Here is a 57,671-nt window from a genome sequence, read left to right as displayed (position 1 = left end):
AGAAACAAAAGGGGAGATAGCAATGAGTGATCTTACAATATTCGTTCTGGAAACCGATCTGAATGAGCTTTCAGAAGCGCAGCTTGGAAAAATTGAAGACATTCTGCTGCGGACGCAAAAAAGCGCGCTTGCCCAGATTGAGGATGTAAATACCGCCCTGACCTGTCTGAAAGACATCAGGCAAAAACGTGGTGGCGGTGATGGAACAACCACGAAGAAGAACCCTCACAAATAAGAAATTAGTCAGATTGTAACTGGCTAAACAGGTTTATTGTAGGAATCGTCAATGCGGATAATGTCTGCAAGCAGCTCGCCTATAGCCTTCAAGGGTTCTTGCAACTGCGCTGTATCAGAACTGAACTCATCTCTCCAATGCTGAACGGCTCTAGGCAATTGTCGGCAACCCCATCTATTGCGTTCCTCGTCTGAGCTTGTTTCAAGCATGCGAAGTTTGTCCAACCCCGCATTCAAGATGTCATCAACAGGGCGTGCTATACTCTGGCCATTGCCTGAATCCCATATTGAGCCATGCATAAGCCAGCGCGAAGCAGTATGCAGGATATTTGGCAAGGTCACATAGAAGCTTCCGACACCTATGTAATCTTCAAGCGTATAGACCCGATGTGTGTATCTTCCGGGCAGGAAAACCGTCTCACCTGGGCCAACAAAAAACCAGTGCGCTGTTTTCAGAGATGAGAAACGGTCGATCGAAAAATCTGCGCGACCCCTGACAGTGACCCGTTCCACATCTTCAAGACCGGCTTGCAAGCCCTCGAGCGTATCCCAAGCAAACCAGAGTTTTTGACCCAGAACGCAATGGTTGCAGACGGCGAGATCATCAGAGTGCGAATCTGTCAGCTTTCCTGCTTTGGTGATCACTGCAGTTAGCATCTCCAATCGGCGTATCAGCGGTGTACTAAGCTGCATCAGATTGCAAAAACTTAGGAAATTCTCATCAAAGACGGTTGCAAGTTCGCCGCCGCGCACAGGCAGGTCAGAAATACCCAGAACTGTTCGTGATGCGCGCCAGCGCAGCATAAGCTCCCGAAGGGTAAGATTCTGCACGGTGTCATTATCACCAAATCTGATCTTATAGCGGTCCCGTGCCGTACTATTACTTAGGAAATCGACAAAGGTATCGACTGTCATGTCAGCACGTAGTGGTGTGGGAAAATCAGTGAAAAGCGCAGAGGTCTGTGTTGCCATATCTGCAAAAAGCGTATCTTGATCATAAGGACGGGGACGCAGTTCCTTCGCAAGAAAGCCGGCTGTGTCTGACAGACGTAGCGTGCGGTCAGAACGGGCAAGATCCGATATAACGCGCAAAGTATCTGTTTGATTGCAGGGCCTTGTCATCAGCAACCGTTGGACTTCAGCTTCGTATTAGATGCCAGTAGGGCATTTGCTTCGGTTAAGTCGGGAGAAATGTAATTGCTTTTTATCCCGTTGATCGCCTCGATCAAGACATCAGAAGCATCATGCCATGTCTCGGCCTCGCGCTGGGATCTCGCCAAGCTGATTGCGGCCTTGAGGTACAAAGAGTTGGCGCTCTGCCTCTTCGCAACATTCAGGGCATCCCGAAAACACTGTTCGGCTTGATCCCGCAAGTCAGGCGAACGCAAAAGAAACAGCTCACCCTTTACCCGTCGCGCCTCGGCAGAGTAGCAAGGTTGCGTCTCGATCAGTTCGTCAATAAGGGCAAGACCAGTTTCAGCAGAGTCAGTTTTCAGGCAGACCTTTGCAAAAAGCATCGTGGTGAAACCTTGCTTCCAACCATTATCCATCAAGGCAACACCGTCATCGAGAGCCCCGGTTTCAACTAATGCCCAGCCTTTCAGGTTCTGACCCCATTCCAGGAAAAACGGGTAATCCTGTTCTTTGGAAAGCTTGATGATTTCATCCGCAGTGATGATCAACTCCTCTGGCTTTTTCAAAAAGTGTTGAAGAGCTCCCGTCATTGATAGGGAATAAATCAAAGAATGCTTGTACGCTATTTCTCGCGCGAGCGTGATTGAACGGTCCGCATATTCCAATGCATCGGCCGGATCGCCCAGATACCATCGGTTAAGGGCAAGATAAGACAAGCTTTCCACGCCCGGATCTTCACCGGTGGTCAAAGCAAGAGATCTGTAACGGATCGGATCGTAAAGCGCGACCGATTTGGTCAAATGCTCGCCGGCTATCACATGTTCCCCACGCAAAACAGCTGTTACGCCGTTGAGATTATGCGCGATAAGAAGCGATACAGTATCCTGTCGTTTTTCAGCATGGCTAAGACACAAACTGGCCAATGATTGCGCGCGCTCATAGTCTGACCCAACCTGAGCCGAATTCCACATCCCGTAGACAATTTCCTGAAAATGGGAGGAATCATCAAGCTTTTCAGCAAGCGCCCATGCACGCTCATACGCTTCTACTGTCTCAGACGATGTGTAGCCCTTCACACTGGTTAATGCGGCTCCGTACATTGTCAAAAGCGATATTTGGCGTTTTAGGTCATCATCTGTCGCATCTTTCCCATCCAATAGGTTGATTGCACGTGTCAAATGGGCAATTGCTTCCTTTGTTGCGGAATGTTCCATTGCCTTAAGCCCGGCCTTTTCCCAATACTGTAGTGCCTTGTCTTCCTCATCGGCGAGCTGGAAATGCTGGGCAACGATTTCAGGCGACTGGTCAGCCATTATTGGGAATGTGGTTTCCAACGTATCCGCAATACGACCGTGAAGGTCCTTCCGAGTGCTCTTCATCATACTGTCGTATGCAGCGTCCTGAACAAGGGCATGCTTGAAGATGAAACTGGATTTTTTGCGACGCGTACTGCGAAAAACAAGCCCGGTTTCGACCAGGCGCGCCAGCCTGCGGCGGGTCTCCACCTTATCAAGGCCAAGAACTTCGGACAGAAGTTGTTCTGAAAATTCACGCCCGATTGCAGATGCACATCCTGCGGCTTCCTTAACCTTGGGATAGTCATCAAGCCTCGACATCAGCAGATCGTAGAGTGTCGCTGGAATTGCCATGTGATCTTCAAGCTGCTTTCCGACTGCGGGTTCATCTCCTGTCTGACGGTGAATGTTACCCTTTATGGTTTTGGTCATTTCTTCCAGAAAAAGTGGAATACCGTCGGATTTGCTCAGGATTTGGTCGATCATGTCCTGATCTAGATGAATATCTTTCGAGACATTCCGGACAATTTCAACCGCCAGACTGCGCGTTAGTCTGTTAAGTTGCAGAGAGGTGGCGTGGGTAAATTTTTTCACACGCAACGCAGTATCATCCCGTACCGTAATGATCAGCATTACACGCAGGTCCTGTATCTGCTCGGCAAGTGCGTCCAACAGTTCCAAAGATGTAGGATCAGCCCAATGCACGTCCTCGAACACGATCAGGGTCGGGCGCGACGCCGCAGCGTGCAGTAATAAACGTATGATGCTGCGCAAAGTTTCCTCTTTCTGGCGTTCAGAGGACATTGTCGTCAGTTTTTCCGAGCCACCCTGAATGAGCAAAAGCTCAGCGAAAAGGGTTTGCTCGGTATCATCGGTTACACCATGGGTCGCAAGAAAACGGATCAGTTTCTTGGTTTTGGCTTCTGGTGTGTCAGATGTATTGATGTTGGCCTTTGCTGACAGAAACTCAACAATAGGGTGCAGGGTACTGTTCGTATAATAGGAAGAGCAGTTAAGCCGGTTTCGAACAACACCAAAGCCATTGACCCGTTGAAATAGCGCCTCTGCCGTGCGCGACTTTCCAATGCCAGCTTCCCCAGACAGGATAACGACCTGACCTTCGCCCTCTTGGGCAGAGTGCCAACGATCTTCCAGCAGGCCAAGCTCATGAACTCGACCAACCAGAGGCAAATTCTCGTTACCATCATGATGAGCGAGCTCTTCCTCGCTGTGGATACGGCGGATAACTTTGTAGATACGGCTCTTACCGCTTACACCTTTGATATCGACCCCGTCTCTTGCTTCGAAGTGGAAGCGGCGACGTGCAAGAGTTTCAGTTGTCGCGCTGACGACAACGGTGTTCGGCTCAGCCAGACCCTGCAAGCGGGCCGCAAAATTCGGTGTATAGCCCAGAACGCTGACTTCATTTGGCGTGCCATGAGCGACCTCACCTACCAGCACTTTGCCCGTTGCAATACCAACACGCACGAATAGGTTCTGATCAATTTCGTGCTTTGCGCTTTTTTGCAGATGCTCAATCACAGAGACAATTTCGAGCCCAGCCAATATCGCACGTTCGGCATCATCCTCATGAGCCTGAGGGTGGCCGAAGTAAGCCATGAGTCCATCGCCCAGATGCTGGGCGATAAAACCATCATAACGATCTATTGCCCTGGCCCATGCAGATCTGCATGCCGCAAGTGTTTTGCTCAGATCTTCAGGATCATGCTGCGCTGATAGCGCGGTCCAACCGACCAGATCGCAGAATAGAACGCTCATTTGACGACGCTCTGCCATAGGTGCGTTTCCAGAAGTCAGAGGCGTATTCGCACCTTTGTAGTCTTCTGAAGTTGCACCGGGCGGATGCGTTTCAAGCAATCGGAGGAATCGTTTGCGGTCACCGATCGGAAGGCCAATTTGTTGTAGGTCTTTTTCAGTCAGCTCACCGACTATATCTAACCCTATTGCAGCATCCTTGAACGCTTGCGCATATTCTTCAAGCCGACCTTTTTGCAGCCAATGAAAAAGGTCTTTCATGAGTTAATGTCAAAGTAATGAGCGTTTACCATTTTGCCCGCATATCAAGATGCTAAATTATATCCCCAACACATCTTTAGCAGGCCAATATCGCGCGGTCTCCCCCATGGAGCGATTTTATCGATAAAACCTCAAAACCAGTGTTCAGAAACCCATCAAACCATTCGCCCAATATTTTGGCAAAGCACTTGCACAAAGGTAACTTTTCAAGAAGAAATTGACGGACATGCAAACTGAAATAACCCATACCTTTCCTGCGCAAGTCCCGAATCGGACGATCACCGCCAGTTGTGGCTTTTTCTAGGATCATCACTTTATGGATCGCGCCGCCGTTGTGCATGAAAACTTCTTAGACCGAGTTAGTGGACATGATTTCCCACCTGGCAACAGATTTAATGCCAATGTTCCAGCGGAAAAGCTGGTCAGCCTGTTTCGGTCTCAATGTCTGTCACGCCAGTTAGACCGAACAAGCCGGGCAATGCAAAAAGAAGGTCAGGGATATTATACAATCGGCTCCAGTGGTCATGAGGGTATGGCAGCAGTCGCTGATGCGTTGCGCGTCACCGACATGGCTTTTCTGCATTATCGTGATGCAGCATTTCAAATCAGCCGTGCAGCGCAAGTGCCCGGACAAACACCCGCATGGGACATTTTATTAAGTTTTGCCGCCTCATCGGAAGATCCGATTTCAGGTGGACGGCATAAAGTGCTCGGATCAAAGAGCTTGAACATTCCGCCGCAGACCTCAACCATTGCCAGCCACCTGCCAAAAGCAGTCGGAGCAGCCTATTCCATAGGAATGGCGCGTCGCACTTCACCAGAACACAAATGCTTGCCAGATGACGCGATTATACTATGTTCATTTGGTGATGCATCTTCAAATCATTCGACGGCCCAGGGTGCAGTCAACGCCGCCTGCTGGACAAGTTTTCAATCGGTCCCTCTGCCTCTTCTTTTTGTATGCGAAGACAATGGAATAGGTATTTCTACACCAACCCCCCAAGGTTGGATCGCCGCAAATTTTGCCAACCGCGCTGGGCTAAAGTATTTCGCCTGTGACGGGCTTGATATGGTTCAGACTTTGCAGGTCACTGAGCAAACTGCGGAATACGTTCGCCGCCACAGGAAACCTGCCTTTCTGCATATGCGTACCGTTCGTCTCTATGGTCATGCCGGTTCAGACGTTGAGGCCAGCTACCGGAACAAAGACGCGATTGAGGCGGATGAAGGTAATGACCCTTTGCTACATTCTGTGCGGATTTTATCCGAAGCCGGGGCATGTTCGCCTTCTGAGGCGTTGGAGATTTACACCGCAACCGGCGAACTTTGCAGCCGTATTGCAGCACAGGTTGTTCGACGGCCAAAGCTGAAACGATATACCGATGTGGCAGCCAGTCTGGTGCCACCCCCGCGCAAAAACCAACCAACCAATGGTCCATCGGAAGCAGATCGAACTGCCGCGTTTGGTGCCGATCTTCGCGCCATGTCCGAGCCGCAACCCATGAACAAGTTGATTGGCTGGGCTTTGACGGATCTGATGCTTGAGCATCGTGAAGTCGTTCTGGCCGGTGAAGATGTTGGCCGAAAAGGTGGTGTTTATGGTGTTACCCAGAAATTGCAGGCCAGATTTGGTCCCGACCGGGTGATTGACACGCTTCTGGATGAGCAATCCATTCTCGGGCTCGCCATCGGATTAAGTCATAACGGATTTCTTCCAATTCCAGAGATTCAGTTTCTTGCCTACCTGCACAATGCAGAGGATCAGTTACGCGGTGAAGCAGCAACACTAAGCTTTTTCTCGAACGGGCAATATACGAACCCAATGGTACTTCGGATTGCTGGTCTGGGCTATCAGAAAGGATTTGGCGGGCACTTCCATAATGACAATAGCCTCGCTGTTCTGAGGGATATTCCAGGCATTATCATTGCCTGCCCGTCCAACGGGGCAGATGCAGCGATGATGCTCCGTGAGTCGGTACATTTGGCCCGCGAAGAACAGCGCGTTGTGGTATTCCTTGAACCTATCGCGCTCTATCCAATGCGCGATCTGCACGAGGACGGCGACAAGTCATGGATGAGACTCTACCCTACGCCTGATCAACACATTTCTCTGGGCGAGGTCGGCGTACATGGCAACGGCACTGATCTTGCTATCGTCACCTATGGCAACGGCACATATCTATCGCAACAAGCAGTCAAAAGGTTAGCTGCTCATGAGATCAATGCACGCGTGATCGATATGCGCTGGATCGCACCTTTGCCAGTCGAAGCACTACTTGATCAAACCAAAGATTGTTCAGCAATACTAATCGTTGATGAATGTCGCCGCACCGGTAGCCAGTCCGAAGCTTTGATGGCGCTATTTACCGAAGCCGGACGTAAAAGGGTCGCCCGTGTGACGGCTGAAGACTGCTTTATCGCCACCGGTCCCGCTTATGCTGCGTCCTTGCCTTCAGCCGATGGTATCGTTAGTGCTGCTGCAGAGCTTTGCGAGCGCAAGACATGAAAAAAACTGCGGTTGTGATTTGCCCCGGTCGGGGGACATATAACAAACCCGAGCTGGGTTATCTGCGCCGCTACCACGCTGATCAGGCTAAGGTTTTAGAAGAGTTCGATACTTTTCGGCGCGCGCAAGACCAGGATCCAATATCACAACTGGATGCGGCACCCCAGTTCTCTGCTGCGCGCTACACGCGCGGTGATAATGCTTCACCACTTATTTATGCTTCCTCATATTTAGACGCCAAAAAGATTATTGATAACTACAACATTCTTGCAGTGACCGGAAACTCCATGGGGTGGTATACCGCACTAGCGGTTGCAGGCGCTGTCAGTCATATGGACGGCTTTGAGGTCGTCAATACAATGGGCACACTCATGCAAGACAGCATGATTGGCGGACAAACGCTTTACCCTTTTGTAGACGAAAACTGGTCCGAGATATCCGGTCTGCGCGACCGATTACTTAGCTATGTAAGCGAGGTAAATGCGAAACCCGATCATATCCTCCATGTTTCGATCCATCTGGGCGGTATGCTGGTGGTTGCGGGAAATGAAGCTGGGCTTAGCGCATTTGAAGCTAGCATAGAGCCAAAGTTGGGCCGTTATCCGATGCGCCTGCCCAATCACGCGGCCTTCCACACAGATCTTCAAGCACACGTTGCCGAAATGGGGCGCATCCGTTTAGGGTTGGCGCTATTTCAGGATCCGGCAAAGCCACTGATCGATGGACGCGGCGCAATCTGGTATCCGAAATCCAGCAACCTTGCAGCTTTACGAGACTACACGCTTGGCCAGCAAGTGGTTGGGACTTACGATTTCAAAATGGCGGTTCAGGTCGCTGCCCGTAGTTTTGCACCAGATGTCTTCATCGTCACGGGGCCTGGCACAACGCTTGGTGGCGCAATTGCGCAATCCCTGATTGCCATCAACTGGCAAGGCATAGACAGCAAAGAAGCCTTTCAGACGCGTCAGGCAGATGATCCTATATTGATCGCAATGGGACGAGATGATCAGCGAGGGCTTGCGGTTTAGTAAAGTGTTTTGGTTTAATTCGAAGAATACAATCAGGGCCAAGACCCTTTGGACATCAAGCCCAGCGCTTCAAGCTGCCGCCAGCTTATATATTTTATTGACCTATCACACCATAAGTCAGGGCTTTCCATGAGCTCAGTGTAATAGCTTTCATATAATTCGCTATTTGCGAAGTGCTGCTTTCGTTGCAATTCTATTTGAGACTTCGCAGCGACTTCAGGCAAAAACTTTGTATGCAGCAGAACGCCTGTTGTGCTCTCCCCGCCATTTTCACCGTAAACCTTATTCAAAGCAGGCGGTAGTAAAGAGTGGGTAGAGCTGACATATGCATATCTGCGATGCCATTTGACCAAAGGTGTCTTGCTCAACGTCGGAGAGCGTTTGGGTTGGTCTGCAAAAATCTTCGGGCACGCACACCGCCTTGTATCCAAAGGCTGTTTAGATCGCGGTGACGCCTGATTGTATAATTCCCGCTATCGAACCAAGATAATACCTCAAGCGGATCTTGTCCCGGTTCATATTGCGATGCGCTGATTGGGCCTTTGGGATACATATCCAGCATCATCGCCCCGAAGGATCGGATTGATGATTTGTCCAACCATTCAGTCAATGCTTTGAGCGGGCGCGTATCCCAGTAGGGATAGATAAAAACCTCATCCGCATCCAATGTCAGGCACCAGTGACCATGCGCATAAATCATCTGAAGCCGTGTGAGCCAATCAACACCAAATCTTGATAGTTTATAGCTGTCTTTTGTCATCCAAAGTGAGACGTCAGGCTGCGTGATCAGATACTCCCGTGTGCCATCATCACTATCATTATCGACAAACAAGAAATGATTCACACCCAACTGACGATAATGGTTCAGGAAAAATGGCAGCCTGAGTGCTTCGTTGCGAACAGTAGAGGCCACAAGAATGTCATCTGGCTCAATTTGAGCCGTCCGGTTCACACAAGTCTTCAATTGACCGCGCTTCCGAAAGGATCTGTACAATAGTCGGCGTCGCTTCAGACGCATTCGATATGCTGCCCAAAGCTGTTGCCCGACCCTCATTCCCAATCCGACCCTTGTGTCTGGTTCTGTTGTCGCGGGCCTATTTATCGTAGTGTCCTGTCTGATGCCATCGCCAAGCATCTGTTATCATCGCCTGTAAAGTAGAGCGTTTTGGGGTCCATCCCAGTTTGCTTCGAGCAAGCTGGCTACCGGACACAAGTCTTGTACAATCCCCGGATCGGCGCACCCCTTCGACAATTGGAACGGCCTTGTTTGTCACAGCGCTACTGTGATCAATAACTTCTCTGACAGAAAAGCCAGTCCCAGTGCCCAAGTTAAATACTGTGCTTTCCTTACCCTCAAGCAGCCATGACAATCCCTGAACATGCGCATCCACAAGGTCCATGACGTGGACATAGTCACGTATGCAGGTCCCGTCGGGCGTGTCATAGTCTGTGCCATAGATCGTCAGAGCGTCCCTTTTCCCATCAATAGCATCCAGCATCAGAGGGATAAGATGGGTTTCAGGTTGGTGACACTCGCCGACCTCACCATCCGGGTCCGCACCAGCAACATTAAAATAGCGGAATATAACGCTTTTCAGCCCATGGCTTTGGGCAAAGCTTTTCAACATATCTTCAATGGCACGTTTCGACGCGCCATAAGCATTAATCGGATGTTGTGCGCTATCTTCTGTCAGCGTCACACCATCTTGTTCCCCATATGTCGCACATGTTGATGAGAAAACAAAACGCATACAGTCTGAGGCAACGGCTGCTTCGATCAAGTTAAGCGATCCGCAAACATTATTTCGCCAGTAAATACCTGGGTCCAACATAGACTCACCCACCTGGCTAAGTGCAGCAAAATGCATGACGGCAATAGGTTTGTATTTCTGGAATACCTCTTGCAGGCGTGTCAGGTCCAATAGATCGCCTTGTTCCAAAGGGCCGAACTTAACAGAATCTGCCCAGCCGGTGGACAGATTATCAAACGTGATCGGTGTAAAGCCTGCCTTTGACAGAGCTTTGCAGGCATGAGACCCGATATATCCGGCACCACCCGTAACAAGAACATTAGATGTCATGGATGGCCTCTTTATTATTGTGCTGCTTTGCGAACAGCTGCCATCTCATCAAGGTATTGGGCAAATTCTGCGCCAAGTTCTTCACGTGCCAAGCCGAAAGCAACAGTAGCTTGAAGATAACCCGCCTTGGAACCGCAATCAAAGCGTTGACCCCGGAAGCGATAGCCGAATACATCGCGACCTTCGTCGATTTCTTTTGCAATCGCATCCGTCAGCTGAATTTCGCCGCCGGCCCCACGTTTGATCTGGGTGAGGTTGTTCAGCACTTTCGGGGTCAGGATATAGCGACCAATAACAGCAAGGTTGGATGGAGCCTTCTCGGCAGTGGGTTTTTCTACCATGCCATTGACCGACACCATCGCACCCATATCTTCTTTTACATCCAAAACACCGTAAGCTGACGCTTTTTCAGGCGCTACTTCCATAGCAGCAACCATACATCCGCCTGTTTCAGCATGGGCTTCTACCATTTGCTGAAGACAGGGCTTTTCAGCTGCGATCACGTCATCGGGCAGAATGACCGCAAATGGCTCATTCGCAATCAGCCGTCTCGCGCACCAAACCGCGTGCCCGAGGCCCAGCGCTTTGTGTTGTCTGATATAGGCAATAGCGCCACTATCCATATTGGTATTCTTCAAAATACCAAGAAGATCGGTTTTCTTTTTCTTGCGAAGGGAATTTTCCAGCTCTGGCGCATGGTCAAAGTAATCTTCAAGCGCACCCTTACCGCGTGAGGTTACAAATATGAACTCTTTGATGCCAGCTGCGCGAGCCTCGTCAATTGCATACTGGATCAAGGGGCGATCCACCAAAGTCATGATTTCCTTCGGGATGGATTTGGTCGCAGGTAAAAACCGCGTACCTAAGCCAGCTACCGGAAACACCGCTTTTGTTACCTTACGTTTCATGCAAATCCTCGATTACAGCTATTATGACACCATGGTGAAACACTGATTTCTAACAAGAACCCAGATTCTTATTAAATACCTATCACTTTAAACATTTTATTGTAACGAGAAGTACCGGCACAAGTAGTGAGGTCTTCTTGCGCCATATATCGCTGCATTAATAAGCGGAGCTATGCCAAGTCAGGAAATGCCCATCTCAGCCATCATTGACTCTAACCGTTCAACATCCTCTGGGTTGTTAAGTTCCCAGAACTGACGGCCGCGGGCTTCGACTTGAACACAAAGAACTTTGTGTCCGTTTTCCATGAACCTGAGCTGTTCCAGACCTTCTAACGTCTCCAACGGTCCAGCGGACCATTGTGAGTATTCCAACAAGGCGGATGGTCTGTAAGCGTAAACACCAACGTGATGAAAAACCGGTGTTATTTCATCGTCTGCATAGGTTGTGGATGTAAATGGAATAACCTCTTTCGAGAAATAGAGTGCATGATTTTTCCTGTCGAAAACAGCGGTTGTTCCGCCCACCCGACCCTCACGCCTGTCTTCCAGAAAGCCATTCAACGCCCGCCCATCACATTGCAAAACCGGAGTCGCGATGCTGACGGTTTTGTCATCTGTCAAACCATCGATCAAATCTTCCACAAACCACGCTGGTGTTAATGGGGCGTCACCCTGCAAATTTACGATAACATCGTAATCCCCGATGATCTGAGCAGCTTCTGCACAGCGCTCAGTACCATTCAGACAGCCTGATGATGTCATTACGACTTCTGCACCAAAACCGCCAGCCGTTGATTTGATCCGATCATCATCTGTCGCCACCACGACACGATCGACTCCTTTGACAGCCATGGCAGCTTGCCATGATCGTTCGATCAAAGATTTGCTTGTCCCATCGGCCCCCTTCAAGTGCACAAGAGGTTTCCCAGGATATCTGGAGGATGCAAAGCGCGCGGGTATGATAATTGCGACACTCATCAGGCAGGCTTCAGAACCACATTTGGTGCATGGGCTATGAAAAAGGGATTTTCAAAATCAGGCTTTCCATAGAGTAAAGGCGTATGATCATCAAACCGCACAATATGGCCACCGGCCCCTCTTAGTACTGCGTGACCAGCGGCCGTGTCCCACTCCATAGTCCGGCCAAGTCGTGGATAAAGGTCGGCTTCTCCCGCCGCCACAAGACAAAACTTCAATGATGATCCGGCGCTGGTCATATCCTTCACATCATATTTAGCGATATAATCATCTGTCGCCTGATCCCGGTGAGATTTTGACGCCACCACGACCAATGCAGAATTATCTGCATCAGAGACTGAAATAGCTTTTGTTGCACCTTTCTTGTCATGTTCAAGCGCGCCAAGCTCTTCAAATGACTGCCCACTTGCATCGGTATAAAACATGCGGCGCTTTGCTGGAGCATACACAACCCCCGCAAAGGGGCGCCATCCTTTACATAGGCAATGTTGACGGTAAATTCCCCGCGTCTTTTAATGAACTCCTTTGTCCCATCAAGGGGGTCCACGATTATGAAGCTCGAGGCTGTCTTACTATGCGTTGCAGCCTGTTCTTCTGTAACAACAAGTATATCAGGAAATGCCTCACGCAAACCTTCCGCTATCAGCGCGTCCGCTGCTTCGTCCGCAGCAGTGACAGGGCTGTCGTCGGATTTTGATCGGACTTCAAAATCATCAGAAGTGTAGATATCCATGATTGCATCCCCAGCAGTCAGGGCAAGGCGGCGGAAAGTAACTTCTATCTGGCTATAATCCAAGCTGCGTTCCTCGAGGCGTTGATTGCAATGCTTTCAGCCCTTATGCTGATTTGCTAACGGAACAGCAAGTTTTCTGAGGTCTCATAGCAAGCAGCCCCCGAAAACGTGGATTATTGGCACGTGTTTAGAACAAATGAGAAATCAAACAGTCTGAAAACTGCCGTTGGTTTGGCAGAGTTGATATATTTCAGTACGGTTCGCCATATTCGCAAGGGACATAGGAACCCATTCCTTGCAGTGGCAATAAGTGTGGCTCAAACCCTGATACTGGTGATTGTATTCTATGTTATGTTCACTGTGCTTGGGTTGCGCGGAAACGCAATCAGGGGTGATTTTATCCTATACCTCTTGTCCGGAATATTTTTGTTCCTGACACACACGAAAGCGGTCGGGGCTGTGTTTGGATCCGAGGGTCCGACATCGCCTATGATGAATCATGCCCCGATGAATACAGCCATTGCTATCGCTTCTTCTGCTCTTTCAGCTTTGTATTTGCAGATTTTGTCAGCAGCTCTGGTTCTTTGGATATATCAGGCCGTTTGGGAACCGGTTGAGATTTATGATCCTGTTGGAAGCTTCGCAATGTTGTTGCTTGCCTGGTTTTCCGGGGTAGCAGTTGGAATGGTCTTTCTTGCAATCAAACCCTGGATGCCTGATTTCGCAACGATTGCCAGTTCAATTTACACCCGTGCAAACATGGTTGCGTCAGGTAAAATGTTTGTCGCAAATACGATGCCCGGATACATTTTGGCGTATTTCTCATGGAACCCCCTGTTCCATTCAATAGATCAGGCGCGTGGGTTTGCGTTCATCAATTATAATCCGAGGTTCAGCTCTTACGAATACCCAATAATCGTCTCGGTTATTCTGATCATGATAGGCCTTATGGGGGAATTCTATACACGCAAACACGCATCAATAAGCTGGAGCGCCACACGTTAGGTTTTATGACGCCACGCGCAGGGTCAGATTAATACGACCTCCTTTGGGCAACAACATGGAAGATCCGAAATTTATCCTGTCAACGCCATGATAGGTCAGCCTGGCGGGTCCACCCATAACCACAACATCGCCTGATCTGAGCCAAAGGCTTTCAGTCTTGCCGCCTCGGGTCACATTGCCAATCCGAAAAAGCGCGTCATCTCCGAGCGAAACCGAAACAACAGGCCATCTGAAATCCGCCTCGTCCTTATCTTGATGCATCCCCATCTTTGCGTCTCCATCGTAATAATTGATCAAACAACAATCCGGATCACGCAAAGCACCTGAAACTTTACGCCAAATTTCAAGCACAGTGTCAGGGATCTCCGGCCATGGCTGACCATCAATGGTCTGGTTGATATATCGATACCCGGACCGGTCCGAATACCATCCCAAACGACCCGCAGATGTCATACGAACAGACATAGGCTTTCCATAAGGCGTTTGAGGAGAAAACATCGGCGCCTGAGTAATCACATTCCGAAGGTCGCTGACCAACTTCGCCTGTAATTCACGGGGCAGAAAACCTTCGTAAATCTCAAAACCCCGCACCACCAATGTTGGTTTATGGGGCTCGATTTCCAGATTATTTCGCACCAAATGCTCTTTTCTATCCATTTCGCAAGATTCTCATGGTTAAGCGCCTTGCAGCACCTATAGGTGAACCTTATATACCCTCCGAAATCCGATGGGGGCTATCCCCCGGTCAAATTGGGATCGGAAGGCAGACGCCGTAGTGGGTCTGTTTTCTAAATTATCGCCGCTAAGAAAGGACCTGAGCACATGGCTAAAGTCATCGGTATAGACCTTGGTACGACAAACTCTTGCGTTGCCATCATGGATGGATCGCAACCGCGCGTTATTGAAAATGCAGAAGGCGCGCGCACGACACCCTCAATTGTTGCGTTCACAGATAATGAACGTCTGGTTGGACAAGCAGCCAAACGTCAGGCTGTGACCAACCCTTCCAATACAGTTTTCGCCGTCAAACGTCTGATCGGTCGCCGGTTTGACGATAAAGATCTTGCAAAAGACAAGAAGAACATGCCGTTCGAAGTGGTCGATGGCGGAAATGGCGATGCTTGGGTCGAAGCGGGCGGTGAGAAGTACTCACCTTCCCAAATCTCTGCTTTCATTCTGCAGAAGATGAAAGAAACCGCTGAAAGCTACCTTGGCGAAGACGTCACACAAGCTGTCATCACGGTTCCAGCTTATTTCAACGACGCCCAACGTCAGGCAACGAAAGACGCCGGTAAAATCGCGGGCCTCGAAGTTCTGCGGATTATTAACGAACCGACAGCGGCTGCGCTGGCTTATGGCCTCGACAGGAAAGAAACCAAGACCATTGCTGTTTATGACCTTGGCGGCGGTACGTTCGATATCACGATCCTTGAAATCGACGATGGCTTGTTCGAAGTGAAATCCACGAATGGTGATACCTTTCTGGGTGGTGAAGACTTCGACATGCGGATCGTGTCCTACCTCGCTGACGAGTTCAAAAAGGAAAACGGCGTCGATCTGACCAAAGACAAGATGGCGCTACAGCGTCTCAAGGAAGCTGCGGAAAAAGCAAAGATTGAGCTATCCTCAAGTCAGCAGACTGAAATTAACCAGCCGTTCATCTCGATGGACCCGAATGGTGGCCAGCCGCTTCACATGGTGATGAAGCTGACACGCGCAAAACTCGAGTCTCTTGTTTCTGATCTGATCAAGAACTCAATCAAACCATGTCAGGCTGCGTTGAAGGATGCAGGGCTTTCCACAAACGACATCGACGAAATCGTCCTTGTCGGTGGTATGACCCGGATGCCAAAGGTTATCGAAGAAGTCACAAAATTCTTCGGTAAAGAGCCGAACAAAGGCGTTAACCCTGACGAAGTCGTTGCAATGGGTGCCGCCGTACAAGCTGGCGTGCTGCAAGGTGACGTCAAGGACGTTGTTCTGCTTGATGTCACTCCGCTGTCACTGGGCATCGAAACTTTGGGCGGGGTGTTTACCCGGTTGATTGACCGCAACACGACGATCCCGACAAAGAAATCGCAGATATTCTCAACTGCCGAAGACAACCAGAATGCCGTGACAATCCGCGTGTTTCAGGGTGAACGTGAGATGGCCGCTGACAATAAAATTCTTGGCCAGTTCAACCTGGAAGAGATCCCACCCGCACCCCGCGGACTCCCTCAGATCGAAGTGACCTTTGATATTGATGCAAACGGTATCGTGTCAGTCGGCGCGAAAGACAAAGGCACTGGCAAAGAGCAAGCGATCACCATTCAAGCCTCCGGTGGGCTCAGCGATGAAGATATCGAGCAAATGGTGCGTGACGCTGAAGATAATGCCGAGGCCGATAAGGAGCGTCGGGAACTTGTCGAAGCGCGTAATATGGCGGAAAGCAAAACAGATTACTTTGAAAAGCAAATCAAGGAGCATTCCGATAAAGTTGATCCAACCACGATTGAAGCCATCGAACTTGCCATTGCAGCTTTGAAAGATGATCTGGAGGATGAAAACGCATCAGCCGAGAAGATCAAATCTGGTATCCAGAATATGGAAGAAGCCGCTATGAAACTTGGTGAGGCCATCTACAAAGCCAATCAAGAGGCCGCAGCGAGCGAGCCTTCTGAAGAGCCCGAAGGCGAAGATGCGCCACGCGGTGTTGATGAAGATATCGTTGATGCTGATTTCGAAGACTTGGATGACGACAAACGCGCGTAATCCTCGCGCGCACTGAACACAATAGGCCGGCTCGGTTTAACGGGGCCGGCTTATCGTTTCAGCGAGAGGCTGATTAATGGCAAAACGTGATTATTACGATATTCTTGGTGTCTCCAAAGGCGCGTCAGCGGACGAGCTTAAGAAGGCATATCGCAAGAAAGCAAAAGAGCTTCACCCAGATCGTAATTCAGACAACCCTAATGCCGAAGCACAATTCAAAGAAGCCAATGAGGCTTACGAAGTGCTGAAAGACGCTAACAAAAAAGCTGCCTATGATCGATATGGGCATGCCGCTTTCGAGGGTGGCATGGGTGGCGGTCCCCGTCCTGGCGGCAATGCCGATTTTGCGGGCAGCTTTTCAGACGTTTTCGAAGATTTATTCGGAGACTTCATGGGCGGCGGCGGCCAACGTGGCGGTCAACGTACAACCCGTGGCTCTGATCTTCGCTACAATTTGCGGGTATCTTTGGAAGACGCTTTTAACGGGCTGCAAAAGTCGATCTCTGTGCCAACCTCGGTAGCATGTTCCGCTTGTAATGGAAGTGGTGCGGAAGGCGGTACTGAACCGCAAAGCTGTCCAACTTGCTCAGGTATGGGAAAGGTGCGCGCGCAACAAGGCTTCTTCACGGTCGAGCGTACTTGCCCAACGTGTTCGGGTATGGGGCAAATCATCAAGAATCCTTGTCGCACCTGCGGGGGTGCCGGACGTGAGCAAAAAGATCGCTCGCTTAGTGTTAATATTCCGGCAGGCGTTGAAACTGGCACACGCATAAGACTGGCGGGCGAAGGCGAAGCAGGTATGCGCGGTGGCCCATCCGGCGATCTCTATATTTTCATAGAGGTCAGCCAGCATGAACTATTCCAGCGCGATGGAATAGATCTATATTGTCAGGTGCCTGTATCTATGACGACCGCTGCAATCGGTGGTGATGTCGAAGTGCCAACAATTGATGGCGGTCGCAGCCGGGTAAAAGTGCCTTCTGGCAGCCAATCCGGACGACAAATGCGATTGCGTAATAAGGGTATGCCATCTCTGCGCGGCGGCGGGTCCGGTGATATGTTCATTGAGCTTGCGGTTGAAACCCCAGTGAACCTGACCAGTAAGCAAAAAGAGCTTCTGCGTGAATTTGAAAAACTGAGCGAGGAAAACAATCCTCAACTGTCCAAATTTTTCTCGAAGGTAAAAGGGTTCTGGGACGGAATGAAAAGCTAGGTACGTCAAGCAAGGCGGTTTAGTACATCTTGCCGTTTCGGCATAGCATCAGACGTGCCTTCATGCGCAATCTTAAGTGATGCCGCCATCGCAGCGAATTGCATTGCATCCTGTCGAGAATACCCTTGGTCCATTCCCGATGCCAAATACCCTGCAAAACAATCGCCAGCGCCGGTCGTGTCTACAATATCAACCGGAAACGCTGGCATATGTAGAATTTCCCCATTCCGATACCAGTCTGCGCCTTCGCCACCCTTTGTGACGAGAACGTCGGTCAGAATATCTTTTAGCGGCTTATTGAAGGCAGATATAAATTCCGCCGCTTCGCCTTCGTTCATCAAAATCATATCGACAAATGGTAGCACTTCGTTAATTACAGCTACATCAAATGGTGCAGCCGAGTACCAAACCTGAAGTCCTTTTGATTTTGCGAATTCTGCAGTATTTGGCGTTAGGTTGGTTTCATTCTGCAACAGCAAGATGTCACCTGATACAGCATGACTTAGTGACTTTTCAATATGATCAGATGTCAGTTTCCAGTTCGCCCCACCATACAACACGATCGAATTCTCACCTGCCGCATCAACTGTTATGATTGCATGTCCAGTTGCATCCGAAAGCTGGGCGATTTTCGATACATCAATTCCATATCCTGACAGTCGATCTTGCGTCCAAAGACCATCACCACCAATGGCACCAACATGAACAACATTTGATCCGGCTAAACACGCAGCAACGGATTGGTTTGCCCCCTTCCCGCCCAAACCCACCGTGTAGCGATTTGCAGATAGAGTTTCACCGGGCCTTGGTAAGTGATCAAGGTAGTAGAAATGATCAATATTGATTGATCCAACATTGAAGATTGTCATGCGGCCCTCTTTGGTTTTCATATCTCTTATCGATCTTCGAGCCAACCGCCAAGGATCGACAGATTTCACCCTTTCGCCCTGCTGAAACGACCATTAAACTTGTTTTATTGTGACGCTGGGGGATTTCGTGACGCTCGCCAATACTTCTGTAACACCAATGATGGCGCAATTTCTTGAGATTAAAGCGCAGTACAAGGATGCGTTGCTATTCTACAGGATGGGTGATTTCTATGAAATGTTTTTCGAAGACGCCATTGCGGCTGCCGAAGCGTTGGATATCGCACTGACAAAACGTGGCAAACATCTGGGAAATGACATTCCCATGTGTGGTGTACCTGTTCATTCGGCGGAAAACTACCTTCTGACACTGATCCGCAAAGGGTTTCGCGTAGCTGTATGTGAACAACTTGAAAACCCGGCTGAGGCAAAAAAGCGTGGGTCAAAATCCGTAGTCAAACGTGATGTTGTTCGGCTTGTCACGCCAGGTACTCTGACAGAAGAGTCTTTACTGGAAGCGCGGCGCAACAATTATCTGGTGGCGTTTTCTAAAATTAGAAACGATGCAGCTTTGGCCTGGGTGGACATTTCAACGGGCGAATTTCGTGTGAGCCCCTGCTCACTCGTGCGACTTTCGCCTGAGCTGGCACGTTTGATGCCTCGGGAAGTTCTACTATCCGAGGGCAATCTGGATGATCTGGAGCAGATGGTTTCTGAAACAGGTACGTCCGTGACTCCGCTTAGTCAGGCAAGTTTTGACAGTACATCATCTGAAAAACGGCTCATACAGCTATATCAAGTCAGTACATTAGAAGCTTTTGGTCAGTTCAGCCGTGCAGAACTTTCCGCAATGGGCGCAATTGTTGATTATCTTGAAATCACGCAAAAGGGACAGCTTCCCCTGCTGCAACCCCCTGTCAGAGAAGAAGCCAGTCGCGTGATGCAGATTGATGCGGCGACACGACGAAATCTTGAATTGACCAGATCGCTTGACGGTGCGCGCGAAGGGTCATTGATTGCAACAATCGATCGGACAGTGACAGCTGGTGGCGCCCGTTTGCTGGATCGACGACTATCCAGCCCATCAACGCATATTGAGACGTTAAATCGCCGATTAGACTGTATTGAGATGTTTTCGCAAGATAGCCCCTTGCGAAATACTGTTCGAGATGCTTTGCGCAAAGTGCCTGATATAGATCGCGCATTATCACGACTTGCCTTGGAACGTGGTGGGCCACGGGATCTTGCAGCAATACGAAACGGGCTAGAACAGGCTCTAACATTGGCAGAAACACTCTCCAAACATGATCTGCCTAAGATACTTTCTGATGCATCCAAGACGTTGGATGGGCATGAAGAACTTATAAATCTATTGTCGAGTGCATTGATTGCAGAACCGCCTCTTTTAGCGCGGGATGGTGGCTTTGTTGAAAGTGGCTATGACCTAGATTTGGATGAGGCTCGGAAGCTACGAGATGACGGGCGAAAAGTGATTGCCGAATTGCAGGCCTCTTACACCCAACAGACAGGTATTACTGCATTAAAGATAAAACATAACAATGTTCTGGGATATTTCATCGAAACGCCGTCAACTCACTCAGAGAAGATGCTTTCGCCACCCCTTTCGGAGCATTTCATTCATCGTCAGACAACAGCCAATGCGGTACGCTTTACCACTGTTGATCTGAGTGAAATGGAAACAAAGATCCTAAATGCAGGGGCGCGCACCCTTGAAATCGAAAAGCGAATTTTTGAGACGCTAAGTGAAGCTGTACTGACATCTTCTGACGTCTTGAACGCAGTATCAAAATCATTGGCTGAAATCGACCTGATGTCAGCTTTGGCTGACCTTGCGACATCTGAAAACTGGTCACGCCCCAAGATTGATGCGTCACGCGCTTTCACGGTTATAGATGCGCGCCATCCTGTGGTTGAAAGGGCTCTTAAGGCGAAAGCTGGTTCGTCCTTTATCGCAAACTCCTGCGATTTGGGCGCAGAACACAGCGCTGCACATATCTGGTTGCTGACCGGTCCGAATATGGCAGGTAAGTCCACCTTTCTTCGTCAGAACGCACTTATCGCCCTATTGGCCCAATTAGGGTCTTATGTACCAGCTAAATCAGCGCATATTGGCATCGTTTCACAGCTATTCAGCCGTGTCGGCGCCTCAGATGATCTAGCAAGGGGCCGCTCTACATTCATGGTTGAAATGGTCGAAACGGCTGCGATTCTAAACCAAGCCGATAGCAGAGCCTTGGTCATTCTTGACGAGATTGGCCGTGGAACATCCACCTATGACGGGCTTTCGATAGCTTGGGCTACGCTGGAGCATCTACACGATGCGAACAAATGTCGTGCGCTTTTTGCGACCCATTACCACGAACTCACCGCGCTGGCCGGAAAGTTGGATGGGGTAGAAAACGCAACTGTTGCAGTGAAGGAATGGGAAGGTGACGTTATCTTCTTGCATGAGGTTCGAAAAGGCGCGGCAGATCGATCTTATGGTGTTCAGGTGGCCAAGTTGGCCGGGTTGCCAAATGCTGTCGTTGATCGTGCGCGGGTTATTTTGGACGCGCTGGAAAAAGGGGAGCGTGACAGGCAAAGCCCCAAGACACTGATCGATGATTTGCCACTGTTTTCTGTCGCCCCTACCCCTACCGCTCCGACAAAGGTTTCCGAAGTTGAAGAAAAGCTCGCCCAGATATCCCCGGACGAGCTTGCGCCTCGCGATGCGTTGCAACTTCTATACGACCTTAAGGATTTAACCAGGCGTTGAAGAGACGCCGACCTGTGCGGGCCGTAGAAGCCTGTCATGGATCATGAAACCTTCCGTCATCACCTGAATAATATCACCCGCTTTAGTGTCTGGTACAGGTGCCTCAAACATGGCTTGATGAAGCTGAGGATCAAATTTTTCACCAACTTGCGGTGTAATTGGATCAATTCCGTGTTTGGCAAAAACACTGATCAACTCACGCAATGTCAGCTCGACACCATCAAACACGGCTTTCGCTGCCTCGCGTTGCGCATCATCAGCAGCCTCTATAGCACGTCTTAAGTTATCATAGACAGGTAGCATATCCTTGGCGAGCTTTGAGCCGCCATAGTTTTCAGCTTCACGACGATCACGCTCACCTCGCTTCCGAGAGTTCTCGGTATCTGCAAGCGCACGTAAAAGCCGGTCTTTTAATTGATCACGTTCTTCACGAAGCTGATCCACCTCATCCATCTCAGCGAGGTAATCTACCCCCTCTTCTGCCAAAGCATCCAAAGAGTCCTTGGTTTCAGATATCTCTTCTGAGAAATCTTGGTCTTTCTTTGCGTCATTCATTGGTAAACCCTTGCCCGCCGTCCGATATCAACTTTCCAACCACCTGTGCCGTATAATTCACGATGGGTACAATTCGACCGTAATTTAGTCGTGTTGGTCCAATCACGCCCACTGCGCCGATGATCTTCTGATCAGCGTTCATATAAGGACTTACAACCAGAGAGGAACCCGAAAGTGAAAAGAGTTTGTTCTCTGAGCCAATAAAAATGCGCACACCCTCTCCATCTTCGGCAAGTTCAAGAAATTCGGCTATATCACGCTTACGTTCAAGATCATCAAACAGAGATCTGATCCGCTCCAACCCTTCAGCACCTTCAGTCTCGTCAAGAAGATTCGCTCTCCCGCGCACGATCAGACGCTCATTACGTTCACCGGTATTTTCCCAAATCGCCAGACCAGTGTCCACCATGTCATTGGCAAGTTGATCCAGTTCCTGACGGCGAGTTTTTACCTCTTTTTCCATCAGAAGCCGAAGTTCCGAAATGGTGCGTCCTTCAGCAAGGGCATTCAGGAAATTTGCCGCCTCACGCATTGATGATGGAGTTTGTCCCATGGGGGGCGTAAAAATACGATTTTCAACATGACCATCACCAAACACCAGCACCACCAAAGCACGGTCTGCAGCTAGGCTTACAAACTCTATGTGTTTTATGGGTGCCTCATGTTTCGGTGCAAGAACCAAACTGGCACCTTGTGTGAGCCCAGACAAGGCAGAACCGACACGGTCTAGCATAGTTCCAACATCACGATCATTGGATCCTAAAGTCGCATCAATTTTTTCCCTGTCCTTGTTGGTAAGATCACTCATTTCAAGTAGACCGTCGACAAACATGCGTAGGCCTTGCTCGGTAGGTATACGACCTGCTGATATATGTGGGCTGTCCAACAAGCCCAAATATTCCAGATCTTGCATCACATTACGAATAGTCGCAGGGCTGACCTTTTCAGTCATCGCCCGTGTAAGTGTTCTGGAACCAACCGGATCACCGGTGCTGAGATAGGACTCTACAATCCGCTGAAATACCTCACGGCTGCGGTCACTCATCTCATTCAAAATGTTCGTACCGTCAGTCATATTTATCCGGTGCTTCAACTCATAATTCCGATGCATACACTATTTAATGATCAATCTGACTTGCAACCAGTCGAACAGCAAGGGTAACTGATCCTGAGCTTCAGGAAAGGATATTCCATGCGCCCGTCTGGTCGTGATTTAAGTGCAATGCGTCAGATTTCAATTGAGGTTGGCGTTACAAAATATGCCGAAGGATCATGTCTTATCAAATGCGGTGAGACCCATGTGCTGTGCACTGCCTCAGTTGATGAAAAAGTGCCCCCCTTTTTGCGAAATACCGGGTTGGGCTGGGTGACAGCAGAATATGGTATGCTACCCCGCGCAACCCATACAAGGATGCGCCGCGAGGCAAAAAACGGGCAATCAGGCAGGACTCAGGAGATTCAGCGTCTAATTGGACGATCTCTACGGGCCGGTGTGGATCGTGTTGCTTTGGGCGAACGTCAGATCGTAGTCGATTGCGATGTTATTCAGGCGGATGGCGGAACACGCTGCGCTTCTGTGACCGGTGGATGGGTAGCACTTCGCCTTGCTGTTAATTCATTGATGAAAGCTGGCGACGTTATCAGTGATCCGATCACGGATCATGTGGCAGCGGTCAGCTGCGGTATCTATGCGGGCCAATCAGTGCTGGATCTTGATTATCTGGAAGACAGCGATGCGGGAACCGACGCAAATTTCGTCATGACCGGCCAAGGTGGTTTGATCGAGGTTCAGGGATCAGCCGAAGGTGCGACTTTCAGCAGAGCCCAGCTGGATCAACTGATTGATTTGGCCGAAGCTGGGGTAAAAGAACTTGTAAGCGCTCAGAAAGTTGCAGTTGGAGCTTAGACAATGCGCGTATTCGATGGTGATACCCTGTTGGTTGCAACCCATAATGCCGGAAAACTTGAGGAGATTGCGCATCTACTTGAGCCTTATAAGATCAAGGTAACGTCGGCTTCAGATCATGATCTACCTGAACCCGAGGAAACAGAAACGACCTTTGTTGGTAACGCTCGTATTAAGGCTCATGCAGCTGCAAAAGCAACAGGTCTTCCTGCGCTTTCTGACGACAGTGGAATAGAAATCGACGCATTAGGAGGCGCTCCTGGTGTTTACACTGCAGATTGGGCACAGACAGCGAATGGCCGGGATTTCGCGATGGCAATGCGCCGAACTCACGATGAGCTGGAAGCTGTAAATGCACCATTCCCGAGGACCGCAAGGTTTTGCTGTACGATGGTTTTAGCTTGGCCAGATGGGCATGACGAGGTTTTTGCGGGAACTATGGAAGGCCAAGTCGTATGGCCAATGCGTGGGGATCAAGGTCATGGGTATGATCCGGTGTTCATGCCCCAAGGATATGACATCACATTTGGCGAGATGGACAGGTGGGAGAAAAATAAAATCAGCCACCGCGCTGATGCATTTCGTAAACTCGTAAAGGCATTTGAAAGGTAAAACCATGGCAGAGCGCAGGCTTATCTCAACCGGATCAGCTTTTGAAAAAACCATGGGGTACAGTCGCGCTGTCGTGCAAGGAGATTGGTGTTTTGTATCAGGCGTGACCGGATACGATTACCACACAATGGTGATACCGGATGGCATTGCTGCGCAGGCGCATAACTGTTTTGCCACTATTTCAAATGTGCTGGCTGTAGCTGGCTTTACGATGGGCGATATCGCACGGGTGCAATACACAGTGGTTGATACCAATATGGTGGATCATCTTATCCCTGTTCTTGGCGAAGTGCTGGGTGACATCCGACCGGCTGCGACTATGGTTATCGCTAACCTGATCAAACCTGAGATGCTGGTGGAAATCGAAGTCACTGCCTTTAAGGGTTAGCATTTGGAAAACTGGCAACGAGCTGGCTTCGGTCTGTATATCCACTGGCCCTTTTGTCAGGCTAAATGTCCGTACTGTGACTTCAACAGCCATGTCTGGTCCGAAATTGACCAAGTCCGCTGGTGTAACGCGTATCTGGCTGAACTTGATCGCGTTGCGCTGGGCACTCGGGATCGAACATTGAATACAGTTTTCTTCGGCGGCGGTACTCCCAGTCTGATGAATGTAGATATCGTGGAAAAGATCATTGCACGTATCCGTCTGCTTTGGCCTGTGGCAAACAACTTCGAAGTGACGTTAGAGGCGAACCCGACATCAGTTGAAGCGCATCGTTTTGCCGGATATCGCGATGCTGGTGTAAACCGCGTATCGATGGGCATCCAAGCGCTGAACGATACTGACCTCAATGCCCTGGGAAGATTACATACAGTCGCAGATGCTAGGGCTGCTTTTGATATCGCGCAGGCCACATTTGATCGGGTTAGTTTTGACCTTATATACGCCAGACAAAATCAAACTCTGTCAGCGTGGCGACAAGAACTGGATCAAGCCATAAAAATGGGCCCAGAACATATGTCACTCTATCAGCTCACAATCGAGGACGGAACAGCATTTGGTGAAAGAGCTGCGCGCGGAAAGCTTCGTGGTATGCCACCCGATGATCTATCAGCCGACATGTATAAACTAACTCAGGATGTGACTTCAAAAGCCGGGCTGCCTGCGTATGAAATTTCTAACCACTCCAAAGCTGGCTCTGAGTCGTTGCATAATCTTATCTATTGGCGCGGTGGTGACTATCTGGGTATTGGGCCCGGCGCGCATGGGCGCTTGACCCTAGACAACACTCGCTTTGCAACAGAGACGTTTCTTGCCCCGTTAGAATGGCTGAAACACGTCGAGAACAACGGTTCTGGCGAGGGTTCCCGTGATGTGATCAACCACGATGATCAAGCCGTAGAATACATCATGATGGCATTGAGGCTAAGCGAGGGCGTGAACGCTGATTATCTTTCAAAAATCAAAGCTGATCAAAAAATATATAACAATATCAATAGGTTGATTGAAGACGGAATTCTAAGTTCATCTGACAGCCACCTAAGAGTAGCAGACGATTATCGTATCGTCCTGAACACCGTTTTGAAAGAAATCCTAACCTAATCATCAACGACAGCGCTAAGCATGCGGCACAGATCATCAAGTTGGGAAAAATCCTTATACCCAATGGTTACTGTGCCCTTTTCCTGACCGTCTTTATGATCAATTGATACCGGCATACGAAGATTAGCACTCAAATCTTGTTCCAAAGCACGCGTATCTGCATCTTTTTGCGCATGATCCAACTTCTTTTTTGCGGGTTTCTCTGGGGGTTTCATCCCTGTTTTTGCAAGCTTTTCTGTTTCGCGAACAGAAAGGCTTTTACTGATAACAAAACGTGCCAGCTCTCCGGGATTTTCTGATGTAACCAATGCCCGTGCATGGCCTGCGGACAACTTGCCCTCACGCACCCACCCAAGAACTTCTTCGGGCAAACTCAGTAAGCGAAGCAGGTTTGCAATATGACTGCGACTTTTACCCAAGGCACCCGCTAATTGTTCTTGCGTATGTCCGAAGCGATCCTGAAGTTGTCGATACCCCATCGCTTCTTCAATAGCGTTTAAGTCAGACCGTTGGATATTCTCAATAATCGCAATTTCAAGAACTTCGCCATCATCGAACTCACGAACAACGATAGGAACCTCGTGGACCTGTGCAATCTGTGCCGCACGCCATCTGCGTTCACCAGCGACAATCTGGTATTTCACTTTTCCTTTTGGATCAGATCTTACGATAAGCGGCTGGATAACCCCCTTTTCCGAAATTGAAGATGCCAGCTCATTAAGCTCTTCCTGAACAAAGTCCCGACGGGGTTGATCCGGGTTAGGTGCAATTTGTTCAACGGGAACTATCTGACTTGAGGTAGTTGATCTGGGCTGATCAGCGTCTGAAACATTAACATCAACGTCGGCCATAAGAGCCGAGAGCCCACGGCCTAATCCACGACGTTCATTTTTTTTATCAGCCATTTTGTTGTACCTTTTTTACCGAGTGACGGCTGATCATCTCTGTAGCCAATGATTTATAAGCGACAGCACCGCGGGATATTGGATCATAGTTAATAACCGGCATTCCATAGGAGGGAGCCTCACTCAACCGCACATTCCTTGGTATCATCGTCCTGAATACCAGTGATTTAAGGTTTTCCCGAGCATCAAGTTCAACCTGGTGGCATAGGTTATTCCTGCGATCATACATTGTCAGGACAACGCCTTCTAAACGCAGTTTTGGATTTGCCGTTTCCCGGATTTCACGAACTGATAGCATGAGTTGTGACAGACCTTCCAATGCAAAAAATTCAGCTTGAAGAGGAACAAGAACTGAATCCGAAGCGACCATTGCGTTTAAAGTCAATAGGTTAAGGGACGGCGGACAATCAATGAGTACGTAGTCCAGCTTCAGGTCGCGAATAGAGGAACCTCGCAGACAATCGCTTAACATAAATACCCTGCGCGACGCTGTCACCAATTGTAAATCCGCGGAACTCAGATCAGTATTTGCCGGTGCAATCATCATATTTGGTACACTAGATTGTGTAGCAACGCGTTTGATATCAACACCATTTAGTAGCAGGTCGTATGTTGTCAGCTTTCTATCAGCCGGATCTATACCTAACCCAGTCGATGCATTTCCTTGTGGGTCAAGGTCAATCAAAAGGATTTTTTTCCTTTTGCGGCAAGTGCAGCACCCAGATTGATGGCAGTTGTAGTTTTACCTACACCGCCCTTCTGGTTTGTGATTGAAATTATTTTAGGCGATTTCGTATTCATCAGCTGTGCATCGACCTCAATTGACTAAGCCTTAGAATTACCCCGCGCGGGTCTATCTGGCTAGTCGCTTTCTGCAATGAGAAGCTCCAAGTTTCGGATAAATCGTCTATTTCAGCTTGATAATTCGAGCCTTTCAACAAAAGAGCTATCCCTTCCGCGGACAGGTGACGCTCGACCATTGGCAACAAGCCAGATAACGGTGCAAGAGCGCGCGCTGTAACAATCTCAGCCTGTTGCGGTAGCAACTTCTCGATACGCTGATTTACAACTTTTGCATTCAGATCGAGGCCTGTAATTGCGGACCGCAAAAAGCGCATTTACGCTGATCCGCTTCCACCATAGTAACCTTGAGGCTTGGCATTTTCTCATTTGCCAAGATTGAAAGTACGATACCCGGAAACCCACCCCCTGATCCTAAGTCGACTATTTGCGTACTATTTTCAGGAATATACTGTGTTAATTGCGCTGAATCCCAATAGTGACGAGTCCAGATTTCAGGAAGAGTAGTGGGAGAAATCAGATTTATCTTTGCTGTCCATTTATGAACCAGCTCTTCAAACAATATCAGTTTCTCTATTGTTTCACGTGAAACATCGAATGTTTTTTGAAATCTCGCACTAGTCTCTTCGTCAAGTTTCATGCTGACCTTTTAATTTTCTTGCGAAGTTTGCCAAGGATAAGCGTCAGTGCGGCAGGTGTTATGCCGTCAATTCTGCCTGCTTGACCCAAGCTTTCTGGTCTAACAGCCGTCAGTTTTTCTCTCAATTCGTGTGAGAGGCCGTTAACATCTTGATAATCAAAGTCATCCGGGATCACGACTGCCTCATCTTTCTGAAGCATCTCGGCGTCTTTAACCTGCCGCTGGATATAATTTGAGTACAGTGCATCCCGCTCAATCTGATTGGCCACAGCAGGGTCCGTTTCTGCAAGCTGTGGCCAAACATCAACTAAAGAGCTAAAATTCACATCTGGAAAAGACAGCAAATCCAAGGCATTACGCCGTTTTCCGTCCAAATTAACCTTAATCCCTGCTTTATTAGCGCTCTGAGGTGTGAGGGTTAATTCACCAAGCTCGGCCTTCGCCTTTGCTATGCAATCCATCTTCCGCTTAAAGCTATCAGCACGGTTTTGATCTACGCAGCCAGAGGTTATCCCAAACGGCGTAAGTCGTTGGTCCGCGTTGTCTGCACGTAAGGACAAACGGAACTCAGCACGGGATGTGAACATGCGATACGGCTCTGAGACGCCTCGCGTCACTAAGTCATCTACCATTACGCCAATATACGCCTCAGATCTGCTTAAAACCATATTTTCCCGATCTGTCGCAGAAAGCGCAGCATTCAGACCTGCTATCAAACCTTGTGCTGCAGCTTCTTCATACCCTGTCGTACCATTGATCTGGCCTGCAAAATAAAGACCGGATACATCTTTCAACTGAAGGTCCCGCCCTAATGCACGTGGATCAACGTAGTCGTACTCAATTGCATAACCTGGCTGCAAAATATCCGCGTTCTCCAAACCTTTTATCGAGTGAACATACGCCTCCTGTACCTCTACCGGCATTGAGGTCGATATTCCGTTTGGATACACGGTTGGATCATTCAAACCCTCTGGTTCCAGGAAAACCTGATGCGACAGCTTTTCAGAGAATCGAACGATTTTATCTTCGATCGATGGACAATAACGCGGCCCAACACCATCGATATGCCCGCCGTACATCGCAGAGTTATCAAGGTTTTTTCTAATAATATCATGGGTTTGTTCGTTAGTATGCGTAATCCCGCATGATACCTGATCAACAGATGGTTTGTCTGAGAGAAATGAGAACATCACAGGATCATCATCGCCTGGCTGCATTTCCAAGTCCGCCCAATCAATCGTCCGGCCATCCAGGCGAGGCGGTGTCCCAGTTTTCAAGCGCCCAAGAGGAAGATCAAAGCTGTCAATTCTTTCGGCAAGCCTTACAGATGGGTTACAACCCATACGGCCGCCCGACTTCGATACATTACCAATGTGAATGACCCCGCGAAGAAAAGTACCAGTCGTTAAAATAACCGATTTCGATGAAACCTCACTACCATCGCTAAGTTTTACACCACATATCCTATGGTCAACTTCGATAAGATCAGCGACTTCTGCTTCGATAACCGTCAAATTCGCCTGATTCAGTACAATTTTCTGAACTGTATCGCGATATAGTGCCCGATCTGTCTGTGCTCGTGGGCCTTGTACCGCAGGGCCTTTCCGGCGGTTCAGCAAACGGAACTGGATTCCAGCTGCATCTGCAGCACCCCCCATAATCCCGCCCAAGGCATCTATTTCGCGAACAAGGTGACCTTTGCCAAGACCACCAATTGCGGGGTTGCATGACATCACCCCAATTGTGCTTATTTTCTGAGTTATCAGACATGTTTTCACGCCCATACAGGCCGCAACATGCGCAGCTTCTACCCCGGCATGTCCGCCGCCAACAACAACGATGTCAAATGAATGTTTCACGTGAAACACTCCTATTTTCCAAGACAGAAACTTGCAAATATCTCATCCAGAACAGTTTCAACACCAACATGGCCAATCATACTTTCAAGGCTATGAATTGCATTATGCAGTTCCTCTGCAGCCAACTCAGCCGCTTCCATACCCCCATCTAGTTGATTCAGGCAATTTTTCAAAGAGCTTACCGCATCTGACATAGCCACCCTGTGCCGCTCTCGGATCGCCAAAGATGCAGATGACGAAACACGACTAAGCACATCCGTAACGTACTCAACCAGCTCCGAAATGCCCTGGCCTGTTTTCCCAGATACTGTTGGGGCACTACATCCTGTATTAATGTCTGCCTTACCAACCAATATCATGTCTTGGTCTTCAACAGTGATAGGTAATGGAAGCGATGGATTTTCCACCAAAATTACGCGGATATCAGCTAAGGTTGCACGATCAATCGCACGCTTTATACCGATACTCTCGACTTCATCGTCTGTTTCTCGCAAGCCAGCTGTATCAAGAAATGTAACAGGCAGCCCATTTAAGTCCATACGTACTTCTATGATGTCACGTGTCGTACCTGCATACGAAGACGTAATGGCTGCGTCTCGCCCAGCCAGCGCATTCAGCAACGTCGATTTTCCAATATTTGGCGGCCCAACGATTGCAACTTCGAAACCTTCACGAATGCGCTCAGACACACCAACACCTTCTATCTCAGTTGTCAAAGCACCAAGCACAGTCATCAGCAATCCACGTACTTCCGGAGTAACATCCGTAGGCACATCTTCGTCTGCAAAATCAATTGTTGCTTCTAGTAGCGCAACTGCTCTGATCAATAGAGATCGCCATTCTTGTGTTTTGGCACCCAAAGCACCCTGGAAAACCCGCATTGCCTGCCGACGCTGAGCTTCGGTTTCTGCATCGATCAAATCGGCAAGGCCTTCGACTTGGGCCAGATCAAGCTTGCCATTCTCAAACGCACGTCGTGTAAATTCACCGGGATTAGCAAAACGAAGATCATCAAATGATTCAAGTCGTTTGATCACAGCCAAAACTATTGCAGGGCTTCCGTGAAGATGAACCTCGACAACATCCTCACCGGTAAAGCTCGCACCGCTTTCGAACGCAATAACGAGAGCGCGATCAATTAAATCACCAGCTTCACCATATACTGATCGCAAAACTGGTTTGCGTATTTTTATGTCATTTCCAGTTAGCTTTTTGCACGCCGAAAAGGCATCCGGGCCAGACACACGAATAATAGATACCCCAGCTTTTCCAGCTGCTGTCGCCAGCGCAAAAATAGTGTCCATATCCTGATAACCTATTGTATATAAATAATAATCAGGAGTTCAGTGATCAGGTATTCATAGAGTCGAAGAACTCAGAATTTGATTTGGTTTGCTTAAGTTTACCAAGTAAGAACTCGATCGCATCGGTGGTCCCCATAGGATTAAGAATACGGCGCAAAACGAATGTCTTTTGCAGGTCCACCTTATCCACCAATAGCTCTTCCTTCCGGGTGCCAGATTTCAATATATCCATCGCCGGGAACACACGTTTGTCCGCAACTTTGCGATCCAGAACAATTTCAGAGTTACCAGTCCCTTTGAATTCTTCAAAGATGACTTCATCCATTCGACTGCCCGTATCAATCAAAGCCGTTGCAATGATTGTCAGTGATCCACCCTCTTCAATATTCCTCGCTGCACCAAAGAAACGTTTAGGACGCTGCAACGCGTTTGCGTCTACCCCACCCGTCAATACCTTGCCGGAGGATGGAACAACGGTGTTGAATGCGCGACCAAGCCGTGTGATCGAATCCAGTAGAATGACGACATCGCGTTTATGTTCAACCAACCGCTTTGCCTTTTCAATCACCATCTCAGACACACCAACATGACGCGTTGCAGGTTCATCAAAAGTAGAACTGATAACTTCACCTTTCACAGAACGCTGCATGTCTGTTACTTCTTCAGGACGTTCATCAATCAGAAGCACGATGAGATAACACTCCGGGTGATTTTTTTCGATGCTGTTCGCTATATTCTGCAGCAAGACGGTCTTACCAGTACGCGGCGGTGCGACGATCAGTGATCGTTGACCTTTCCCGATGGGAGCTACTAAATCAATGATCCGAGCTGATCGATCCTTAACTGTTGGGTCGTCTACTTCCATATTCAGACGCTCATCCGGGTACAGAGGCGTCAAGTTATCAAAACTAACCTTATGACGCGCCTTTTCAGGTTCTTCAAAGTTTATCCGCGTCACTTTGGTGATCGCAAAGTACCTCTCATTCTCGCGCGGCGCCTGCATGACACCTTCAACAGTATCGCCTGTCCGCAACGAAAACTGACGGATCATCTCTGGCGATACGTAAATATCATCCGGACCTGGCAGATAGTTCGCCTCCGGGGATCGCAAGAAGCCAAAGCCATCCTGCAAGACTTCAAGAACGCCATCACCTGAGATTTCCCAACCTTCTTCAGCGCGCTCCTTGAGGATCGAGAACATCATGTCCCCTTTGCGCATGGTCGACGCATTCTCGATTTCGAGATCCTCGGCCATTGCAACCAAATCTGCAGGGCTTTTCTTTTTTAAATCAGCGAGATTAAGACGATCTTGAGTCATAGCAAACCCTGTTGGATTGACGCGAATGCCAATAGTTGAATTTTGTTACTGGAAACATCACAGCCGGACGGCCTGATTTCAGCTTCTGTAATGCGCTAATAGCAGCGAGTCAATTGTAACCTAGAAAGGTCGCACGATTACGGATATCACGATCACAATCATCAGGATTGTCGGGACCTCATTCATCAAACGATAAGATCGCCCGCTCAGCGTATTTTGCCCTACCAGAAAGATTTTCCGTCTCTTTGCCAGCCACATGTGGAAGGCAGTCATTCCAGTTATGCCAACTAACTTAGCCCATGGCCAAACGCTTGACCAATCAATGATCCCTGGTGTCATCACAAGCAGTAAACCAAACACCCAGCTTGAGATCATTGCTGGGTTCATGATGACGCGCAGCAACTTCATTTCCATTGTCTGAAAAAGCTGGTCTGTCTCCGAGCCCGTTTCAACGCTTTCAGTATGATAGACAAAAAGCCGTGGTAGATAGAATAGCCCTGCCATCCAAGCGATAACAGATATCACATGTATGCTTTTTATCCATGGGTATGCTGATATCAGGATATCGGCCATTTGCGTCACTCCAGTTTCCCTCTTTTAAATATAATAAAGAAGAAAAGATATGATGATGTAGTATGTATAGTGGATAGTCTGGATTATTGATTTATCCACTATTTCCCTAACTCGTAGGCAGCTATCCATAGATGAAATAAAATAATTAAATATCAATACTTTATAAGTATAAAACGTGTGGAAGAAGACGTAGTATTTGTGGGTAACCATGTTTTATGAACATATGTTGGCCGACTTACAGACAGTGCATAACTCAATCATAAAATATCGCGACTGTCGGTAAAATGATTGATCTTGGCGTTCCCAGTGGACAGATCATCTTTTATACATGTGTTGAGAAACTGGATATCCCCATATTTGTACACATGACACAGCAGATCATCCTCGCTTCCGGATCAAAAATCAGACAGCAAATGCTGTCAAACGTTGGTGTGGAATTTGCAGTGCAGATTGCGAAAGTCGATGAAGGGCAAATCAAGCAAAGTCTTATCGCTGAGAAGGCAAAGCCAAGAGACATCGCTGATGTTCTGGCAGAGTATAAAGCAATTTATGTTTCTCGAAACAATCCGACAGCACTGGTTATAGGCTGCGATCAGGTACTGAACTATGAAGATCAGATTCTATCCAAGCCAAAAACCATCGAAGAAGCAGTTGCTCAGCTGGAAATCTTACGTGGGTCTAGCCATCAACTAATCTCTGCAGTTGTGATTTATTCAGAGGCGAAGCCAGTTTGGCGTGTAATCCAACAAGTGAAGCTAACCATGCGTGATTTCAGCGATGCCTATTTGCATAACTATCTAATCCGAAACTGGGATACTATCAAAGACTGCGTCGGCGCATATCAGATAGAAGCAGAAGGATCACGGCTATTTTCGAATATTGAAGGTGACTATTTCAGCATTCTAGGTATGCCGTTATTGGATGTAGTTGGTTACTTGACAAATATAGGTGTAATTGAGGGATGAGTATTACGAAAATCCCCTTGGCTGGTGTTATTGGCCAGCCAGTCTTGCACAGCAAATCGCCACGTCTGCATGGGTATTGGCTCCGACGGTATGGCATTCCGGGTCACTACATTCCTATGGATGTATCAAGCAATGACCTTGGTATCGTTTTAGGCACACTGCCGAAAATGGGGTTTCGTGGGGTAAATGTGACGATCCCACACAAAGAAACAGTCCTGGAAATTGCCGATGTAATATCCGACCGTGCAGCCTTGGTTGGTGCTGCGAACACCCTTACGTTTCAAAGTGATGGAAAGCTGCATGCTGATAACACAGATGGTGTTGGCTTCATTTCCAACCTGAAGCAGGAAGCGCCAGATTGGTCAGCCAAAGATAGTACTGCGATGGTTTTAGGTGCGGGTGGCGCAGCACGGGCTGTGATTGCAGCACTACTAGATGAACGTGTGCCCGAGATTATTCTGACAAATCGGACGCGTGCGCGGGCAGATGCTTTAAAGGCCCATTTTGGCGCAAAAATAACTGTTATCGATTGGACGCAGGCTGCAAGTCACCTTGAGAACCTATCAACTCTAGTCAATACGACGTCGCTTGGGATGACCGGTAAGGAGCCATTGAAGCTCTCGCTTGATGGGCTGAGTTCAAAAACGCTTGTGACAGATATCGTATACACCCCGCTGCGAACGAAATTCCTTGATGATGCCAAGGAAAAAGGATGTCAAACCGTAGACGGTCTTGGAATGTTACTACATCAGGCCGTTCCTGGCTTTGAGCGCTGGTTCGGTTATGAGCCAGATGTTGACAAAGATCTGCGACAAGCACTTTTGGTGTGAAGAAAAAACCATTCATACTTGGCCTCACCGGCTCTATCGGAATGGGCAAGTCCACCACTGCACAAATGTTTCGGGATATGGGGATATCCGTTTGGGATGCTGATAGCACGGTTCAGGATTTGTATGCGAAAGACAGTATGGGTGTCGAAGCTGTCAAAAAACTGGTGCCAGAAGCCGTATGCGCTGGAAAGGTCGACAAGAATATTCTGAAACAAAAGATAGCTGCAGCCCCTGATCTGCTCAAAGAACTGGAACAAGTCATCCATCCGCTTGTTGCCAGAGATAGGGAAGCTTTCAAAGCAAACCACTCAGATGAGGATTTAATTATCCTTGATATCCCCTTGCTGTTCGAAACAGGTGCGCAAAATGAGGTCGATGCTGTTCTTGTCGTGATTGTTCCCGCAGCTATTCAACGCAGCAGGGTGTTATCGCGCAAGACCATGTCGGAAGAAATGCTCCAGACAATTCTGGCACGTCAGATTCCTGACGAACAAAAACGTGCGCGAGCTGATTACGTGATCGAGACTTTGAACCTTGAGGATACCCGCAATGCTGTGCAATCCTTGGTCGAAGAAATCAAGGCTAAGTGAAATGCGCGAAATTGTTTTGGATACTGAAACGACCGGCTTTGAACCTAACGAAGGTCATCGGATTGTTGAGATTGGTGCCGTTGAGCTGATTAACCATATGCCCACAGGCAGCACCTATCATCAATATATAAATCCCGAGCGCTCTATGCCCAAGGAAGCGTTTGAAGTTCATGGCCTTGGTGACGATTTCTTGCGCGACAAGCCCGTTTTCAAAGCGGTTGGTCAGGCATTCTTGGATTTTGTTGCTGACTCGAAACTCGTGATCCATAACGCTGCGTTTGACATGAAGTTCCTGAATGCCGAGCTAGGGTGGGCAAACCTGCGGCTTCTTCCAAATCATCAGGCGCTGGATACACTGGAAATTGCCCGTAAGAAATACCCAGGATCGCCCGCATCACTTGATGCGTTGTGCCGTAGGTTTGGCATAGATAACTCAGCTCGCGAAAAACACGGTGCTTTGCTTGATAGTGAAATACTAGCAGAGGTGTATTTGGAGCTTATTGGCGGTCGCCAACCGGATCTTGTCCTTGCACATACTCAGCCCGGATCAAAAGAAGGTGCCGAAAATACGTGGCGCCCCAAACCACGGGATACACCCTTGGCTTCGCGTTTGACAGAGGCAGAAATTGCCGCCCATACAGCATTCATTGATGCAATGGGCGACAATGTGTTGTGGAAAAAGCTGACTTAGGCGTCTGCTGTCTTTTCTGGCTGCTGTTCTGCGCGGCGTGAAAGTTCTGCGCGATAGAGGGCCAGAAAATCAATGTTCTCAAGGTTTAATGGTGGGAATCCACCATCACGTGTCACGTCACTGACGATGCGACGCACGAACGGAAACAACATGCGCGGGCACTCAATCATCAGAAACGGGTGCAATTGGTCATCGGGCACGTTCTCTACCAAAAACACGCCAGTATATTCCAGTTCCATAAGGAATATTGCTTTATCTCCATCCTTCGTCTTGGCTGATATCTCAAGTTTTGTAGTGACATCATAATTATTGGCTGCACTACGTTTCTTTGCATCCAGATTTACCTGCACCTGAATATCTGGCGTCGCGTCCCCGTCGCCTATCCCCTTCTGCGCAGCGATGTTTTCGAAAGATAGGTCTTTGATGTATTGCGCCAGAACTTGCATACGCGGTTGTTGTTGTTGTTGTGCAGCGGCAGCGCCATTTTCTTCAGCCATTGGATGTAATGCTCCTTGAATGTGTTTTGCTTGGCGTTTCCATATCAGGGGAACGAGTGTGCCTCAATGGCGTGTCCACCCAGAAGTGCCATGGGTGGGTGATGGGTCTTCATCTTCAATTTCGACATAGTCACCATCAATGACTGTGTGATTGCTAGTCGCTTGTTGCGACATATTTGGATCTACAAAGCTCTGAACTTTTATGCGGCTTCGTATCCATTTGAATAAAATGGTTCTGACAGGAGGTAGTAAAAGAGCAAAGCCAACGCCGTCAGTAAAGAACCCCGGTGTCAGCAGAAGCAGCCCAGCCGCAAGAATCATTGCGCCATGGGCAAGAGATTCCGTGGGGTCGCGAAGCTCTTGCAGGTTCGATTTGATCTGCGACATCGCCATAAGGCCCTGATTCCGAACCAGAAATGTTCCCAAAATTGCTGTCAGAACAACAATGCCAAGCGTCTGTGGCAAGCCTAACCAACCGCCAACCTTTATGAAAAGCGCGATTTCAACTATCGGGATTGTGACGAACAGAACAAACAACCATATCATAAATGCTTCCAATCCAGGTTTTGGTCAGGTGGACTTGTGCCCTTCTCTCACCTACATAGGTGCAATGTAGCGAATTTGCTATTCCGCGCCCCAACAGAGGTTTAAATGAGCAGCGAGATGATCCAACTTCTAGTCCTTGCCGGCATCGCCGTGTTCCTGATCTTACGCCTCAAAAATGTCCTTGGCACGCGGGAGGGTTTTGAGAAGCCGCCACTTCCCATGCCTGGTGGTGCAGATAAAGGAAATTCCTCTAGGAAACCTTTTGAGGTGATTGAAGGTGGGATTGATCTGGATATTACGGATCATGTTGAAGATGGATCAGATGCAGCAAAAGCGTTGGCCTCGATGAAAACTATTGAACCGAGCTTCACTGTGCGGGACTTTATTGAAGGTGCACGCGGCGCGTATGAAATGATCCTGATGGCTTTCGAGAATGGAGAGGTTGAAGACATCAAACCATTCCTGTCCCCTGAAGTTTATGAAACATTTGCGGAAGTCATAACCTTACGCGAAAAAGAAGGTCTAATCGTCGAGGCAAATTTCGTCGGCGTTCGTGAGGTTTCATTGCTGGATGCTGAATTTGACGATGAGACCAAAGAAGCGGAGCTAAAAATTCGCTTTGTGGGTGAGTTGACGTCTGTTGTGCGTGATAGCGCTGGTGACATTGTCGAAGGCAACCCAAACGAGATCAAAAAACAAAAAGACATATGGACCTTTGCCCGCGTCATGGGTGCAGATGATCCAAATTGGAAGTTGGTTGCGACCGGAGAATGAGCTTTGGTCGCTGGGCAGCAAGTTTTCTCTTTGGGGCAACGATGTCCCTGAGCCAGATTCATGCTATGCCCACCCATGAAATTCTGAAGTTTGAAGATCTTGATGGTTGGGCCGATGATAACCATCAGGAAGCATTGGATGTTTTTACGAATACGTGTCAGGACTTTGATGACGGAGAATGGCTATCGCTTTGTGAGCTTGCAAAAAGTCAGCCAAATGCACGTATATTCTTTGAGCTTTTCTTTCGTCCGGTTTTGATTGGCGGACAGGAAAAAGCGCTTTTTACAGGATATTTTGAACCCGAGTTGAATGGATCACGCCGCAAGTTCGGTCCATATCAGTATCCGATTTACAAAATCCCGCCAGAGCTTCAGGTTGGGAAGCAGTGGCATTCAAGAGCAGATATAGAAAACCAACAGCTTCTTAGCGATCGGGGTCTTGCCATTGCTTATATTGATGACCCGGTTGATGTTTTCTTTCTGCAGATACAAGGATCTGGCCGCGTCAAATTGGCTGAAGGTGGTACGCTGAGAGTTGGTTACGCCGGTAAAAACGGGCATGAGTATCGTTCAATCGGTCAGGAGCTGGTCCGCAGAGGTGTCTACAAGGCACATCAAGTGTCGGCCGATGTCATTCGCCGTTGGGTTAAGAACAACCCACTAAAGGGGCGTGATTTGTTGCAACATAATCCATCTTACGTTTTTTTCCGTGAGGTATCCCAAGTGCCTGCGGACAAGGGTCCGCTTGGTGCGATGAACAGATCGATCACACCAATGCGTTCCATAGCTGTTGATCCTGCCTATACGCGTTTGGGTGCGCCGGTTTGGATCGAAAAAGACGGCAAGTCCCCGATGAGGCGGTTGATGATCGCACAAGACACCGGTTCTGCTATCAAAGGGGCACAGCGGGCAGATGTTTACTTTGGAACAGGTAAGAAAGCAGGGCGTGAAGCCGGGCAGATCAAGGATCCGGGTCGAATGATTGTGCTGATGCCGATCCAAACCGCCTATGCCTTGGCAACCGGCGGCTGATCTTATGTCACGTCGGAAGCCTCGTCATCTGAGCGCCGAAGAAAAGGCGCTCTGGTCAAAAGTTACGCAAACAGCAGAACCTTTACTAGCCACACGTCTGGAGCCAGAGAAAATAACTGCAAAGCGTCCACCTGCTCAGAGTGTGGAAATCCCAAAGTTCAGAGTTGGTCAGACGGCCGTCTCAAAACCCCCACCCACAGCGGTGGCTTCGGTTCAAATGGACCGTAAATCTTATGGCAAACTGAAACGTGGCAAATTGATCCCCGAAGCGCGGATTGATTTGCATGGCATGACCATGGCGCAAGCTCATCCGGCGCTTTTGGGTTTTGTGCTTAACGCACATGCGCAGGGAAAAAGGCTGGTGCTGGTGATTACTGGAAAAGGCAAGTCAAAGCCTGATGAGGGTCCGATTCCGACACGTATGGGTGTGCTGCGCCATAATGTGCCTCAGTGGCTGCAACAGCAACCATTGAAACCGCTGGTTCTTCAGATCTCACAAGCGAACCAGAAACATGGAGGCGAAGGCGCTTACTATGTCTACCTTCGACGATCACGCTAAAGCGAGGGTGGTGGTGTAACCGGTGTCAGGATCAGCCGCGTTGCGTTCTGAACAGTCAAAACAGTCCCCGGTAACAGACCTGCCCGCGTAGTTGGATCGCGCGAGAATGCTTGAGTGTAATCTTGAACACGGCCCAGAATTGCAAGCAATGCAGGGGATGTGGCAGCAGCGAAATGTCCGGCAGAGCCGCCACCCCCAAAAGCAGTCACATCGATAAAAGTGATATCATATTTTGATACATCTTTGATGTTGGTAAGTGATCCGATGCGCCCGACCTGCCCAGTGAGCCGGCCCATCAATCGTAATGCTCGATCATTTTGCGACCCGATCACGAAAAACGGCTTCGGTAATGTCCCGATTGTGTCGGCCTGAGAACGAAACACATCCACATCTATGTCAGGCGAGATCAACGCCACAGCCATATCACGGGTCAGGTTTGATTTTCCACTAAGCTTGATTTGGCGGAGCGTTTCCATCGCGACGAAACCGCCCATGGAATGGGCGACCAGAACAACGCCTGTAGCACGGGTTTTGTTGATTTCGGCAATCAGGTTCTCTAACCCGTTCCGTGCGAACAATGCGCTATCGCGATCATAGGCATAACCCAGTGGGTTACTGCCAGAGGGCCATGAATAAAGGACTGATACTGAAGGCAGATTTAGATCATGGCTAAGCTGGGCAAGACGGTAAGCACTCTCGGCGAAAGTATTATTGAAGCCATGAACGAAAATCGTAACCTCGCGTTGGTCACGGGGCTTTTGGGCAAGGGCTTTATTAATACCGCTACGGAAGGCTTGTGTGTTGCTGTAGCTGTCCACATTTGTCGTTACAAAATGTAATTCCGGGTCAACAACATTTTTAGTAGGCCATTCTATCTGACCGGGCTTATGCGCGGGTGGAATAGATATATCGAGTTTCCCGAAATGCGCTTGATCGGAACGTGTTGCTTTGAAGAATTCGGTATCTCTCTCTCGAACTGTTGCGTAAAAAACTTGTTGGTTACTTCCATTGGCATTTGCATTTTTCAATACGGTAATCTCACCGCGTGGGGCGCAAGCGGCGAGAGTTAGCGAAATAAACAGAAAAAGAATACGCGACACGAGACTATTATAGCACGTAGCGACTAAGATCGGTTGATCGACTGAGTTCACCAAGATTTTCCTCAACGAAATTTGCATCTACCGAGATACTGTCGCCAGCCCGGTCGGGCGCTGTAAAACTAAGCTCCTCGAAGACACGCTCCATGACAGTATAAAGCCTGCGCGCACCGATATTTTCAATAGATTGATTCACTTCTGCTGCGATGTGGGCAAGCGCTTCGATGCCATCTTCTGTGAAGGTAACAATGACTTCTTCTGTACCCATCAGGGCCGTGTATTGTCGGGTCAGCGCATTATCGGTTTCAGTCAGGATACGGACGAAATCTTCTTCGGTTAAAGCACGTAGCTCTACGCGAATTGGTAAGCGACCCTGAAGCTCTGGCAGCAGGTCAGACGGCTTGGCGATATGGAACGCACCGGAGGCAATAAAAAGCACATGATCAGTTTTAACTGGTCCATGTTTGGTACTAACCGTTGTGCCTTCAATAAGGGGTAGCAGGTCACGTTGCACCCCTTCCCGGCTGACATCCGCACCGCGTGCATCCGTGCGGGCGCAGACCTTGTCGATTTCGTCCAGAAAAACGATACCGTTTTGCTCTACTGCTTCAATGGCAGCAGTAGTGACGGTTTCTTGGTCTAATAACTTATCGGCCTCGTCCGCGACCAACACATCGTAACTTTCCGAAACCTTCATTTTGCGTTTCGTCGTGCGGCCGCCCATGGCTTTACCGAAGATGTCGCCTAGATTCATCATACCAGCCCCGCCTTGGGGTTGGCCCGGAATTTCGAACGCCTGAAACGGGTTGGAGGTATCGGCAACATCCAGCTCGATCTCTTTGTCGTCCAGTAACCCGTCGCGTAGTTTCTTGCGGAACATTTCGCGGGTTGCTTCGCGGGCGTCCGTTCCTGCCAACGCCTCGATCACGCGATTTTCAGCGGCTTCATGGGCCGAGGCTTTGACGTCTTCCCGCATCTGTTCGCGCGTCATCAGGATCGCGGCATCTACAAGATCGCGTATTATTTGCTCTACATCCCGGCCGACATAGCCGACCTCTGTGAACTTGGTGGCCTCTATCTTCAGAAATGGCGCTTTTGCCAATCGTGCCAACCTGCGTGATATTTCAGTTTTGCCCACCCCGGTTGGTCCGATCATTAAGATATTCTTGGGGTAAACCTCTTCGCGCAGATCATCATCCAGTTGTTTACGGCGCCAGCGGTTCCTCAGGGCCACTGCCACGGCGCGCTTTGCGTCCTTCTGGCCGATAATGAAACGGTCAAGTTCCGATACAATTTCACGAGGTGTCAGATCTGTCACATTGGTATCCTTGGTATGTTCTGAGCCTAGACTTATGCCGTGCAGAGCGGAACACAAGCCCGGAGTTCACGCGCTTTTACATTTACGTGAGAGGGCTATGCGAAAAGATTTTTTCTGTGAATAGTGCACCAACAGATCAAATGCAGGAGCTACCCAATGATTACCCGCCGCCAATTACTTAAAACCTCTGCTGTCGCATTACCCGCTATTATTCTGGCTTCGCAAACAATTGCAGGAGGTCATGGTCGTCTTGGGAAATTCAAGGGCGCCAGCAACCACGTTACCACTGGAACTGCAGAACTAGTGAAATCTGACAATGGTGGCAGCGTTAATCTTCTGGACGATTTCACCTTTGACGGCGCGCCCGATCCGAAGGTCGCGCTGGGCAAGGACGGAAAATATGACCCAAAGACGCTCAGCGGATTACTAAAGTCTAATAAAGGCGCATCCAGTTATGAGCTACCTGCTGGCATTGATCCAGATGACTACAATGAGGTCTGGATCTGGTGCGAGAAATTCAATGTGCCGCTTGGGGTGGCATCATTGGGTTAAACTATTCTGATACCGCTTGCGGAACGTGATAAGGCGGCAGGCGGTCTTTTAGCGGAAAACCGGGCAGGGTTGTCAAAAGCCCTGCCCTTATTTGTGTCCAGAATGATCCGAGGATCGTTACGAAAGCACCAAGGATCAGCAGGGTAGAGATGGAGGAAAATTTGCCATCTGAGCCACTGAGAGCTGAGCCGATGATCAGCCCCATGTAGATCAACCCCGCCGTCAGAAAGCTGCGCCGGTCGATGATCAGGGCTAATAGAGTAAAGAAGAATACTGCTGCCAGCGTCAGGATTGTGCTGGTCGGCTCGTACATATTGTAGACTGTCAGAAGCAATGTGTTGACCAGGGCGGGCGCTGCCAGCAAATGCAACCAAAAGGCGGTTGCTGAATAGCGGCTAACCCGGTGTGGGTCGCGCAGATCAAACCACATAGCTGCAATCATGGCGAGCAGGCCAAAGATCAGTGTTGCAATTGAAAAGACGGGGCTTTGGCGAATGTCGAAGAACTGGTCTACCGAATCTAGATAATCGTTACTGCTATCAGAAACGGAAACCATAGTGGCGATAGCCATGATCCCGATTAGCCCGAAAATCCCGAGTGCGAACATGGAGAACGGCAATCGAAAGACCCTAAAGTATAGCGCCATGCCGACCATACCCACGAAGCTGACAACGACGAAATGCCATGCTTCGATACGGCCCACTGGCACTATGAGGGCCGCAATAAGAAACCCAAGACTGCCTGCAAAGAAGATGGCCAGGGCAATACTCGGCAAGCTCATGCGGCGTTTCTTTGTGAAATAGGTCGCGGAAAACCACGACAGGAACAATGTGCAGAATGGAATGAGGATAGAATCCTTGAATATCGTCAAAAGGCCCATAACGCCTGACATCAGCAAGACTAGCCCTACCGTCACAAAAATCTCGCTGAAACCCTTGAATAGTTCAAATGGTTCGTCGTCGCCGATCATGTTGGCACGGTAGCCTTGGCGGCGGTCGGACAGGGAAATAAGGCTGGATGCCTGCGCCTCGGTCAAGGTGCCAGAGGCGACGGCGGCGCGGATGTCGTCGCGGGTGATGCTCTCAGCCATTGATGGATTCTACTGTCAGGTTGCCATTAGTGTAGACGCAAATCTCGGCCGCAATGGCAAGCGCTTTGCGGGCCACATCTTCGGCATCCGTGTCGCCGTCCATAAGGGCGCGGGCGGCGGCAAGTGCGTAGTTGCCGCCGGACCCGATGGCGGCGACATCATGTTCGGGCTCCAGCACATCGCCAGCGCCGGTTATGATGAACAGGTCTTTGCCATCAGTAACGATTAGCATTGCCTCAAGGTTCTTAAGATATTTGTCCATTCGCCAGTCTTTCGCCAGTTCAACGGCGGCGCGGGCCAGTTGGCCGGGCGTTGCTTCAAGTTTGCTTTCCAGCCGTTCAAGCAGGGTGAACGCGTCGGCTGTAGACCCGGCAAATCCCGCGACCACATCCATACCGCCCGGGGTCAGGCGACGTACTTTCTTCGCGGTGCCTTTTATCACAGTCTGGCCAAGGCTAACCTGACCATCGCCCGCGACGACCACCTTGCCGCCCTTTCGGACGCCGATGATTGTTGTGCCGTGCCAGCCGGGGAATTTGTTGTCGCTCATGTTTATCTCCTGCTCATTCGATATGTCATATAATGACAAGTCCGGGTACGCAAAACGATGAAATACAAGACCCGGCCAAACACAAACGATTAGAAGAGATCAATATCTATTCTTTTTGGGTCTATTATATTCACCAGCTTTGTGCATGAGATTGGCCCACGCCAACCCATTGCTTCAGCGTAAGACGGGCGATTCTTGGACGCGATGCATTTTCTGACGACAAAATTTTTGACTTTAACGCGATCTGAGTGCTGCAAAAACGGGCGCTTTCTGCATCGCGGCAAAAAATACCTCGCACATGCAGAATACACCTTGAAAGCTCATCCCGTCTCTTTCTAAGCTGAAAAAGACGAAGCACAGATGCTTCATTCGCCCTCCGCAGATGGAGGATTTAACAGAGCAAAGCCGCTCGAACCGTGCAACGCACCCTTCCCTCTCTGTGCGTGCCGGTTCGTGCGGCTTTTTTTAATTCAACATGCAAAACGGGATCAAATCTGATGAACAAACCTCTAAGCACAGTGACCGTGATTGCCGGGATGCTTGCAAGCGCAGCCTCTGCAGAGCTTCTTGATCTAGAAAAAGACGAGTTAAAGTTCGGCTTCATCAAACTGACGGATATGGCTCCGCTCGCCGTGGCCTATGAAAATGGCTACTTTGAGGACGAAGGCTTGTTCGTCACGCTCGAGGCGCAGGCGAATTGGAAAGTCCTGCTGGATGGCGTGATCGATGGGCAGTTGGACGGAGCGCACATGCTGGCCGGTCAGCCGCTGGCTGCCACTATTGGATATGGGACCGAAGCCCATATCATCACGCCATTTTCCATGGATCTGAACGGCAATGGCATAACGGTTTCAAACGAGATTTGGGATCAGATGAAGCCGCATGTGCCTTTGATGGACGATGGTCGCCCGCAGCATCCGATCTCGGCGTCCTCGCTGAAACCGGTGGTCGAGGATTACAAGGATCAGGGCATCCCCTTCAACATGGGTATGGTCTTCCCGGTCTCGACTCATAACTACGAGCTACGCTACTGGCTGGCAGCTGGTGGCCTTGAGCCCGGCTATTACAGCCCGGAAAATATTTCGGGCCAGATTGGCGCTGATGTCTTATTGTCGGTGACACCGCCGCCGCAGATGCCCGCAACGATGGAGGCCGGTACCATATTCGGCTATTGCGTAGGCGAGCCTTGGAACCAGCAGGCTGTGTTCAAGGGCATCGGCGTTCCGGTGATCACCGATTACCAGCTATGGAAAAACAACCCCGAGAAGGTGTTTGGTCTGTCGGCCGAGTTCGCCGAGGAAAACCCAAACACGACGCTTGCAATCACCAAGGCACTTATCCGCGCTGCGATTTGGCTGGATGAGAACGAAAACGCAAACCGCCCCGATGCTGTCGAGATTCTCAGCCGCTCGGAATATGTGGGGGCGGATTATGACGTTATCGCCAATTCTATGACCGGCACTTTCGAGTTCGAAAAGGGGGACAAGCGTGAGATCCCGGATTTCAACGTGTTCTTCCGCTATAATGCGACTTACCCCTACTACTCGGACGCCATCTGGTACCTGACCCAGATGCGGCGTTGGGGCCAAATTCCCGAGGCCAAGTCGGATGAGTGGTACTTCGAGACCGCCAAAGAGGTCTACAAACCGTCCATCTACTTGGAAGCCGCGCGCCTGTTGGTCGATGATGGTCTGGCAAACGAGGTCGACTTCCCTTGGGACAGTGATGGCTTCAAAGCACCGACCCCCACCGAGGATATCATCGACGGCATTGCTTATGATGGTAAAGCACCAAATGCCTATCTCGACAGCCTGCCGATCGGTTTGAAAGGTGAGCAGAAGGTCGTTGGTAACGAGGTGCAGGGCTAGGATTTGCCAGAAACTGGCGCCGGTCAGTTCGGCTCTTTTTCCAATTATCTGAGGTTTAACACCATGACAGCCATCGATCCGGGCACTCTTACCTCCACGGCCGAAAAAGAAGCTCGTCGCCAGCGTCTGTTCACTCGCATCAACAAGGCCGACAACTGGTTCCAGGTGCTGGGCCTTGCGTGGCTGACCCCGCTTCTGAAGGCTGCTGCGGGTGACAATCCGCGGGCACAAATGTCAGAGATTTGGCGCCTTTTGGGCGTGCCTCTGCTGGCAATTTTCCTCTTTCTCGGGGCGTGGGCTACGCTGGCACCCACTGTACAGACCTCGTTAGGTGCTATCCCCGGGCCGACAGACGTTTGGGAGCAAGCCAAGAGTTTGCACGCGGATGCCGAGCGCGAAAAGGAAAAAGAGACGGCCTTCTACGTGCGTCAGGACGAACGTAACGCCAAACTGGTTGCCGAGGGCAAGGAAGGTCGTGTCAAAGAGCGGGTCTACACTGGCAAGTCCACATATTACGACCAGATATGGACCTCAATCAAAACAGTCTTCTTCGGCTTTTTGATCGCGTCGGTCTTTGCCATTCCACTTGGCATTGCGGCAGGCTTGTCGGCAACAGCCAATGCTGCGCTAAACCCGTTGATACAGATATTCAAACCTGTGTCGCCGCTTGCGTGGTTGCCGATTGTGACCATGGTGGTTTCGGCTACCTATGCAAGCGATGGGTTTTTCGCGAAATCATTCCTTGTCTCGGCCATCACAGTGACCCTGTGCTCACTTTGGCCAACGCTGATCAATACAGCCCTTGGCGTATCTTCTATCGACAAGGACCTTGTCAGCGTTTCGAAGGTATTGAAAATGAACACCTATACCAAAATTACGAAACTGGTCCTTCCCTCGGCACTACCACTGATTTTCACTGGTCTACGCCTAAGCCTTGGTGTCGGTTGGATGGTGCTGATCGCGGCTGAAATGCTGGCGCAGAACCCTGGACTTGGCAAATTCGTTTGGGACGAGTTCCAAAACGGTTCCAGCCAGTCACTCGCCAAGATCATCGTGGCCGTGCTGACCATCGGGATCATTGGCTTCTTGTTGGACCGGGTGATGTATGCGCTTCAATCCATGTTCACATTCTCAAACAACCGGTGAATGGCATGGGTATTCTGAAACTTGATAACATCTCAAAAAGCTTCGGCAGCGGAGATAATCGCGCGGACGTCTTGCGTGGCATCACGCTGGATGTGGAAGAAGGCGAGTTCCTTGTCCTTCTGGGGTTCTCGGGCACTGGCAAGACAACGCTAATCAATCTTCTTGCCGGTCTCGATAAGCCTACAACGGGCACTGCGACCTTTAGGGGTGCGCCAATTGCCGGGCCGGGCCCCGAACGCGGCGTGATTTTTCAAAGCTATTCGTTAATGCCGTGGCTAACGGTCACCGGCAACGTGGGGCTTGCCGTTGATACGGTGTTTCCAAAGCTGACCAAGGCTGAACGCGTTGAAAAGGTCGCTCATTACGTCCAAATGGTGGGTCTCAGTCACGCAGCAAACCGACGTCCTGCCGAGCTTTCGGGCGGTATGCGCCAAAGGGTTAACGTGGCGCGAGCGCTTGCGATGAACCCTGAAGTTTTGCTGCTGGACGAACCGCTTTCGGCCTTGGATGCCCTGACGCGGGCCAATCTTGCCGACGAAATCGAGGCGATCTGGGAAGAGGCCAAGAAAACCTGCGTGCTGATCACCAATGATGTGGACGAAGCAATCATTCTGGGGGATCGGATCATTGCTTTAAACCCCGATGGGACATTGGGCGAGGAATTCCGCGTAGACATACCGCGTCCGCGCGACCGGACGGAGATGAACCATAATGACGTTTTCAAGAAGCTTCGTGCGGACGTCACAAAATACCTGATGGATGTAGGTATCGAGGCTAAGGTGGAAGGTGTGCGTATACTGCCGAATGTGACTCCGATCCATGGTGTGCCCTCGGCTGTTGTGAAGGCGCAAGAAGGCATGATTGATCAGCGCTTTCTGGATTTCTCGCAGCTTCACAAGGTCTATCCAACGCCCAAAGGTCCACTGACCGTGGTTGAAGACTTCGACCTCAAGATCAACAAGGGTGAGTTCATTTCGCTAATCGGACACTCGGGCTGCGGCAAGTCTACGGTTTTGACCATGGCGGCTGGTTTGAACGAAATCTCCAAGGGCGCGATCAAGCTTGATGGTCATCACGTTGAAGGCGCTGACCCTGAACGCGCTGTGGTCTTTCAGTCACCCAACTTGTTTCCCTGGCTCACCGCCAAGGAAAACGTCGCAATCGGTGTTGACCGGATTTATCCCAGCGCCAGTCAAGCTGAGCGTCAGGACGTGGTGGAATATTACCTTGAGCGCGTTGGCTTGGCCGACAGCATGGATAAAAGCGCCGCTGATTTGTCGAATGGAATGAAACAACGCGTGGGCATCGCGCGTGCCTTTGCTCTTTCCCCCAAACTTCTTCTTTTGGACGAACCGTTCGGTATGCTCGACAGCCTTACCCGTTGGGAACTGCAAGAAGTACTGATGGAAGTCTGGTCGCGCACCAAAGTCACAGCAATTTGCGTGACCCACGATGTGGACGAGGCGATCCTTCTGGCTGACCGCGTTGTGATGATGACGAACGGACCGCAAGCCACGATTGGCAAGATTGTCGATGTCGACCTGCCACGACCTCGCACGCGCAAGGCGCTTTTAGAACACCCGGATTACTATACCTACCGGCAGGATGTGTTGAATTTCCTTGAGGAATACGAGCACGGCGCGAAACCCAAAACCAAACCAACAGCCATTGCGGCGGAGTAAGCAAATGACCCAGAAACTGATTGTTATCGGGGCAGGTATGACCACGGGACGCGCGTTGGAGCATCTTTTTGAGGCAGGAGGTGATTTCGACGTCACACTGTTTAATGCTGAGCCGCGCGGGAATTACAACCGCATTATGCTGTCGCCTGTTTTAGCAGGCGACAAGACGTATGATGAAATCGTCACCCATGATGCGGCTTGGTACGAAGACAACAATGTCACTTGCCGGTTCGGTGAGCGCGTGGCTGAGATTGATCGCACAGCCAAAACGGTGACTTCTGAGACGGGCGAGGTTCTGTCTTACGATAAGTTGCTGTTTGGCACTGGATCCGATCCCTTCATGATCCCGCTTCCGGGCCACGATCTGGAAGGCGTCATCGCCTACCGCGATCTGGAAGATACGGAACGGATGATGGGAATGAATGCCGGACAGAAGGTCGTCGTCATCGGCGGCGGTTTGCTTGGCCTTGAGGCAGCAGCGGGCATGGCTGCGCGCGGTGTTGATGTGACTGTGGTCCACATCATGGGCCACCTGATGGAGCGGCAGTTGGACGAGGCCGCAGGCTATTTGTTAAGAAAAGCGCTGGCCGACAAGGGAATTACCGTGATGTGTCAGGCAAACTCGAAAGAGGTCCTTGGACAAGACGGAAAGGTGCGTGCGCTTTTGCTCGATGACGGCACTGAATTGCCTTGCGATCTTTTGGTGATGGCTGTGGGTATTCGCCCGAATGTGGCTTTGGCCAAGAAGGCCGGGTTGGCGGTGGGTCGCGGCATCCATGTGGATGATCAGATGATAACCTCGGATGCGAATATCTTGGCGGTCGGGGAATGCGTCGAACATGACGGTGCGCTCTTTGGGCTGGTGGCCCCGCTTTATGATCAAGCTAAGGTGGCAGCTGCCACCTTTATGGGCCAGGACGCGGCCTTCATGCAGAAGGAACTTTCGACCAAGCTGAAAGTGACGGGGTGCGATCTTTTCAGCGCAGGCGACTTTTCAGATGGCGAGGGGCGCGAGGACATCGTTTTTCGTGACCCGGCGTGCGGCGTTTATCGGCGGTTGGTGATCGAGGGCGACAAGATCATTGGCGTGGTCATGTATGGCGATACCGCCGACAGTAATTGGTTCTTCGGTCTGATCCGCGACAAGACCGACATCGCCGAGATGCGCGAGACGCTGATCTTTGGCCCGGCTTACCAAGGGGGTGCCCCCTGGACCCGTTAGCGGCCGTTGCAGCCTTACCGCCTGAAGCGGAAATCTGTGGCTGTAACGGCATTTGCAAAGGCACTATTCTAGACGCGATCCAGCAAGGGGCAACGGACCTAAACGCGGTGCGCACAGTGACAAAGGCCTCAGGTTCTTGTGGCACGTGTTCTGGGCTGGTCGAGCAAGTTCTGGCCGTATCCCTTGGCGATGACTTCAAGATACCGACCGCGCAACCAATCTGCGATTGCACGAACCTGACCCATGAAGATGTGCGCAGGATGATCAAAAGTCAGGAATTGAAATCCATGGCTGCCGTCTGGCAGGAATGCGCTTGGAAAACTGTTGACGGTTGCCATATCTGCCGCCCAGCTCTGAACTACTATCTGATCGCTGATTGGCCGCTTGAATATCTCGACGATCCGCAATCGCGGTTCATCAATGAGCGCAAGCACGCCAACATTCAGAAAGATGGCACATTCTCAGTGGTTCCCCGCATGTGGGGCGGCATTACCAATGCGGATGAACTGCGAGCCATCGCAGATGCCGCCGACAAATACAAAGTACCGACCGTCAAAGTCACCGGGGGTCAGCGGATCGACCTTTTAGGCGTTAAGGGTGAAGATCTACCCGCGATTTGGGCTGATCTGAACAAGGCTGGTATGGTGTCGGGACATGCGTATTCCAAGGGGTTGCGCACGGTGAAGACCTGTGTGGGTACAGATCATTGCAGGTTCGGCACACAAGATTCGACAGGGCTTGGCATTCGGCTGGAAAAAGCGCTTTGGGGGTCCTGGACACCGCACAAAGTCAAATTGGGTGTCTCGGGATGCCCGCGCAATTGTGCCGAAGCAACCTGCAAGGACATTGGCATCATTTGCGTAGACAGCGGCTATCAGGTGGGCATTGGTGGGGCTGCTGGTATGGACCTCAGAGAGATCGAACCATTGGCTCAGGTCACCACCGAGCAAGAGGCGATGGACCTGACAGTCGCCACTGTGCAGCTTTATCGTGAGAACGCTAAATATCTGGATCGGATTTATAAATTCGTCGCCAAGGTTGGGCTGGACTGGATCAAGAAGCGGATTGTGGATGATCTGGAAGGCCGAAGGGCCCTGATTGAGCGGTTCGACCTCAGCCAATCCGTCTATCAGAAAGACCCATGGGCGGAACATGCCGAAGAAAAAGCTGAAATCTATCAGCCGGTTGCGAATCTGGTGCTGGAGGCCGCGGAATGAGCCATTGGATCGACATCGCAGCGCTGGATGATATCCCGCCGCGTGGCGCACGTCTTGTGAAAACCCGCGAGGGCTGCGTAGCAGTTTTTCGCACAGCGGCGGATGAGGTCTTTGCCCTCGACAACGCCTGTCCGCACAAAGCGGGACCATTGGCCGAAGGTATCGTCCATGGCAGCGCAGTAACCTGCCCGCTGCACAACTGGGTGATCTCGCTGGAAACTGGGCTTGTGCAAGGCGCAGACGAAGGGCAGGTTGCGACCTATCCCGCACGGGTTGAGGACGGGCGCATCTTGTTGAATGCTGCCTTCATCGTTGCGACCAAAGTGGCATGAGCATCCGCACAACCTGTCCCTATTGTGGTGTTGGTTGCGGGGTGTTGGTCTCGTCAGACGGTACGATCAAGGGTGATCCGGACCATCCGGCTAACTTCGGGCGGCTTTGCTCTAAGGGCTCGGCTTTGGGCGAGACCATTGATCTTGATGGCCGCCTGCTTACGCCCCAAATCGCTGGTCGCGAGACAGATTGGGACAAGGCTCTTGAAACTGTGGCCACCGAGTTTTCACAGGCGATCCGGGATCATGGGCCTGACAGCGTGGCCTTCTACGTCTCAGGCCAACTGCTGACAGAAGATTATTATGTCGCCAACAAACTGATGAAGGGCTTCATCGGCTCGGCCAACATCGATACCAATTCAAGGCTTTGCATGGCCTCCTCAGTCGCTGGGCATAAGCGCGCTTTTGGAACTGATACCGTGCCGGGCACATATGCCGACCTCGAGGAAGCTGATTTGATCGTGCTTGTTGGCTCTAACTTGGCGTGGTGTCACCCGGTGTTGCACCAGCGTATTCTGGCCGCCAAAGGGGCGCGTCCAAGTTTGCAGATCATTAATATCGACCCGCGATACACGGCGACCTCTGAACTTGCCGATTTGCACCTTCAAATCGCATCAGACGGAGACATCGCGCTCTTCAACGGATTGCTTGCCTATTTGGCCGAAACGCAAAAAATCAATCTGTCCTATGTGCATGACCACGTGGCTGGCTGCCAGCAGGCCGTCGAAGCGGCCCGTATGTCAGATCCGGCTAGCAGCGGTCTTGACCCTCAGGCGCTGCAGGCTTTCTTCCGCATGTGGACAGGCACAGAGAAGGTCGTCACAGTCTATTCGCAGGGGGTCAACCAATCGGCCTGTGGCACTGATAAAGTGAACGCTATCCTGAACTGCCATCTGGCGACAGGCCGTATCGGCAAGCCTGGGATGGGGCCATTTTCGGTTACGGGCCAGCCAAACGCTATGGGCGGTCGTGAAGTGGGCGGATTGGCTAATATGCTGGCAAACCACCTTGATATTGAAAACGCCCAGCATCGAACCGCCGTACAAGGTTTCTGGAACAGCCCGACGATTTGCAGCGCACCGGGCTTGAAGGCTGTTGATCTGTTCAACGCATGTGCGTCAGGCCAGATAAAGGCGCTTTGGGTGATGTCGACGAATCCTGCGGTCAGTATGCCGTCTGCCAACAACGTGGCTGATGCCATCGCACAGGTTCCGTTCACGGTCGTCACCGATATTATGGCACGCACTGATACCGGTGATCTTGCAGATGTGCTTTTGCCTGCGACGGGCTGGGGCGAAAAAGACGGGACAGTCACCAATTCCGAACGTCGGATATCGCGTCAACGCGCTTTTCTACCTGTGCCCGGAAAAGCCCGACCGGACTGGCAAATCATATGTGATGTAGCGTGCCATATGGGCTGGGGCGCTGCGTTTGATTACACCAGTCCTGCTGAGATTTTCGCCGAATACGTCGCGCTTTCCAAAACCGCAGGTGCGTTTAACCGCGATCTGGATCTGAGCGTTTTTACCGATGCGGATTATAGCAACCTGTTGCCGCAGCAATGGCCGGACAACGACGTGAGGTTCTTTGCGAACGGAAACTTCTATCACCCAGATGGCAAGGCGCGGATGCTACCCATCAAAGCTCAGACGGCGGCGGTTGAAGGGTTCCGATTAAACACCGGTCGCATCCGTGACCAGTGGCACACAATGACAAGGACAGGAAAATCACCCCGCTTGAGCGGCCATCTGGCTGAGCCATTTGTGGAACTTCACCCACAGGATGCAGAAGAGCTTGGGGTTTCTGCCGCCGACATCGTGACATTGAGGTCCGGGAATAACGCGGGTCACTTTCGTGCGCTAATCAGCCACAAGACACCTAAAGGGGAGCTCTTTGCGCCAATGCATTGGACCCGCCAGCGCAGTTCGGCGGGATGGGTCAACGGATTGGTGTCAACCATGGCAGACCCTATATCAGGGCAACCTGCTCTGAAGTCAGGCGTGGTCAAGGCCGAGCGTTATGACGCTCAGTGGTTCGGTTATCTGGTCTCAAGCGGTCCGATTACCCCTTGCGATGGCTATGCTGCGATAGCCCGGACTGAAACCGGCTGGCAGGCCGAGCTTGCAGGTATTGAGGAACCTGCGGATTGGGCCGGATTGTTTTTGAGTATGACAGACATGCCCGGTGCAACGCTTAGCCAGTATGAGGATACGCAAGGTGGCACTCGTCGATTTGCGCTTGTGCACGAGAGTCGCTTGGCGGCTCTTTTCTTTGCAGCTCGCCAGCCTGTTGCCCTGTCGCGCAGCCATGCCATTGCGCAAATCGGCACTGATGTCACAAGCTTGACCGCGCTGGCTGGTCGTCCCGGTTCGGGGGTCTTCGATCCTGGTGCCCTAGTCTGTTCTTGCATGGCTGTCGGCGTCAACACCTTGCGCGCGGCAATCCTTGAAGGTGCCGACAGTGTCGAAATGCTGGGCGACTGCACCGGCGCAGGAACAAACTGCGGTTCATGCCGCCCTGAACTTGCTGCATTGCTTGCCAAGATGCCCGAACGGTTAGCCGCTGAATAATCGCTTTGCGCTGACGATTTGTGGAAAACAAGGATGCCTGAAAGGATCTTGCGGGGCCATACAAAGCTTGCAATGAGCGCCCCTGTTTCAACAAATTAACGAAACAGAGGCCATTTATATAACAACAGTGTCGATTTTCATTTGTGAAGTGGAGCGAACTAACTGATATTATAGCAGGATTAGAAGAAGGCATAGCTTGGGCTTTTTGAACTCATATCGTATGAGATTGCAGAGACGGCATTGGCGAATCCGGGCATTTCGTAAGCGTCGAGAATTGCAAAATGTTTCTGATCGCACGTCTCAGATAGGCAGATCCGACATCATCCTGTTCTCCACCCTGCGGAACGAATATGATCGATTACCATATTTTCTGCAGTATTATCGGGATATTGGCGTTGATCACTTCATCCTTATCGATAATGGCTCAGAGGATGGCACAGGCAGCTATTTGGCAAAGCAGCCCGATGTAACACTTTTTCATACGACACACAGCTATAGTGAATCCCGTTTTGGTGTAGATTGGCTTAACTGGCTTCAAACCAAATATGCGCACGGGCATTGGACCATTGTGGTGGATATCGATGAATTCCTTATCTACCCGTTTTGCAATACGCGCCCATTACGGGCTCTAACCGATTGGCTTGACGCGTCGTCGATCAAATCCTTTGGAACCATGCTAGTGGATATGTATCCCAAAGGGCCGGTAGATAGCGTTCCCTATTCCAAAGGGCAAAATCCATTCGAAAACGCGCACTGGTTCGACATCGGCAACTACTCAATAAGAAAGAACCATCAATACGAAAACCTATGGATACAGGGCGGGCCACGCGCTCGGGCGTTTTTTCAAGACAATGCCAAACACGCGCCGGCGCTCAATAAAGTTCCACTGGTCAAATGGCATCGCGGGTACGTTTATGTCAGTTCTACCCATATGTTGCTGCCGCGTGGATTGAACCGGGTTTACGATACTCAGGGCGGTGAAAAGACGTCAGGCTGTCTGCTACACGCAAAGTTCCTCGACACATTTTCTTCAAGATCCGAAGAAGAAGCAGCGCGACAACAACATTTTGCAAGAGGCAATGAATATTTAGCCTATAGCGATGGGCTCGGAGAGCAACCAGACCTTTGGTGTAAGTGGTCAGAGCGATATATCAATTGGCGACAACTTGAGATTCTTGGTTTGATGTCATCAGGAAATTGGGCTTGAACATTGGCTTCGTCATATTAGCGCATACGGCATTGGACCGTGCTGCGCAGGTCGTGCGTCACTGGGCTGAACATGACAGGCCTGTGGTCGTCCATGTCGATGAAAGGGTAGATGCAGATTCCTACAAACGCTTCTGTGCCAAGATGGGTGACTTTCCCAATGTAAGGTTTTCGCAGAAGTTTTCCTGTGAATGGGGAAGTTGGTCGATCGTATCTGCAACCCAGGCTGCCTGCGAGCTGATGCTTGATGCATTCCCTGAAGTTAGCCACGTTTATCTCGCAAGTGGCTCCTGCATACCATTACGACCAGTTGCAGAACTTCAGTCTTATATTAACCGATACCCTGACACTGACTTCATCGAGTCTGTCACGGCCGAGAGCGTTGATTGGACAATTGGTGGCCTTGACCATGAACGGTTTACCTTACGCTTTCCTTTTTCTTGGCGACGGCACCGTCGATTATTTGATCGCTATGTATCGTTTCAGCGTCGCATCAAATTCAAACGCAAGATACCTGACGGACTGGTGCCCCATCTTGGCTCTCAATGGTGGTGTCTGACACGTGCCACCCTGTCCTCAATTTTGGATGACCCTAAACGCCAGATTTATGATCGCTACTTTCGTCGGGTATGGATTCCTGACGAAAGCTATTTTCAGACCTTGGCAAGGCAGCATGCTAAACGGATCGAAAGCCGATCACTCACGCTGTCCAAATTTGATTTGCAGGGTAAGCCATATGTTTTCTATGACGACCATATTCAGCTTCTTCGGAAATCGAATTGCTTTGTTGCACGCAAAATATGGCCGCATTCAGAGCAGGTTTACCAAGAGTTTTTAACGGCACAGCCGGGTCCAATGCGCAATTCTGAACCGAACCCGTTCAAGATCGACCGCCTGTTTAACAGAGCGACGGAGCGTCGGTTAAATGGGCGCGCTGGGTTGTATATGGTTGGGCGTTACCCTGACCAGAATTTCGAAGGGGATGTGAGCAGCAGCAAATATACGGTCCTTGAAGGTTTCAATAATTTTTTTGAAGGATTCGAGGATTGGCTGCAAGAATGTGTAGACGCCCGTATTCATAACCACCTTTTTGCAAAAGATCGGGTTGAATTTGCGGGTGGTGAGAAAGTGTTTAGTGGCTGTCTGACAGATAGCGTAAAACTGCGCGACTATAACCCCCAAGACTTTCTGACTAACCTGATCTGGAATACCCGGGGTGAGCATCAATGCTTCCAGTTTGGTCCTGGGGACAATCAGAAAATTTCTAGATTCCTAGTGAAGGACAGGAATGCTCAAATATATGTAATCAGTGGTGCGTGGGCAATTTCGCTCTTTCAATCCGGCCGTGATTTTTCCGAGTTGTATAAAGAGGCTACTTTGTTTCAAAACTTGGAGATTGCACATCTTAATCTGCTTCGCTCCAGCAAAACGAAAGCCCAAGTTAGGATATGGACATTGGCAGAGTTCATTGAAGATTCAATGAGAAACCTGCAAGTTGTTCTGGATGACATGGGGGGAAGTAAAAACAAGCTGACTGAAGTACCACGCATGGTAGACTTGACTGGATTTGGGCAATTTCTGCAGAGACTCAAAAATGAAGGTATGGGTCCCGGTCTTATGGGAGCATTCCCAGTGGTCGAAGAAAGTTCAACACATTCTAGTGCGCAATCATGAGCCAATTTGAGTCTTTCGTTATTCTTGCTGGCATGCGCACCGGGTCTAACCTTCTTGAAACCTACCTGAACCAGTTCGATGATTTCACCTGTTATGG

Annotated in this window: 48 protein-coding genes and 5 pseudogenes (1 of these 53 only partly in view); 28 read left to right on the top strand and 25 right to left on the bottom strand. The window is 50.0% G+C overall.

The genetic code is table 11. The features are described 5' to 3' along the window. The first annotated feature begins 22 nt into the window (after positions 1 to 22). Positions 23 to 235: an RNA-binding protein gene (locus ACZ1HF_RS13590; protein WP_472658014.1), complete on the top strand. Its 213-nt coding sequence runs from the start codon at positions 23 to 25 to the stop codon at positions 233 to 235. Positions 236 to 258: 23 nt separating this feature from the next. Here ACZ1HF_RS13590 and ACZ1HF_RS13585 read toward each other — a convergent pair whose 3' ends face one another. The 3 genes from ACZ1HF_RS13585 to ACZ1HF_RS13575 form a co-directional block, all read right to left on the bottom strand. Beyond that, the gene (locus tag ACZ1HF_RS13585) at positions 259 to 1,326 is read right to left on the bottom strand and encodes a hypothetical protein (protein ID WP_472658013.1); all 1,068 of its coding nucleotides are present in this window, start codon (positions 1,324 to 1,326) and stop codon (positions 259 to 261) included. Positions 1,327 to 1,355: 29 nt separating this feature from the next. Beyond that, a complete protein-coding gene (locus ACZ1HF_RS13580) occupies positions 1,356 to 4,700 on the bottom strand; it encodes an adenylate/guanylate cyclase domain-containing protein (protein WP_472658012.1) in 3,345 nt (1,114 codons plus the stop codon). A gap of 76 nt (positions 4,701 to 4,776) precedes the next feature. Further along, positions 4,777 to 5,040, bottom strand: coding sequence for a hypothetical protein (locus ACZ1HF_RS13575; RefSeq protein ID WP_472658011.1), 264 nt, complete (start codon positions 5,038 to 5,040; stop codon positions 4,777 to 4,779). Here ACZ1HF_RS13575 and ACZ1HF_RS13570 point away from each other — a divergent pair. Together ACZ1HF_RS13570 and ACZ1HF_RS13565 are read left to right on the top strand one after the other, a co-directional pair. Further along, the gene (locus ACZ1HF_RS13570) at positions 5,017 to 7,206 is read left to right on the top strand and encodes a dehydrogenase E1 component subunit alpha/beta (protein WP_472658010.1); all 2,190 of its coding nucleotides are present in this window, start codon (positions 5,017 to 5,019) and stop codon (positions 7,204 to 7,206) included. The genes ACZ1HF_RS13575 and ACZ1HF_RS13570 overlap by 24 nt on opposite strands. Further along, complete coding sequence (locus tag ACZ1HF_RS13565) at positions 7,203 to 8,234, top strand: ACP S-malonyltransferase (RefSeq protein ID WP_472658009.1); 1,032 nt, start codon at positions 7,203 to 7,205, stop codon at positions 8,232 to 8,234. Before ACZ1HF_RS13570 ends, ACZ1HF_RS13565 begins: the two co-directional genes overlap by 4 nt. A 32-nt stretch (positions 8,235 to 8,266) precedes the next feature. Here the strand turns inward: ACZ1HF_RS13565 and ACZ1HF_RS13560 are convergent. From ACZ1HF_RS13560 to cysQ, 5 genes and pseudogenes are all read right to left on the bottom strand, one after another. Continuing rightward, positions 8,267 to 9,252: pseudogene (locus ACZ1HF_RS13560) on the bottom strand (glycosyltransferase family 2 protein). A gap of 76 nt (positions 9,253 to 9,328) precedes the next feature. After that, positions 9,329 to 10,315 carry a UDP-glucose 4-epimerase GalE gene (galE, locus tag ACZ1HF_RS13555; protein WP_472658008.1) on the bottom strand — a complete coding sequence of 329 codons (987 nt, stop codon included), beginning with the start codon at positions 10,313 to 10,315 and terminating at the stop codon, positions 9,329 to 9,331. Positions 10,316 to 10,329: 14 nt separating this feature from the next. Further along, positions 10,330 to 11,223: a UTP--glucose-1-phosphate uridylyltransferase GalU gene (gene galU, locus ACZ1HF_RS13550; protein WP_472658007.1), complete on the bottom strand. Its 894-nt coding sequence runs from the start codon at positions 11,221 to 11,223 to the stop codon at positions 10,330 to 10,332. A 180-nt stretch (positions 11,224 to 11,403) separates the two neighbouring features. Further along, a complete protein-coding gene (gene kdsB / locus ACZ1HF_RS13545; protein ID WP_472658006.1) occupies positions 11,404 to 12,201 on the bottom strand; it encodes a 3-deoxy-manno-octulosonate cytidylyltransferase in 798 nt (265 codons plus the stop codon). Then, positions 12,201 to 12,934 (bottom strand): annotated as a pseudogene (cysQ, locus tag ACZ1HF_RS13540) (3'(2'),5'-bisphosphate nucleotidase CysQ). Before cysQ ends, kdsB begins: the two are co-directional and overlap by 1 nt. Positions 12,935 to 13,117: 183 nt before the next feature. Here cysQ and ACZ1HF_RS13535 point away from each other — a divergent pair. Beyond that, positions 13,118 to 13,939 carry an ABC transporter permease gene (locus ACZ1HF_RS13535; RefSeq protein ID WP_472658005.1) on the top strand — a complete coding sequence of 274 codons (822 nt, stop codon included), beginning with the start codon at positions 13,118 to 13,120 and terminating at the stop codon, positions 13,937 to 13,939. 3 nt (positions 13,940 to 13,942) lie between these two features. On the opposite strand, the gene ACZ1HF_RS13530 is transcribed toward ACZ1HF_RS13535, so the two are convergent. Next, complete coding sequence (locus tag ACZ1HF_RS13530) at positions 13,943 to 14,575, bottom strand: alpha-ketoglutarate-dependent dioxygenase AlkB family protein (protein ID WP_472658004.1); 633 nt, start codon at positions 14,573 to 14,575, stop codon at positions 13,943 to 13,945. Positions 14,576 to 14,761: 186 nt separating this feature from the next. On the opposite strand from ACZ1HF_RS13530, the gene dnaK reads away from it, so the two are divergent. Beyond that, positions 14,762 to 16,693 carry a molecular chaperone DnaK gene (gene dnaK / locus ACZ1HF_RS13525; RefSeq protein WP_472658003.1) on the top strand — a complete coding sequence of 644 codons (1,932 nt, stop codon included), beginning with the start codon at positions 14,762 to 14,764 and terminating at the stop codon, positions 16,691 to 16,693. Between the two features lie 76 nt (positions 16,694 to 16,769). Further along, on the top strand, positions 16,770 to 17,906 hold the full coding sequence (gene dnaJ / locus ACZ1HF_RS13520; protein WP_472658002.1) for a molecular chaperone DnaJ: 1,137 nt from the start codon (positions 16,770 to 16,772) through the stop codon (positions 17,904 to 17,906). A gap of 5 nt (positions 17,907 to 17,911) precedes the next feature. Here dnaJ and ACZ1HF_RS13515 read toward each other — a convergent pair whose 3' ends face one another. Continuing rightward, positions 17,912 to 18,775, bottom strand: a complete 864-nt coding sequence (locus tag ACZ1HF_RS13515) for a ribokinase (RefSeq protein WP_472658001.1) — start codon at positions 18,773 to 18,775, stop codon at positions 17,912 to 17,914. Positions 18,776 to 18,932: 157 nt separating this feature from the next. Between ACZ1HF_RS13515 and mutS the strand changes: the two genes are divergently transcribed. Continuing rightward, the gene (gene mutS / locus ACZ1HF_RS13510; RefSeq protein WP_472659051.1) at positions 18,933 to 21,548 is read left to right on the top strand and encodes a DNA mismatch repair protein MutS; all 2,616 of its coding nucleotides are present in this window, start codon (positions 18,933 to 18,935) and stop codon (positions 21,546 to 21,548) included. On the opposite strand, the gene ACZ1HF_RS13505 is transcribed toward mutS, so the two are convergent. Next, positions 21,534 to 22,103: a nucleotide exchange factor GrpE gene (locus ACZ1HF_RS13505; protein ID WP_472658000.1), complete on the bottom strand. Its 570-nt coding sequence runs from the start codon at positions 22,101 to 22,103 to the stop codon at positions 21,534 to 21,536. The two genes, mutS and ACZ1HF_RS13505, sit on opposite strands and share 15 nt — an antisense overlap. After that, positions 22,096 to 23,178, bottom strand: a complete 1,083-nt coding sequence (hrcA, locus tag ACZ1HF_RS13500) for a heat-inducible transcriptional repressor HrcA (RefSeq protein ID WP_472657999.1) — start codon at positions 23,176 to 23,178, stop codon at positions 22,096 to 22,098. Before hrcA ends, ACZ1HF_RS13505 begins: the two co-directional genes overlap by 8 nt. Before the next feature lie 117 nt (positions 23,179 to 23,295). Between hrcA and rph the strand changes: the two genes are divergently transcribed. Genes rph through hemW form a run of 4 tightly spaced genes read left to right on the top strand, consistent with a single transcriptional unit; the run spans position 23,296 to position 26,167 of the window. After that, positions 23,296 to 24,009 carry a ribonuclease PH gene (gene rph, locus ACZ1HF_RS13495; protein ID WP_472657998.1) on the top strand — a complete coding sequence of 238 codons (714 nt, stop codon included), beginning with the start codon at positions 23,296 to 23,298 and terminating at the stop codon, positions 24,007 to 24,009. A 3-nt stretch (positions 24,010 to 24,012) separates the two neighbouring features. Next, the gene (gene rdgB, locus ACZ1HF_RS13490) at positions 24,013 to 24,621 is read left to right on the top strand and encodes an RdgB/HAM1 family non-canonical purine NTP pyrophosphatase (RefSeq protein WP_472657997.1); all 609 of its coding nucleotides are present in this window, start codon (positions 24,013 to 24,015) and stop codon (positions 24,619 to 24,621) included. A 4-nt stretch (positions 24,622 to 24,625) separates the two neighbouring features. Then, positions 24,626 to 25,009 carry a RidA family protein gene (locus ACZ1HF_RS13485; RefSeq protein ID WP_472657996.1) on the top strand — a complete coding sequence of 128 codons (384 nt, stop codon included), beginning with the start codon at positions 24,626 to 24,628 and terminating at the stop codon, positions 25,007 to 25,009. 3 nt (positions 25,010 to 25,012) lie between these two features. After that, entirely contained in the window at positions 25,013 to 26,167 is a 1,155-nt protein-coding gene (gene hemW, locus ACZ1HF_RS13480; protein WP_472657995.1) for a radical SAM family heme chaperone HemW, read from the top strand. Here the strand turns inward: hemW and ACZ1HF_RS13475 are convergent. From ACZ1HF_RS13475 to hemJ, 7 genes and pseudogenes are all read right to left on the bottom strand, one after another. Next, the gene (locus tag ACZ1HF_RS13475; protein ID WP_472657994.1) at positions 26,164 to 27,072 is read right to left on the bottom strand and encodes a ParB/RepB/Spo0J family partition protein; all 909 of its coding nucleotides are present in this window, start codon (positions 27,070 to 27,072) and stop codon (positions 26,164 to 26,166) included. The genes hemW and ACZ1HF_RS13475 overlap by 4 nt on opposite strands. Then, positions 27,065 to 27,873, bottom strand: a pseudogene (locus tag ACZ1HF_RS13470) (ParA family protein). Before ACZ1HF_RS13470 ends, ACZ1HF_RS13475 begins: the two are co-directional and overlap by 8 nt. Continuing rightward, a pseudogene (rsmG, locus tag ACZ1HF_RS13465) lies at positions 27,873 to 28,513 on the bottom strand (16S rRNA (guanine(527)-N(7))-methyltransferase RsmG). The pseudogenes ACZ1HF_RS13470 and rsmG overlap by 1 nt, the downstream one beginning before the upstream one ends. Continuing rightward, complete coding sequence (gene mnmG, locus ACZ1HF_RS13460) at positions 28,510 to 30,381, bottom strand: tRNA uridine-5-carboxymethylaminomethyl(34) synthesis enzyme MnmG (protein WP_472657993.1); 1,872 nt, start codon at positions 30,379 to 30,381, stop codon at positions 28,510 to 28,512. The pseudogene rsmG and the gene mnmG overlap by 4 nt, the downstream one beginning before the upstream one ends. A 2-nt stretch (positions 30,382 to 30,383) precedes the next feature. Beyond that, positions 30,384 to 31,676, bottom strand: coding sequence for a tRNA uridine-5-carboxymethylaminomethyl(34) synthesis GTPase MnmE (gene mnmE / locus ACZ1HF_RS13455; RefSeq protein WP_472657992.1), 1,293 nt, complete (start codon positions 31,674 to 31,676; stop codon positions 30,384 to 30,386). A 46-nt stretch (positions 31,677 to 31,722) separates the two neighbouring features. After that, positions 31,723 to 32,994 carry a transcription termination factor Rho gene (rho, locus tag ACZ1HF_RS13450; protein ID WP_472657991.1) on the bottom strand — a complete coding sequence of 424 codons (1,272 nt, stop codon included), beginning with the start codon at positions 32,992 to 32,994 and terminating at the stop codon, positions 31,723 to 31,725. Positions 32,995 to 33,114: 120 nt separating this feature from the next. Beyond that, positions 33,115 to 33,567, bottom strand: a complete 453-nt coding sequence (gene hemJ / locus ACZ1HF_RS13445) for a protoporphyrinogen oxidase HemJ (RefSeq protein WP_472657990.1) — start codon at positions 33,565 to 33,567, stop codon at positions 33,115 to 33,117. A 365-nt stretch (positions 33,568 to 33,932) separates the two neighbouring features. On the opposite strand from hemJ, the gene ACZ1HF_RS13440 reads away from it, so the two are divergent. The 4 genes from ACZ1HF_RS13440 to dnaQ are packed head-to-tail and all read left to right on the top strand — an operon-like array spanning position 33,933 to position 36,643. Continuing rightward, on the top strand, positions 33,933 to 34,532 hold the full coding sequence (locus ACZ1HF_RS13440) for a Maf family protein (protein ID WP_472659050.1): 600 nt from the start codon (positions 33,933 to 33,935) through the stop codon (positions 34,530 to 34,532). After that, entirely contained in the window at positions 34,529 to 35,362 is an 834-nt protein-coding gene (locus ACZ1HF_RS13435; RefSeq protein WP_472657989.1) for a shikimate dehydrogenase, read from the top strand. Before ACZ1HF_RS13440 ends, ACZ1HF_RS13435 begins: the two co-directional genes overlap by 4 nt. After that, positions 35,359 to 35,952 carry a dephospho-CoA kinase gene (coaE, locus tag ACZ1HF_RS13430; protein ID WP_472657988.1) on the top strand — a complete coding sequence of 198 codons (594 nt, stop codon included), beginning with the start codon at positions 35,359 to 35,361 and terminating at the stop codon, positions 35,950 to 35,952. Before ACZ1HF_RS13435 ends, coaE begins: the two co-directional genes overlap by 4 nt. 1 nt (position 35,953) lies before the next feature. After that, on the top strand, positions 35,954 to 36,643 hold the full coding sequence (dnaQ, locus tag ACZ1HF_RS13425; protein WP_472657987.1) for a DNA polymerase III subunit epsilon: 690 nt from the start codon (positions 35,954 to 35,956) through the stop codon (positions 36,641 to 36,643). Here dnaQ and secB read toward each other — a convergent pair. Then, positions 36,640 to 37,140 carry a protein-export chaperone SecB gene (gene secB, locus ACZ1HF_RS13420; RefSeq protein WP_472657986.1) on the bottom strand — a complete coding sequence of 167 codons (501 nt, stop codon included), beginning with the start codon at positions 37,138 to 37,140 and terminating at the stop codon, positions 36,640 to 36,642. The two genes, dnaQ and secB, sit on opposite strands and share 4 nt — an antisense overlap. Before the next feature lie 63 nt (positions 37,141 to 37,203). After that, positions 37,204 to 37,683 carry an FxsA family protein gene (locus tag ACZ1HF_RS13415; RefSeq protein WP_472659049.1) on the bottom strand — a complete coding sequence of 160 codons (480 nt, stop codon included), beginning with the start codon at positions 37,681 to 37,683 and terminating at the stop codon, positions 37,204 to 37,206. Between the two features lie 108 nt (positions 37,684 to 37,791). Here ACZ1HF_RS13415 and ACZ1HF_RS13410 point away from each other — a divergent pair, with 108 nt between their 5' ends. From ACZ1HF_RS13410 to ACZ1HF_RS13400, 3 genes are read left to right on the top strand one after another with little or no spacing between them, the layout of a single operon-like run. Next, positions 37,792 to 38,460 (top strand): Tim44/TimA family putative adaptor protein, encoded by a 669-nt coding sequence (locus ACZ1HF_RS13410; RefSeq protein WP_472657985.1) that lies wholly within the window; start codon positions 37,792 to 37,794, stop codon positions 38,458 to 38,460. Further along, positions 38,457 to 39,491 (top strand): murein transglycosylase A, encoded by a 1,035-nt coding sequence (gene mltA / locus ACZ1HF_RS13405; protein ID WP_472657984.1) that lies wholly within the window; start codon positions 38,457 to 38,459, stop codon positions 39,489 to 39,491. Before ACZ1HF_RS13410 ends, mltA begins: the two co-directional genes overlap by 4 nt. Positions 39,492 to 39,495: 4 nt before the next feature. Continuing rightward, positions 39,496 to 40,050 (top strand): Smr/MutS family protein, encoded by a 555-nt coding sequence (locus ACZ1HF_RS13400; RefSeq protein ID WP_472657983.1) that lies wholly within the window; start codon positions 39,496 to 39,498, stop codon positions 40,048 to 40,050. On the opposite strand, the gene ACZ1HF_RS13395 is transcribed toward ACZ1HF_RS13400, so the two are convergent. Both ACZ1HF_RS13395 and hslU read right to left on the bottom strand, forming a co-directional pair. Further along, positions 40,047 to 41,150 carry an alpha/beta hydrolase gene (locus ACZ1HF_RS13395; protein WP_472657982.1) on the bottom strand — a complete coding sequence of 368 codons (1,104 nt, stop codon included), beginning with the start codon at positions 41,148 to 41,150 and terminating at the stop codon, positions 40,047 to 40,049. The two genes, ACZ1HF_RS13400 and ACZ1HF_RS13395, sit on opposite strands and share 4 nt — an antisense overlap. A gap of 7 nt (positions 41,151 to 41,157) precedes the next feature. Next, the gene (gene hslU / locus ACZ1HF_RS13390; RefSeq protein WP_472657981.1) at positions 41,158 to 42,465 is read right to left on the bottom strand and encodes an ATP-dependent protease ATPase subunit HslU; all 1,308 of its coding nucleotides are present in this window, start codon (positions 42,463 to 42,465) and stop codon (positions 41,158 to 41,160) included. 156 nt (positions 42,466 to 42,621) lie between these two features. Between hslU and ACZ1HF_RS13385 the strand changes: the two genes are divergently transcribed. After that, positions 42,622 to 43,017, top strand: a complete 396-nt coding sequence (locus tag ACZ1HF_RS13385) for a DM13 domain-containing protein (RefSeq protein WP_472657980.1) — start codon at positions 42,622 to 42,624, stop codon at positions 43,015 to 43,017. A gap of 1 nt (position 43,018) precedes the next feature. On the opposite strand, the gene ACZ1HF_RS13380 is transcribed toward ACZ1HF_RS13385, so the two are convergent. Together ACZ1HF_RS13380 and hslV are read right to left on the bottom strand one after the other, a co-directional pair. Next, positions 43,019 to 44,107: a hypothetical protein gene (locus ACZ1HF_RS13380; RefSeq protein ID WP_472657979.1), complete on the bottom strand. Its 1,089-nt coding sequence runs from the start codon at positions 44,105 to 44,107 to the stop codon at positions 43,019 to 43,021. Then, a complete protein-coding gene (hslV, locus tag ACZ1HF_RS13375; protein ID WP_472657978.1) occupies positions 44,100 to 44,657 on the bottom strand; it encodes an ATP-dependent protease subunit HslV in 558 nt (185 codons plus the stop codon). Before hslV ends, ACZ1HF_RS13380 begins: the two co-directional genes overlap by 8 nt. Positions 44,658 to 45,154: 497 nt before the next feature. Here hslV and ACZ1HF_RS13370 point away from each other — a divergent pair, with 497 nt between their 5' ends. From ACZ1HF_RS13370 to ACZ1HF_RS13330, 9 genes and pseudogenes are all read left to right on the top strand, one after another. Next, positions 45,155 to 46,525: a CmpA/NrtA family ABC transporter substrate-binding protein gene (locus tag ACZ1HF_RS13370; RefSeq protein ID WP_472657977.1), complete on the top strand. Its 1,371-nt coding sequence runs from the start codon at positions 45,155 to 45,157 to the stop codon at positions 46,523 to 46,525. Positions 46,526 to 46,588: 63 nt separating this feature from the next. Further along, complete coding sequence (locus tag ACZ1HF_RS13365; protein ID WP_472657976.1) at positions 46,589 to 47,671, top strand: ABC transporter permease; 1,083 nt, start codon at positions 46,589 to 46,591, stop codon at positions 47,669 to 47,671. Between the two features lie 5 nt (positions 47,672 to 47,676). Next, positions 47,677 to 49,353, top strand: coding sequence for an ABC transporter ATP-binding protein (locus ACZ1HF_RS13360; RefSeq protein ID WP_472657975.1), 1,677 nt, complete (start codon positions 47,677 to 47,679; stop codon positions 49,351 to 49,353). A 4-nt stretch (positions 49,354 to 49,357) separates the two neighbouring features. Next, a pseudogene (nirB, locus tag ACZ1HF_RS13355) lies at positions 49,358 to 51,792 on the top strand (nitrite reductase large subunit NirB). After that, positions 51,789 to 52,124, top strand: a complete 336-nt coding sequence (nirD, locus tag ACZ1HF_RS13350) for a nitrite reductase small subunit NirD (protein ID WP_472657974.1) — start codon at positions 51,789 to 51,791, stop codon at positions 52,122 to 52,124. Before nirB ends, nirD begins: the two are co-directional and overlap by 4 nt. Further along, the gene (locus ACZ1HF_RS13345; protein ID WP_472657973.1) at positions 52,121 to 54,694 is read left to right on the top strand and encodes a nitrate reductase; all 2,574 of its coding nucleotides are present in this window, start codon (positions 52,121 to 52,123) and stop codon (positions 54,692 to 54,694) included. Before nirD ends, ACZ1HF_RS13345 begins: the two co-directional genes overlap by 4 nt. Before the next feature lie 220 nt (positions 54,695 to 54,914). Continuing rightward, a complete protein-coding gene (locus tag ACZ1HF_RS13340; RefSeq protein ID WP_472657972.1) occupies positions 54,915 to 55,901 on the top strand; it encodes a glycosyltransferase family 2 protein in 987 nt (328 codons plus the stop codon). After that, positions 55,898 to 57,574, top strand: a complete 1,677-nt coding sequence (locus tag ACZ1HF_RS13335; protein ID WP_472657971.1) for a DUF5927 domain-containing protein — start codon at positions 55,898 to 55,900, stop codon at positions 57,572 to 57,574. Before ACZ1HF_RS13340 ends, ACZ1HF_RS13335 begins: the two co-directional genes overlap by 4 nt. Beyond that, positions 57,571 to 57,671 carry the beginning of a sulfotransferase family 2 domain-containing protein gene (locus tag ACZ1HF_RS13330; protein ID WP_472657970.1) on the top strand. 1,327 nt of this gene lie beyond the right edge of the window, so 101 of the gene's 1,428 nt are visible here — the first part of the coding sequence; the start codon lies at positions 57,571 to 57,573; its stop codon lies beyond the right edge, outside the window. The genes ACZ1HF_RS13335 and ACZ1HF_RS13330 overlap by 4 nt, the downstream gene beginning before the upstream one ends.

It is taken from the genome of Litoreibacter sp. GN1-5 (genome assembly GCF_055693805.1).
This window is presented reverse-complemented; position numbering and strand designations above follow the sequence as displayed.

What these genes read in the sequence shown, in the direction of transcription:
- ACZ1HF_RS13590 (WP_472658014.1), top strand. Translation starts at nt 23, where the DNA reads ATGAGTGATCTTACAATATTCGTTCTGGAAACCGATCTGAATGAGCTT.
- ACZ1HF_RS13580 (WP_472658012.1), bottom strand. Translation starts at nt 4,700, where the DNA reads ATGAAAGACCTTTTTCATTGGCTGCAAAAAGGTCGGCTTGAAGAATAT.
- ACZ1HF_RS13570 (WP_472658010.1), top strand. Translation starts at nt 5,017, where the DNA reads ATGGATCGCGCCGCCGTTGTGCATGAAAACTTCTTAGACCGAGTTAGT.
- ACZ1HF_RS13575 (WP_472658011.1), bottom strand. Translation starts at nt 5,040, where the DNA reads ATGCACAACGGCGGCGCGATCCATAAAGTGATGATCCTAGAAAAAGCC.
- ACZ1HF_RS13565 (WP_472658009.1), top strand. Translation starts at nt 7,203, where the DNA reads ATGAAAAAAACTGCGGTTGTGATTTGCCCCGGTCGGGGGACATATAAC.
- galE (WP_472658008.1), bottom strand. Translation starts at nt 10,315, where the DNA reads ATGACATCTAATGTTCTTGTTACGGGTGGTGCCGGATATATCGGGTCT.
- galU (WP_472658007.1), bottom strand. Translation starts at nt 11,223, where the DNA reads ATGAAACGTAAGGTAACAAAAGCGGTGTTTCCGGTAGCTGGCTTAGGT.
- kdsB (WP_472658006.1), bottom strand. Translation starts at nt 12,201, where the DNA reads ATGAGTGTCGCAATTATCATACCCGCGCGCTTTGCATCCTCCAGATAT.
- dnaK (WP_472658003.1), top strand. Translation starts at nt 14,762, where the DNA reads ATGGCTAAAGTCATCGGTATAGACCTTGGTACGACAAACTCTTGCGTT.
- dnaJ (WP_472658002.1), top strand. Translation starts at nt 16,770, where the DNA reads ATGGCAAAACGTGATTATTACGATATTCTTGGTGTCTCCAAAGGCGCG.
- ACZ1HF_RS13515 (WP_472658001.1), bottom strand. Translation starts at nt 18,775, where the DNA reads ATGACAATCTTCAATGTTGGATCAATCAATATTGATCATTTCTACTAC.
- mutS (WP_472659051.1), top strand. Translation starts at nt 18,933, where the DNA reads ATGATGGCGCAATTTCTTGAGATTAAAGCGCAGTACAAGGATGCGTTG.
- ACZ1HF_RS13505 (WP_472658000.1), bottom strand. Translation starts at nt 22,103, where the DNA reads ATGAATGACGCAAAGAAAGACCAAGATTTCTCAGAAGAGATATCTGAA.
- hrcA (WP_472657999.1), bottom strand. Translation starts at nt 23,178, where the DNA reads ATGACTGACGGTACGAACATTTTGAATGAGATGAGTGACCGCAGCCGT.
- rph (WP_472657998.1), top strand. Translation starts at nt 23,296, where the DNA reads ATGCGCCCGTCTGGTCGTGATTTAAGTGCAATGCGTCAGATTTCAATT.
- rdgB (WP_472657997.1), top strand. Translation starts at nt 24,013, where the DNA reads ATGCGCGTATTCGATGGTGATACCCTGTTGGTTGCAACCCATAATGCC.
- ACZ1HF_RS13485 (WP_472657996.1), top strand. Translation starts at nt 24,626, where the DNA reads ATGGCAGAGCGCAGGCTTATCTCAACCGGATCAGCTTTTGAAAAAACC.
- ACZ1HF_RS13475 (WP_472657994.1), bottom strand. Translation starts at nt 27,072, where the DNA reads ATGGCTGATAAAAAAAATGAACGTCGTGGATTAGGCCGTGGGCTCTCG.
- mnmE (WP_472657992.1), bottom strand. Translation starts at nt 31,676, where the DNA reads ATGGACACTATTTTTGCGCTGGCGACAGCAGCTGGAAAAGCTGGGGTA.
- rho (WP_472657991.1), bottom strand. Translation starts at nt 32,994, where the DNA reads ATGACTCAAGATCGTCTTAATCTCGCTGATTTAAAAAAGAAAAGCCCT.
- hemJ (WP_472657990.1), bottom strand. Translation starts at nt 33,567, where the DNA reads ATGGCCGATATCCTGATATCAGCATACCCATGGATAAAAAGCATACAT.
- ACZ1HF_RS13440 (WP_472659050.1), top strand. Translation starts at nt 33,933, where the DNA reads ATGACACAGCAGATCATCCTCGCTTCCGGATCAAAAATCAGACAGCAA.
- ACZ1HF_RS13435 (WP_472657989.1), top strand. Translation starts at nt 34,529, where the DNA reads ATGAGTATTACGAAAATCCCCTTGGCTGGTGTTATTGGCCAGCCAGTC.
- dnaQ (WP_472657987.1), top strand. Translation starts at nt 35,954, where the DNA reads ATGCGCGAAATTGTTTTGGATACTGAAACGACCGGCTTTGAACCTAAC.
- secB (WP_472657986.1), bottom strand. Translation starts at nt 37,140, where the DNA reads ATGGCTGAAGAAAATGGCGCTGCCGCTGCACAACAACAACAACAACCG.
- ACZ1HF_RS13410 (WP_472657985.1), top strand. Translation starts at nt 37,792, where the DNA reads ATGAGCAGCGAGATGATCCAACTTCTAGTCCTTGCCGGCATCGCCGTG.
- mltA (WP_472657984.1), top strand. Translation starts at nt 38,457, where the DNA reads ATGAGCTTTGGTCGCTGGGCAGCAAGTTTTCTCTTTGGGGCAACGATG.
- ACZ1HF_RS13400 (WP_472657983.1), top strand. Translation starts at nt 39,496, where the DNA reads ATGTCACGTCGGAAGCCTCGTCATCTGAGCGCCGAAGAAAAGGCGCTC.
- ACZ1HF_RS13385 (WP_472657980.1), top strand. Translation starts at nt 42,622, where the DNA reads ATGATTACCCGCCGCCAATTACTTAAAACCTCTGCTGTCGCATTACCC.
- ACZ1HF_RS13380 (WP_472657979.1), bottom strand. Translation starts at nt 44,107, where the DNA reads ATGGCTGAGAGCATCACCCGCGACGACATCCGCGCCGCCGTCGCCTCT.
- hslV (WP_472657978.1), bottom strand. Translation starts at nt 44,657, where the DNA reads ATGAGCGACAACAAATTCCCCGGCTGGCACGGCACAACAATCATCGGC.
- ACZ1HF_RS13370 (WP_472657977.1), top strand. Translation starts at nt 45,155, where the DNA reads ATGAACAAACCTCTAAGCACAGTGACCGTGATTGCCGGGATGCTTGCA.
- ACZ1HF_RS13365 (WP_472657976.1), top strand. Translation starts at nt 46,589, where the DNA reads ATGACAGCCATCGATCCGGGCACTCTTACCTCCACGGCCGAAAAAGAA.
- ACZ1HF_RS13360 (WP_472657975.1), top strand. Translation starts at nt 47,677, where the DNA reads ATGGGTATTCTGAAACTTGATAACATCTCAAAAAGCTTCGGCAGCGGA.
- nirD (WP_472657974.1), top strand. Translation starts at nt 51,789, where the DNA reads ATGAGCCATTGGATCGACATCGCAGCGCTGGATGATATCCCGCCGCGT.
- ACZ1HF_RS13345 (WP_472657973.1), top strand. Translation starts at nt 52,121, where the DNA reads ATGAGCATCCGCACAACCTGTCCCTATTGTGGTGTTGGTTGCGGGGTG.
- ACZ1HF_RS13340 (WP_472657972.1), top strand. Translation starts at nt 54,915, where the DNA reads ATGAGATTGCAGAGACGGCATTGGCGAATCCGGGCATTTCGTAAGCGT.